General features: G+C 51.0%; 41 protein-coding genes (1 of these 41 running past the window's edge). 17 read left to right on the top strand and 24 right to left on the bottom strand.

Features of this window, described 5'->3' with window-relative positions; genetic code table 11:
* Positions 1-13 precede the first annotated feature (13 nt).
* The 12 genes from J2I46_RS27140 to J2I46_RS27195 all read left to right on the top strand — a co-directional run bounded on the left by J2I46_RS27140 (position 14) and on the right by J2I46_RS27195 (position 23,994).
* The gene (locus J2I46_RS27140; RefSeq protein WP_310589090.1) at positions 14-10,090 is read left to right on the top strand and encodes an SdrD B-like domain-containing protein; all 10,077 of its coding nucleotides are present in this window, start codon (positions 14-16) and stop codon (positions 10,088-10,090) included.
* A 70-nt stretch (positions 10,091-10,160) separates the two neighbouring features.
* The gene (locus tag J2I46_RS27145) at positions 10,161-11,141 is read left to right on the top strand and encodes a PorP/SprF family type IX secretion system membrane protein (RefSeq protein WP_207332245.1); all 981 of its coding nucleotides are present in this window, start codon (positions 10,161-10,163) and stop codon (positions 11,139-11,141) included.
* A 94-nt stretch (positions 11,142-11,235) separates the two neighbouring features.
* On the top strand, positions 11,236-13,665 hold the full coding sequence (locus tag J2I46_RS27150; protein ID WP_207332246.1) for an OmpA family protein: 2,430 nt from the start codon (positions 11,236-11,238) through the stop codon (positions 13,663-13,665).
* Positions 13,666-13,896: 231 nt separating this feature from the next.
* Entirely contained in the window at positions 13,897-15,003 is a 1,107-nt protein-coding gene (gene tal / locus J2I46_RS27155; RefSeq protein WP_207332247.1) for a transaldolase, read from the top strand.
* 130 nt (positions 15,004-15,133) lie between these two features.
* Positions 15,134-16,189: a hypothetical protein gene (locus J2I46_RS27160; protein ID WP_207332248.1), complete on the top strand. Its 1,056-nt coding sequence runs from the start codon at positions 15,134-15,136 to the stop codon at positions 16,187-16,189.
* A gap of 17 nt (positions 16,190-16,206) precedes the next feature.
* Positions 16,207-16,653: a DUF1572 family protein gene (locus J2I46_RS27165; protein ID WP_207332249.1), complete on the top strand. Its 447-nt coding sequence runs from the start codon at positions 16,207-16,209 to the stop codon at positions 16,651-16,653.
* Positions 16,654-16,773: 120 nt separating this feature from the next.
* Complete coding sequence (locus J2I46_RS27170) at positions 16,774-17,859, top strand: sensor histidine kinase (RefSeq protein WP_207332250.1); 1,086 nt, start codon at positions 16,774-16,776, stop codon at positions 17,857-17,859.
* The gene (locus J2I46_RS27175; protein ID WP_207332251.1) at positions 17,856-18,632 is read left to right on the top strand and encodes a LytR/AlgR family response regulator transcription factor; all 777 of its coding nucleotides are present in this window, start codon (positions 17,856-17,858) and stop codon (positions 18,630-18,632) included. The genes J2I46_RS27170 and J2I46_RS27175 overlap by 4 nt, the downstream gene beginning before the upstream one ends.
* 83 nt (positions 18,633-18,715) lie before the next feature.
* The gene (locus J2I46_RS27180) at positions 18,716-20,293 is read left to right on the top strand and encodes a serine hydrolase (protein WP_207332252.1); all 1,578 of its coding nucleotides are present in this window, start codon (positions 18,716-18,718) and stop codon (positions 20,291-20,293) included.
* A gap of 101 nt (positions 20,294-20,394) precedes the next feature.
* A complete protein-coding gene (locus J2I46_RS27185; protein WP_207332253.1) occupies positions 20,395-21,045 on the top strand; it encodes a dienelactone hydrolase family protein in 651 nt (216 codons plus the stop codon).
* A 15-nt stretch (positions 21,046-21,060) separates the two neighbouring features.
* Positions 21,061-21,438 carry an alpha/beta hydrolase family protein gene (locus tag J2I46_RS27190; protein WP_207332254.1) on the top strand — a complete coding sequence of 126 codons (378 nt, stop codon included), beginning with the start codon at positions 21,061-21,063 and terminating at the stop codon, positions 21,436-21,438.
* A 159-nt stretch (positions 21,439-21,597) separates the two neighbouring features.
* Positions 21,598-23,994 (top strand): TonB-dependent receptor, encoded by a 2,397-nt coding sequence (locus J2I46_RS27195; RefSeq protein ID WP_207332255.1) that lies wholly within the window; start codon positions 21,598-21,600, stop codon positions 23,992-23,994.
* Here the strand turns inward: J2I46_RS27195 and J2I46_RS27200 are convergent.
* Both J2I46_RS27200 and J2I46_RS27205 read right to left on the bottom strand, forming a co-directional pair.
* Positions 23,976-24,626 (bottom strand): beta/alpha barrel domain-containing protein, encoded by a 651-nt coding sequence (locus J2I46_RS27200; RefSeq protein WP_207332256.1) that lies wholly within the window; start codon positions 24,624-24,626, stop codon positions 23,976-23,978. The two genes, J2I46_RS27195 and J2I46_RS27200, sit on opposite strands and share 19 nt — an antisense overlap.
* A 194-nt stretch (positions 24,627-24,820) precedes the next feature.
* Complete coding sequence (locus tag J2I46_RS27205) at positions 24,821-25,849, bottom strand: sugar kinase (RefSeq protein ID WP_207332257.1); 1,029 nt, start codon at positions 25,847-25,849, stop codon at positions 24,821-24,823.
* Positions 25,850-26,068: 219 nt separating this feature from the next.
* Between J2I46_RS27205 and J2I46_RS27210 the strand changes: the two genes are divergently transcribed.
* Both J2I46_RS27210 and J2I46_RS27215 read left to right on the top strand, forming a co-directional pair.
* Positions 26,069-26,989 carry a PorP/SprF family type IX secretion system membrane protein gene (locus J2I46_RS27210; RefSeq protein ID WP_207332258.1) on the top strand — a complete coding sequence of 307 codons (921 nt, stop codon included), beginning with the start codon at positions 26,069-26,071 and terminating at the stop codon, positions 26,987-26,989.
* Positions 26,990-26,995: 6 nt separating this feature from the next.
* Complete coding sequence (locus J2I46_RS27215; RefSeq protein WP_207332259.1) at positions 26,996-28,051, top strand: AAA family ATPase; 1,056 nt, start codon at positions 26,996-26,998, stop codon at positions 28,049-28,051.
* 16 nt (positions 28,052-28,067) lie between these two features.
* Here the strand turns inward: J2I46_RS27215 and J2I46_RS27220 are convergent, their stop codons facing one another.
* Positions 28,068-28,208 carry a hypothetical protein gene (locus J2I46_RS27220; RefSeq protein ID WP_207332260.1) on the bottom strand — a complete coding sequence of 47 codons (141 nt, stop codon included), beginning with the start codon at positions 28,206-28,208 and terminating at the stop codon, positions 28,068-28,070.
* 357 nt (positions 28,209-28,565) lie between these two features.
* Here J2I46_RS27220 and J2I46_RS27225 point away from each other — a divergent pair, with 357 nt between their 5' ends.
* The gene (locus J2I46_RS27225) at positions 28,566-29,834 is read left to right on the top strand and encodes a pyridoxal phosphate-dependent aminotransferase (RefSeq protein ID WP_207332454.1); all 1,269 of its coding nucleotides are present in this window, start codon (positions 28,566-28,568) and stop codon (positions 29,832-29,834) included.
* Here the strand turns inward: J2I46_RS27225 and J2I46_RS27230 are convergent.
* The 4 genes from J2I46_RS27230 to J2I46_RS27245 form a co-directional block, all read right to left on the bottom strand.
* Positions 29,831-31,039, bottom strand: coding sequence for a glycosyltransferase family 4 protein (locus J2I46_RS27230; protein WP_207332261.1), 1,209 nt, complete (start codon positions 31,037-31,039; stop codon positions 29,831-29,833). The two genes, J2I46_RS27225 and J2I46_RS27230, sit on opposite strands and share 4 nt — an antisense overlap.
* The gene (locus J2I46_RS27235; RefSeq protein ID WP_207332262.1) at positions 31,036-32,571 is read right to left on the bottom strand and encodes a heparinase II/III family protein; all 1,536 of its coding nucleotides are present in this window, start codon (positions 32,569-32,571) and stop codon (positions 31,036-31,038) included. The genes J2I46_RS27230 and J2I46_RS27235 overlap by 4 nt, the downstream gene beginning before the upstream one ends.
* On the bottom strand, positions 32,568-34,742 hold the full coding sequence (locus tag J2I46_RS27240) for a bi-domain-containing oxidoreductase (protein WP_207332263.1): 2,175 nt from the start codon (positions 34,740-34,742) through the stop codon (positions 32,568-32,570). The genes J2I46_RS27235 and J2I46_RS27240 overlap by 4 nt, the downstream gene beginning before the upstream one ends.
* Before the next feature lie 93 nt (positions 34,743-34,835).
* Positions 34,836-35,930 carry an acyltransferase family protein gene (locus tag J2I46_RS27245; protein ID WP_207332264.1) on the bottom strand — a complete coding sequence of 365 codons (1,095 nt, stop codon included), beginning with the start codon at positions 35,928-35,930 and terminating at the stop codon, positions 34,836-34,838.
* 575 nt (positions 35,931-36,505) lie between these two features.
* Here J2I46_RS27245 and J2I46_RS27250 point away from each other — a divergent pair.
* Both J2I46_RS27250 and J2I46_RS27255 read left to right on the top strand, forming a co-directional pair.
* The gene (locus J2I46_RS27250) at positions 36,506-37,402 is read left to right on the top strand and encodes a hypothetical protein (protein ID WP_207332265.1); all 897 of its coding nucleotides are present in this window, start codon (positions 36,506-36,508) and stop codon (positions 37,400-37,402) included.
* A gap of 13 nt (positions 37,403-37,415) precedes the next feature.
* Positions 37,416-38,228 (top strand): DUF268 domain-containing protein, encoded by an 813-nt coding sequence (locus tag J2I46_RS27255; protein ID WP_207332266.1) that lies wholly within the window; start codon positions 37,416-37,418, stop codon positions 38,226-38,228.
* Here the strand turns inward: J2I46_RS27255 and J2I46_RS27260 are convergent.
* The 17 genes from J2I46_RS27260 to J2I46_RS27340 all read right to left on the bottom strand — a co-directional run.
* Positions 38,218-39,009, bottom strand: coding sequence for an FkbM family methyltransferase (locus J2I46_RS27260; protein ID WP_207332267.1), 792 nt, complete (start codon positions 39,007-39,009; stop codon positions 38,218-38,220). The two genes, J2I46_RS27255 and J2I46_RS27260, sit on opposite strands and share 11 nt — an antisense overlap.
* Before the next feature lie 80 nt (positions 39,010-39,089).
* A complete protein-coding gene (gene wecB / locus J2I46_RS27265) occupies positions 39,090-40,193 on the bottom strand; it encodes a non-hydrolyzing UDP-N-acetylglucosamine 2-epimerase (RefSeq protein WP_207332268.1) in 1,104 nt (367 codons plus the stop codon).
* Complete coding sequence (locus J2I46_RS27270; protein WP_207332269.1) at positions 40,190-40,864, bottom strand: class I SAM-dependent methyltransferase; 675 nt, start codon at positions 40,862-40,864, stop codon at positions 40,190-40,192. Before J2I46_RS27270 ends, wecB begins: the two co-directional genes overlap by 4 nt.
* Positions 40,851-41,696 (bottom strand): glycosyltransferase family 2 protein, encoded by an 846-nt coding sequence (locus J2I46_RS27275; protein WP_207332270.1) that lies wholly within the window; start codon positions 41,694-41,696, stop codon positions 40,851-40,853. Before J2I46_RS27275 ends, J2I46_RS27270 begins: the two co-directional genes overlap by 14 nt.
* Positions 41,697-41,725: 29 nt before the next feature.
* Positions 41,726-42,292: an O-methyltransferase gene (locus J2I46_RS27280; protein ID WP_207332271.1), complete on the bottom strand. Its 567-nt coding sequence runs from the start codon at positions 42,290-42,292 to the stop codon at positions 41,726-41,728.
* Between the two features lie 180 nt (positions 42,293-42,472).
* On the bottom strand, positions 42,473-44,335 hold the full coding sequence (gene asnB, locus J2I46_RS27285; RefSeq protein ID WP_207332272.1) for an asparagine synthase (glutamine-hydrolyzing): 1,863 nt from the start codon (positions 44,333-44,335) through the stop codon (positions 42,473-42,475).
* The gene (locus tag J2I46_RS27290) at positions 44,323-45,474 is read right to left on the bottom strand and encodes a glycosyltransferase (protein ID WP_207332273.1); all 1,152 of its coding nucleotides are present in this window, start codon (positions 45,472-45,474) and stop codon (positions 44,323-44,325) included. Before J2I46_RS27290 ends, asnB begins: the two co-directional genes overlap by 13 nt.
* A 3-nt stretch (positions 45,475-45,477) precedes the next feature.
* Complete coding sequence (locus tag J2I46_RS27295) at positions 45,478-46,482, bottom strand: glycosyltransferase family 4 protein (protein WP_207332274.1); 1,005 nt, start codon at positions 46,480-46,482, stop codon at positions 45,478-45,480.
* A 24-nt stretch (positions 46,483-46,506) separates the two neighbouring features.
* Positions 46,507-47,403: an FkbM family methyltransferase gene (locus tag J2I46_RS27300; protein ID WP_207332275.1), complete on the bottom strand. Its 897-nt coding sequence runs from the start codon at positions 47,401-47,403 to the stop codon at positions 46,507-46,509.
* Entirely contained in the window at positions 47,400-48,680 is a 1,281-nt protein-coding gene (locus J2I46_RS33380; RefSeq protein WP_207332276.1) for a lipopolysaccharide biosynthesis protein, read from the bottom strand. The genes J2I46_RS27300 and J2I46_RS33380 overlap by 4 nt, the downstream gene beginning before the upstream one ends.
* A 20-nt stretch (positions 48,681-48,700) precedes the next feature.
* Complete coding sequence (locus tag J2I46_RS27310; protein ID WP_207332277.1) at positions 48,701-49,702, bottom strand: CgeB family protein; 1,002 nt, start codon at positions 49,700-49,702, stop codon at positions 48,701-48,703.
* Positions 49,699-50,895, bottom strand: a complete 1,197-nt coding sequence (locus tag J2I46_RS27315; protein ID WP_207332278.1) for a glycosyltransferase family 4 protein — start codon at positions 50,893-50,895, stop codon at positions 49,699-49,701. Before J2I46_RS27315 ends, J2I46_RS27310 begins: the two co-directional genes overlap by 4 nt.
* A gap of 12 nt (positions 50,896-50,907) precedes the next feature.
* Positions 50,908-52,251, bottom strand: coding sequence for a DUF8712 domain-containing protein (locus J2I46_RS27320; RefSeq protein WP_207332279.1), 1,344 nt, complete (start codon positions 52,249-52,251; stop codon positions 50,908-50,910).
* A gap of 3 nt (positions 52,252-52,254) precedes the next feature.
* A complete protein-coding gene (locus J2I46_RS27325; protein WP_207332280.1) occupies positions 52,255-54,639 on the bottom strand; it encodes a GumC family protein in 2,385 nt (794 codons plus the stop codon).
* Between the two features lie 87 nt (positions 54,640-54,726).
* A complete protein-coding gene (locus tag J2I46_RS27330) occupies positions 54,727-55,602 on the bottom strand; it encodes a polysaccharide biosynthesis/export family protein (protein ID WP_207332281.1) in 876 nt (291 codons plus the stop codon).
* A 28-nt stretch (positions 55,603-55,630) separates the two neighbouring features.
* Entirely contained in the window at positions 55,631-56,911 is a 1,281-nt protein-coding gene (locus tag J2I46_RS27335; protein WP_207332282.1) for a nucleotide sugar dehydrogenase, read from the bottom strand.
* A 128-nt stretch (positions 56,912-57,039) separates the two neighbouring features.
* Positions 57,040-57,671 carry the 3' portion of a tyrosine-protein phosphatase gene (locus J2I46_RS27340; protein WP_207332283.1) on the bottom strand. 130 nt of this gene lie beyond the right edge of the window, so the window shows 632 of its 762 coding nt (coding positions 131-762); its start codon lies off the right edge, out of view — the gene reads right to left on this strand; it ends in the stop codon at positions 57,040-57,042.

Consider the following 57,671-nt stretch of genomic DNA (forward strand, 5'->3'; position numbering starts at 1 on the left):
TCCGGGTGTGCTGGTGACACTCTACCAAAATGGCAGCGCAGTAGCAACTACTACTACGGATGTGTCAGGTGGTTATAGCTTTACTGGTCTGGCTTCTGGCCCACAGAACATCTACCAGGTTGGCTTTGCTACCCCATCAGGCTTCGTTACGACGGCCGCAAACGTTGGCAACAACGACGCAATCGACTCTGATGTGCAGATGGTAACGGGCCGCACAGGTACGTACACGCTGGTTGCCGGTGAGTTCAACCCAACGGTTGATGCTGGCTACTATAAGCCTGCCTCACTGGGTGACTATGTCTTTAATGACAAAGACAGAAACGGTGTTCAATCGCCGGGTGATACGCCTATTCCAGGGGTAGTAGTTGTTCTGTACCAGAATGGCTCTCCTGTAGCGACGACCACCACGGACGTGAACGGTCTGTACTCGTTCACAGGCCTGACCCCAGGTAGCAGCAATTCTTACAGTGTAGGCTTCACGACGCCATCCGGCTTCACACCAACTACACCGCAATCGGGAACGGATACATCGAAAGATTCAGACGTGAACCCAATCACGGGTCGCAGTCAGAGTGTGACCTTGTCATCGGGCGAGTACAATCCAACGATCGACGGAGGCTTTATTCAGCCAACGGCGGGTCTGGGCGACTACGTGTTTGAAGACAAGAATGCCAACGGCGTTCAGGATGCCGGCGACGTGCCGATCCCGGGTGTGCTGGTAACTCTGTACACAAGCGGAAGTGCTATCAGAACAACGACCACAGATGCTAATGGTCTGTACAGCTTCACAAGCCTGACGCCGGGGACGCCATACGTGGTTGGCTTCGGTCAGCCTGCGGGCTTCCTGCCCACACTGGCTAACGTAGGTACGAATGACGCCTTGGACTCAGACGCTTCAGTAGCTACGGGTCTGACGGGTGTGTACTCACTGACAGCTGACGAGTTCAACCCAACGGTGGACGCTGGTTTCTACAAGCCTGCCAGCCTTGGCAACTACGTGTTTGCTGATGTGAATCGGAATGGAATCCAGGATGCAGGCGACAGCCCGATTCCAGGCGTGATTGTAACGCTCTACCAGAACGGTAGTGTTATTGCAACTACTACTACCGATGCTATTGGTCTGTATAGCTTCACGGGTCTGACGCCAGGTACGAGCAATAGCTACAGCGTAGGGTTCACGACGCCGGATGGTTATACGCCAACAACGCCTCGGTCGGGTACTAACGTAGCTGACGATAGCGACGTTGATCCGTTGACGGGTCGTAGCCAGAGCATTACACTGGCAAGTGGCGAAAACAACCCAACGGTTGATGGCGGGTTTATCCGCAATCTGGGTGCGATTGGTGATTACGTCTGGTTCGACTACAACAGCGACGGTCAGCAAGGATCGACTGTTCTGGAGCCTGGTGTGGCAGGAGTTACGGTACAGCTGTTTGCTGCATCGAATACAACTGTACCGCTGGCCACGACAACAACCGATGGCACGGGTAAATACCTGTTCGACAAACTGCCTTCGGGTCAGTACGTTGTCAAGTTCACGGCGCCAACTGGCAGCGTGTTCACGACACAGAACAAAGCAGGTGTTTCTCCTGAATTTGATAGCAATGCAGGTGTAGTGGACGGGCTGACCAGCATCATCACAATTGATGTAACGCAGCCACTCTCAAGCACCGCACGTGTCAATCTGACGATCGACGCTGGTATTGTTCCATACGGTTCTATTGGTAACTACGTATGGCGTGATACAAACAACGACGGTATCCAGAATGACGGTAACACAGGTATTGCCGGTATCACAGTTGAACTGTTCGGTGCCAATAACCTGAGCGTGCCACTGGCCGAAACGGTAACTGACGGAACAGGTTATTACCTCTTCGATAACCTGATTGCCGGTAACTACAAAGTGAAATTCACGTTGCCAACGGGTGAAACCTTTACCCTGACAGAGCAAGGTGGCGACCGCGCTGTAGACAGTGATCCGGGTGCCGATGGATTCAGTAAAGTAATTGCGATCAACACGGCGCTGCCCTTAGGCAACGTAGGTCGGAATAACATGACCATCGATGCAGGTGTAGCTACGAAGTGTGCCACACCGTTGATACTGGTAGCCGGTACCACAAACATGAGCTTGTGCGTAGGCGGGTCTACTTCGGTAAGCGCCATCGCCGTGGGATCATCGAAAGTGAACTGGTACCTCGATGCCACAGCGCAGGTGCTGGCCTTCACTACGGTAAGTGGACAGCCATATGAAGTAGCGCCAACGACGAATCTGACGTACTATGTACAGGCAGAAACGGCCGATGGCTGCAAGAGCGAGATCAAGCCGGTTGTCATCATCGTCAACGCCCGTCCGAACACGCCATCGTGTCTGAAGGAAGTGACGATCTGCAAAGACAAGATGTTCGATCTCACCACGGTGAAACTGAACAACGTACCGCTACCTGGCAGTACGCTGGAATGGCACACAGGTATCAGCGAAACTAGTCCGCTGGTGACGAACCTGACGGCTGTTGGAGCAGGTGAGTATTACCTCTTCGAGCGGTCACGCTACGGTTGCTACAGCTACCCTGCTGTGCTGACGGTGAACGCGATCGATTGCAGCTGCCAGAGCGTAGCCATGGTATCGACCAGCCTCACATCCGGTTCAGTTTGCGAAGGCGACAAGATCACGCTGGTTGCGCAGATTGGTGGATCGGCTACGGGTGTAACCTGGATGCCATCTAACTCGGCAACTGCAGGCACACTGACAGGTGCTACTAGCCTCACGGCCATGTACACACCATCTGCTGCTGATATCGCCGCTGGTCAGGTTGCCTTCACGGTACAGACCAACGATCCTGACGGAAACGGCGTTTGTACGCCTGCTTACAGCACCGTACTGGTAGTGATCAACAAGCGGCCGGATGCACCGCTGGGTGTAGCCTGTGACGATGAGATCCTCTGCCGTGGCACGAGCACAAAACTGTTCGGATTCACAACGGGAGCCAAGATCAACTGGTACGCCAATGGAACCTTCATCGGGTCAAGTGCAAGTGGTAAAGCACTCGTGGTAACACCAATGCAGTCGACTACCTACACCGCCATTGCTGAAAGTGCAGCTGGTTGCGTAAGTGTGCCATCTGAAGCGGTGATCGTAACGGTGAAAGCTACCTGTCTGGCCGACCTCGCGGTTGTGAAGACGGTTATGACAGCAGGCCCATATAAAGTAGGTAACGTGATCTCATACGGTATCACGGTAACCAACAATGGTCCGATCAACGCTACGGCGGTGACTGTATCTGAAATGCTTCCTGCCGGACTTGAATACGTCAGTGCCACGCCGGCCGGCGAATACAATGCCGCAACGGGTGTATGGACGATCGGTAGCCTGCTCAATGGGTCTAACCGCAGCTTGATCATCCAGGCGAAAGTGAAAGGAACCGGCTCTATCGTGAACCGGGTAGTGGTAACGGGTGGTAACGACGATCCAAGTAAGCCGGAAGACAACACCTCTACAGTGGGTATCACGGTAGACGATTGTAACACACCGGCTCCAACGATTGCCTGCGCCATCACTGCACTGTGTGGTCATGATCCGGCCGAGTCGACCATCCTGACTGCCCGCGATTGCGCCGGAACGGTTAAATGGTCGAACGGCATGACGGGCAACCGGATTGAAGTGTTCCCAACGGTGACGACTACCTACACCGCCAGTTGCGTAGTAGGTACGTGCACCAGCACTCAGTCGAACCCGATCACAGTGACGGTAACAGATGTACAGGCACCAACCATTCTGGCAAGTGCTGATAAAGTCTGCGCCGGTGGTGTGGTTAGCCTCACGGCTGTAGGTTGTACTAACGGCCAGGTGTACTGGTCAGACAATATGACCGGAACGGTTATATCGCTGACGGTAACTGCCGAAACGACGATCACGGCTCAGTGTCGCCTCAACAACTGCTACAGCCCATCAACAGCCAAGGTGATCAAGGTTGGTAACGACCTGCCAAAACCAACGGTTGTTTGCAGCACGACAGAGGTCTGCCCAGGCGAAACTGTTACGCTGACCGCTCAGAACTGCGTAGGTACGCCAGTTTGGAGCACAGGTGAGAAAACGGCCAGCATCATTGTAACGCCAACGGTTGGTAACAACAGCTACTCGCTACAGTGTGTGGATGGAACCTGCCTGAGCCCACGCTCAGACGACTACACGATCAAGGTAACACCAGCGGCTGTGCCAACGGTAGTGGCCTCGGCCGCGTCAGTTTGCACCGGTGGAGTGGTTAGCCTCACAGCTACGGGTTGCACGGGTAATGTAACCTGGAGCAATAACATGACAGGCAGCGTGATCTCGGTGACAGTAACGTCTACCTCAAGCTTCTACGCTTACTGTAAAGTGCGCGACTGTATCAGCAACCCATCGCAATCGGTAACGATTCAGGTAGGTAAGCCGTCGGCACCAACGATCCGGGCTATCCCGAACACGGCCATCTGCTCAGGTGAGTCGGTAACACTGACAGTAGCTGAAGGCTGTGCCAACGGAACTGTTAAATGGATGCCGGGTAATCTGACTGGTAGCTCAATCGTAGTAGTACCAACGATCAACACCGACTACACGGCCACCTGCGTAACCGACAACTGCGAAAGCGCACCGTCGAACGCTGTGAAGGTGATTGTGAAGACGGCTGGCACTGCACCAACGGTCGCTTCGTCTGCCCCATCAGTTTGTAACGGTGGCAGCGTAACGCTGACGGCTGGTAACTGCACCAACGGACAGGTTATCTGGTCGAATGGTATGACAGGTTCGTCGATCGTAGTAACCCCAACGGCTGATGCCAACACATATTCAGCAAGCTGCAAGCAGGCTGACAAGTGTGGAAGCCCACAGTCACGTGTGATCACGATCAACGTAACGACGCCACCAGCGCCAACGGTGATCTGCAGCACATCAGTGATTTGCCCAGGCGAATCAGTTGATCTGACTATCCAGAACTGTTCAGGTACGGCTATGTGGAGCACAGGTGCTGCTGACAACGGTAAGACAGTGATCACTGTATCGCCAACCAGCACAACCAGCTACTCGGTGAAATGCTCGGATCAGTCTTGCATGAGCGCGCCTTCATCACTGTATACCATTACAGTAGTGCCGGTGCCCGTGCCAGACGTAACGGCCAGTAGCACGATCATCAGCGAAGGCGAAAGCGTGACGCTGTCAGTATCGAACTGCCCAGGTACAGTAACGTGGAATACGAACCAGACTGGCTCGTCGATCGTGGTAAGCCCAACGGCTGCTGTCAGCTACTACACGGCTACCTGCCGCTTCCGTAGCTGCACCAGCGACCCATCGATCACGATCACGGTTCGTAAGAGAGGTCCAGAGAATTGCCTGGCTAAAGCCGGAACCCTGGTGCCAACGATCAGCGAAGTATGCGCGTCGACAATGACGACGGTAGCCCTCTCGGCAACTGACAACGGTGGCCGCGTGGTACCAGCCGGTTTCTCAGTCCGCTACGTGCTGACGAAAGGAACGGATCTTGTGATTCAGCAAACCGGCGATACACCGTCATTCACGGTGCCTGCTACAGAGGCTGCGATCTACACCATCCATACGCTGGTCTACAATCCGGCTACACTCGACCTGTCGACGGTGGTTCTGGGAACGACGAAAGCATCGGATGTGCTGACTAAGATTCAGACCAATCAGATCTGTGCTGACCTTGACGTAACGGGTGCCCGTACGAAAGTGAAGTACGTGCCTGCTCCGGTTATCATCGGTGTTGGAAACATCTACCGTTGCTATGGTGAAGTTGTATCGCTGACTGCTACAGGTTGCGATAACGGCCAGATCACATGGGGTGGCGGTGCGTCAGGTAAAGTATTTACCTTCACTGTGCTACATGACAACTGGTTCAGTGCTGTCTGCACAGTAGATGGTTGCAGCAGTGCACCATCGCAAATGGTAGACCACTACCTGGTTCAGCTGAAAGTACCAACGATCGGTTGCGACAAGCCAACAGTATGTGCGGGTGACCCTGCTACACTGACAGCTCAGGGCTGCGAGAACGCTGGTTACCTGTGGAGCACCGGCGAAACAACGTCGAGCATCGTGGTAACACCGGGTGAAAGCACAACCTACGCCGTGAAGTGTACGCTGAACGGTTGCCAGAGCGATTGGTCTCCAGCCTGCAAACTGACGGTTGGTCAGCCAGGTACGCCAGTTGTGAAAGTGAACGGTTCGACCAGCAACGTAACGACCTGCTTCGGCTCGCCTGTTACGCTGACCGCCAGCGGTTGCCCAGCGGGTGCCTTCGCCATCTGGAGTAACAACCAGGTTGGTAGCAGCATCACGGTAAACCCAGCCACTACAGCAACGTACACAGCGCAGTGCTGCACGTCGAACAACTGTAAGAGCAAGGTGTCTAACGCCATCGTGATTACCGTGCTGCCGAAAGTGCCACAGCCGAAAACGACGGATCTGACCAATACCTGCCCAATCCTGGCCGTGAATCTGGCCAGCGCAGTGGGTCCTGTACAGACTACCGGCGGAACGCTCGAGTACTACTCTAGCAGCACGCTTGAGCCAGCTACCAAGCTGACCAACACGAACGTGACGGCATCAGGTACGTACTATGTGGTTGAGAAAACGACTGGCGGTTGCTACAGCCTGCCTGCTCCAATCCAGGTGAACATCACAGCTTGTGGGGATCAGATCCCATGCGGTGATAATCCGGTAACGGCCGACGCAGGCGTGGATGCAGCAGTATGTGCAGCGAAGACGTATAAACTAAACGGTAAGGCAACCGGAAATAACCTGACTACCCAATGGACAACCAGCGGTACAGGTACGTTCGACAATGCCTTTAGCGGTCAGGCTCTGTACACTCCGTCGGCGACGGATGTACAGGCCGGCCAGGTCACGCTGACGTTCTCAGCGAAAACCAACAACACGGCCTGTGGCGTTAAGAGCGATGCCCTGGTGCTGACCCTCAATGGTCCGAAAGAGCAGCCGACGGTGTCGGTGATCGGAGCCACCCAGCTTTGCTACGGTGACTCAGTGAAGCTTCAGGCCCCAGCCGGGTTTACGTACCTGTGGAGCAACAAAGCCACAACGCAGAGCATTACGGTGAAAGAGGGCGGTGCCTACAGCGTTCAGGTCTTCGATCAGAATGGATGTAGCTCAGTGCCTTCATCAAGCGTAGCCATCAGCGTAGCTGCACCGGTAGCAGCTCCGCTGGTAGTCAACCTGCGCAACGCCTGTCCAGCTACAACGGTTAGCCTCAGCACAGCGCTGGGCGGTAATACAACGGCTGGCAGCACATACGAATACCGCATGGGTGAGTCGGCATCGTCTGCACTGGTCATGAATCCCGGTGTAGCTGGTGACGGTATCTACTACATCTTCGAACGGACGGCTAACCAGTGTGTGAGCCTGCCGGCCAAGGTGGTTGTGAAAGTGGTTGATTGCACCCAGGATGCTGGTAAGTCGGCCGACGTGTCGATTGCCAAACTGGTAAGCAATCCAGCGGCGAAAGTAGGTGAGTCAATCAAGTACACACTGAAGGTGACCAACAATGGTCCGGGTGTAGCCTATAACGTTGACGTCCGCGACGTACTGCCACTAGGTCTGAATCTGGTCATTGCCAACTCACCGGTTTCGTACACAGTAAGCAATGGAGCCATCTCGAAACGGTTCGACAGCCTGGCTGTTGGAGCAACTGACTCGGTGGTATTCATGGCCCGCCTGACCAAGAAGGGTAGCGTTGTGAACACAGCAAGCATCACTTACAGCGATGTAGTTGACCCTGCTGCGAACAACAACACCTCAAGCGTGACGGTTACGGACAACTCACCGTTCAAAGCTGGCCTGATTGGTCTGGCTAAGGAGGTGATGGGTACGCCAACCTTCACAAATGACAGCACTCTGGCCGTAGACTACCGGTTTACCGTGACCAACTTCGGCGACGAAGACCTGACAACAGTAGGTGTTACGGACGATCTGGAAGCTGTATTCGGAACAGGCAACGTACTGAGCGCGCAACTGGCCGTTACAGATGGCAGCAGCAAACTGGCAATTGACCCAGCTTACACAGGCGTAGGGGCTCACGTTCAGATGCTCGCCGCCAGCAGCACACTGGTTGCCGGTCAAACGTCGACCTTCGTGTTGAGCGCAACGGTTCATCTGAACAAAGCCGATACCGCTGCACGGACGTATGCTAACCTGGCAACGGCCACTGCCATGAACTCGACTTCGCAGGTAAGTGACGTGTCGGTTGAAGGGAATGACGCCGACCTGGATAAGGACGGTGATCCAACCAACGACAGTGGCGCAACGCTGATCACGATTCCGGCCACACCGAAGCCACAGGCGAAACAAATCGGTGTTGCTATGTCAGTTGCATCGGTGGTGAAACAGGCTGACGATAGCTATAATGTGACCTACAAGGTGTACGTGAAGAACTTCGGCACTGTTGCGCTGACCAACGTGAGCCTGCTTGATACAATCGCCCACGCATTTGCAAGTCCGGCTACCTACTCAATCGTGAGTGGTCTGGTGGCCAACGCAGGTAGCGAACTGATTGTGAGCAGTGACTTCGACGGTAATGCAACTCCGTACTACTTCAATAGCCATCTGAGCCGTCTGGCCGCTGGTAAAGCCGATACGCTGACTTACACGGTGAACGTGAAGCCTAACGGAGCCAACGGACCATTCTACAGCCAGGTGTACGCTTCGGCTAAGCCAGAGGGAACTACGCTGACGGTAACGGATAAGTCGAACACAGGTTCTACGATCAACCCTGATGAGGACAGCAAAACGGCTGTTCGCTTCGATCTGCCATCGGCACTGATGGGGGTAGCCAAAGCAGTAGGTACGCCGGTTCGGGTGTCTAATACGGTTTGGGATGTGCCTTACTCAATTAAGGTGTGCAACCTGGGCAGTGTTGATCTGAAGCAGGTACAGGTAGTCGATGATCTGTCGAAAGCCTTCGGCCACGGTGCTCAGGTAACGAGTGTGACGGTAACGGCCGATGCAGGTCTGAAAGTAAATGCGGGTTATACCGGTGTAGGCTTGTTGACAAACATGCTCGATACTACGGCCAGCACGCTTCCTGCCAAAGCAATCCGCTACATTCAATTGATCGCTCGTGTCAATGTATCGCAGGCTACGTCGCTAAGCTTCACCAACATTGCCCTTGGTTCGGCAAAAGGTGGAACGGTTGCAGTGGCTGATACGTCAAATGCAGGTTCGAATGTTGACCCTGACAATGACCTCGATCCTCGTAACAACAATGATGGCACCGGCGTTGTGTTGAACAGCCTGCCAGGTACGCCACACATTGGTGTTGCCATGATGGTTCGCGATACGGCTCGTCAGGCGAATGGTAGCTACAACGTCACCTATCGTGTGGTGGTTAAAAACTACGGTACGGTAGCGCTGAAGAATGTAACGCTGTCGGATAGCCTCTCGAAGGTGTTTAATCAGCAGGTAGGTGCCAGCTTCAGTGTTCTTGGCACACCAATTGCATCAGCAGGTAGTAAGCTGAAGGTGAATCCGGGCTTTAACGGAAATACTGACCCAGCGCTGGTAACGGGCGATTCTACAAGCCAATTGGCAGTAGGCGCTATAGATACCCTGCTTGTACGGATCAATGTAGTGACCAACGGACAAACAGGTACGTTCTTCAACTCGGTGTATGCCGCTGCGAAGGCCGGTCTCGAATCAGTTAGCGATGTGTCGACCAACGGCATGAACCCAGACCTGAACGGTAACAACAACCCGACAGATCTGAATGAAAGCGAAGCTACTCCGTTAAACCTGCCGCTGAATCTGCAAACAGTGTTCATTCCTGAAGGCTTCTCGCCAAACGGAGATGGTATCAATGATACCTTTGTGATCACCGGAACGCTGGGAGTAACAGTTAGTCTTGAGATCTTCAACCGTTGGGGCCACCGCGTCTACTACAGCGAAGACTATAAGAATGACTGGGATGGTAAGCCGAATACGGGTACGCAGGTGGGTAACACCAGCAATGGCCTGCCCGACGGTACGTACTTCTACGTCGTGAAGCTGAGCGATGGACGTGAATACGTACGATACATGACGATTAACCGGTAATAAGTAGGTTCAAGGTGGTCCGCCGCTGCGGGCTACCTTGACCTGAACATTCCAAAGCAGTCTATCTGATATGTGTAACAAACACGCTTTTAAACTTTGGGCAGCTGTGCTGCTGCTAACCCTCGGGGTTGGAAGCAGCCGGGTCCAGGCGCAGCAGGACAAGATGTTCTCGCAGTACATGTTCAACATGATGGCGCTTAACCCAGCTTATGCCGGTAGTCGCGATGTGCTGAGTATGACGGCCCTGTATCGGGCGCAGTGGATTGGGCTGGAAGGTGCCCCGCAAACGGCCACTTTCACCGCCGATATGCCACTGAACCGCGAACGCATTGGTGTAGGGCTTCAACTCTATAATGATCGTATCGGTAAGCAGACGGAGACAGGCGCGTACGCGTCATACGCCTTCCGCTTTCGGGTGGGGCAACGGTCAACACTCTCGTTGGGGCTGACTGGTGGTGTGTCTGCCTACAGCAACCGTCTGACTGAAGTTGTTACGTCGCCCGGGCAACTGGGACCAAGTGACCCGGCTTTTGCTACAGACATCAACAAAATGCTGCCTAATTTCGGTACCGGCATTTACGTGAGCAATGACCGATCTTATCTTGGTCTGTCAGTGCCTCGGTTACTGCGTAACAACCTGAGTGACTTCAATGCACCGGGTATCCGGTCTCGTCAGGCTCGCCAGGCGTACGCCATGGCTGGGTTCGTGATCGGATTGAGCCCTGCGTTGAAACTGAAACCATCGATGCTCGTGAAGTACTCGGAAGATGCGCCACTTGGATTCGATGGTAACGTGAACCTCTGGATCAATGATCGCGTAGCCATTGGTACGTCGTACCGGCGCAACCAGTTCTACACCTTCACTGACCAGACCAACGACGCCATCGTGGGTATGCTTGAGCTGCAACTCAGTGACCAGTTTCGGTTGGGTTATGCATATGACCGCACCCTAAACGGTCTGATGAAGTATGCACCAAGCTCACACGAGATCATGATTCGCTATGAATTAGGCTTTAACAGGAACAAAATTCTGACACCGCGCTATTTTTAAGAGTTCGGCAAAGTATTTGCTATTCAGAGGGTATGGTCTTCAGGTGAGGCCATACCCTCTCTTATTTTCTAACCCATCTCATACAGCTTCACGTATGAATTCACGTTTGTCTCTCGCCGTTTGCTGGTTACTGTTACTAGTTGGACCTGTTTCACTGGCTCAGAGTGCGGCTAAACGCGCTGATCAGCAATTTGCCCAACTAGCCTACGCTCAGGCAGCTGAACTGTACGAAAAAGCTATTCAGGAAGTTCAGTTGCCCACTGAAGCAGAGATACGTCAGGTACGGGCCAAACTAGGCTACTGTTATCGCCAGCTGCGTGATACACACAATGCCGAACGAGTGTATCGCGACCTGATTGGTGGAGGCCAACTGCCCGCCGAGTATAACGATGCTTACCTGCATTTTGCCCAGGCGTTAGCCAGTAATGGCAAATACAAAGAGGCGCAGGAAGCGTACGAAACCTACGGAAGTATTCAAACGACTGATAGCCGTGGGCCGCGCTTCTCCAAGCTATACCGCGATGTTAGCGCGCTCACCGGCAATGCCGGAAGCTACCGGGTCGATTTTCTCGACCTGAACACGCGCGATGCTGAATTTAGCCCAATGATCTATCGGGGCGGATTGGTATTTGTTACGTCGTCGAAGGCGGATAATGGTATTCGTCGTGTGTTCAAGTGGGATAATACGCCTTTCCTGGACTTGCATTACTTACCCGAGTTGAGCGCCGTGAAAGGAACAACCGCAGCTAGTTTGGGCGCTGGTAATTCGAGCCGCCGCCAGCTTCGAACCCAGTCTTACCGTCCGCTTGGGCGGGATGATTTTACCGCCAGTACCTCCAATGATAGCCGTACGGTGGGCGTTTACGGAGGTAGCCAGGTAGCTGCCGGTGAAGGCTACGGCATGGTGCCTGTATCTGAATCAGATCAGTTTAGCCAGTCGCTGAACAGCAAATACCACGAAGGCCCCGCCACATTCAGCAGCGATGGCTCACGGGTGATTTTTACCCGCAACAATTACAACAACGGGCAGTCGGCAACGAGTAAAGATGGCGTAAACAAACTGAAGCTCTACACGGCCAAGCAGGTCAGTGGCGTCTGGAGCGACATTGAAGAGATGCCTTTCAACAGTGACGAGTTTTCAACCGGGCATCCCGCACTGAGCCGCGATAACCAGCGCCTGTATTTTGCGTCTGATATGCCCGGAGGCTTAGGTGGTACGGATATCTACGTGTCGACGTGGGAGGGAACCCGCTGGTCGGCTCCTGTTAATCTCGGCGCGGATGTTAACTCAAAAGGCAACGAGCTGTTTCCGTTCATTGATGAGAAGGGAAACCTCTATTTTTCGTCAGATGGGCTGCCTGGCCTGGGAGACCTTGATTTGTTCTACGTTGAGATGGGATTGGATGGCAAAGCCACCAAGAACGTCCGCAACCTGGGCGAACCGCTTAATTCAGCTAAAGATGATTTTGGCATTGTAACCGATGGTGACCGCAAAACGGGTTATTTCAGCAGCAACCGGAAAAACGGTGGCGCCGATGATGATATTTACCGCTTCTCGCGGGAAGGATCATTGTACCCCTGCCGGCAACTGACGGTGAACGTGTTCGATGAGGTTACAAAAAATCCGTTGCCAAACGCGAAAGTTATCTTGCAGGGGGGGGAACCAGGCAATGACCGGAAAGAACTGCAGACGGATGCAAATGGCGATATCAAGATATGCGTGGATGCCGAAAGCGAACTAACGCTGGTTGCCATGCACGATGGATACCTCGACACGAAGGTTGGTTTTGCCACCCACAACATGCAGGACGACCAGCCGTCGCGGCTTGAAGTAGCCCTAAGCCACCCCACGATTCTACCCGCCCTGCCTGCCAAAGCGGTGACCACAGCTGAAGCGCCCGTTGGCACAGTAGTACAGCAGCAGGGAAAAGTGGTGAACCAGAAAGACAATATGCCTGTGCAGGGAGTGAAGATCACGCTGGAAGACCAGTGCAACGGAGGGTCGCAGCAGATGGTATCTGATGGCAACGGTCTGTATTCGTTCACTACCGTTCTGGGATGTGAATACAAGCTTGAAGCCGTTCACAAGAACATGGCCTGCCTGGGCGTGATCATCGCCGCTGATGGCAGTGGAACGCCTAACCTGACCATGCTAAGCGCCGGCGATATCCTGCGGATCGACAATATTTTGTATGATCTGGGTAAATCGAAAATCCGGCCCGATGCTGCCAAAGAGCTGGATCGGGTCGTGTACATGCTGAACCGGTATCCTAACATGCACATCGAGATGCGGTCGCATACGGATAGCCGCGCCACAACGGTTTATAACAAAACGTTGTCTACCAACCGGGCCAAAGCCGCCGTTGCCTATATGGCCACGAAAGGCATTGCCAAAGCTCGTATGCAGGCTACTGGCTATGGTGAGTCAGAACTGCTGAATAATTGTGCCGATGGCGTTAAATGTACGGAGGTGCAACACCAACTGAATCGGCGGACAGAGATCAAGATACTATCGATCGACTAGCTACTCGAAATGAAGTTGCCAGGTACGTACCTGAAAAATACGCAGAAGCCGTTTCCAGATTACCGGAAGCGGCTTCTGCGTGTTTGGCCGTTCACATGCTTTCTGTGTGCCGCAGGTACGTTCAGCACGTTAAATAGGGTTTGTCGCTGGTATTGAGTAAACAAACCCACGCGGCAGGGCTTTATGGTATAATAGGTAACCAATCTCGACTATAAAACCAAAACCAATAGCATGGGCGCAAATCGGGTAAAACAAATTCATGAACTGGGCCAAAGCATCTGGCTCGATTTTATTGACCGTCAGATTATGAAAAGTGGCGGGCTACAGAAGCTGATCGACGAAGACGGCGTTCGGGGTATCACCTCGAACCCGGCTATTTTCGAAAAAGCGATCAGCAGCAGCCAGGATTACGACGAGGACATAAAGCAACTGGCGCAACAGGGGAAATCCAACGAAGACATTTTCTATGGCGTAGCCGTAACTGATATTCAGCGGGCGGCAGACATCTTCAAACCCGTATATGAGGATAAAGTAAGCGGGGCCGACGGGTTCGTCAGTCTGGAAGTGTCACCTCACCTGGCTCTGGAAACTGCCGGCACCATTGAGCAGGCACGGGCTCTTTGGAAAGCGGTAGACCGCCCCAATGTGATGATCAAGATTCCGGGTACACAACCGGGTCTCGCCGCTATTCAGCAAGCCATCAGCGAAGGAATCAATATCAACGTAACCCTGCTCTTTAGCCTGGAGCGCTACGAGGCCGTTGCTGAAGCCTACATTGCCGGGCTGGAAGAACGCGCTAACGCCGGGCAACCCATTGACCAGATTGCCTCGGTAGCCAGCTTCTTCCTGAGCCGGATCGATACGCTGATAGACCCCATACTGGTTGAAAAAGGATTAAGCCAGCTGAAAGGTGAAGTAGCCATTGCCTCGGCAAAGCAGGCGTATCAGATTTACAAGCGGCTGTTTGAATCAGACCGGTTCAAGGCTTTGGCCGACAAAGGCGCAACGCCTCAACGGCTGCTGTGGGCCAGCACAGGCAGCAAAGACCCTGCTTTCTCGGACGTAAAGTACGTTGAGGCGTTGATTGGCCCCAAAACTGTTGATACAGTGCCCATGGAAACACTCGACGCCTTCCGCGACCACGGCCAGGCTGCGGCCCGGCTGGAGGAAAACCCGGAACAGGCGCAGCAGGTACTCGATCAAGTCAACGAGGCAGGAATCGATCTGGCTGCGTTGATGCAGCAGTTGGAAGATGAGGGTATTGAAAAGTTTAACAAACCGTATGACAAATTGCTTCAGGCGATCGACGATCAGAAGAAAAATCTGACGCCAGCCTAAACTGCCTGTGCATGCAAGCCAAAAGCCGAATCCCTCGCAGGGTTCGGCTTTTGGCTTTTAACAAATCTTATGTTGGCCCGAACGTAGTGTACCAGTCATCTTTGCTGATGAGCACGATCTCAATCAGCTGATGAAACAGTTTTTCAGAATAGCGTTCTTACTCAACGTACTAACGTCTCCACTCTTCGCACAACGTACCCAGCGGCAGATCGGCGACTGCGTCGTATTGACCATTCCATTCCCCGATTCCTTCTCCGGCGATTCAATCACCTTCGCGGTGGTGGCGCCAACCGGAGGACTGGTACAACGAAAGCCCATTTTCCTGTTTCGGCAGGGGTCATTACCTATTCCTCTGTTCACCAGTAATCCCAGGACAGGAAAACCGGCGTTAACAGAATTGCCCCGTACCTGCTATGACCACGAAGCGGAGCAGTATAGCATCATGATTGCCAAACCGGGCGTACCGCTGGTCGTTGCCGATACGTACCTGGATACGCTGTTCAATACCCGCGACAAGCCCGCACCGAGGATGTACCCGGCAACGTACCTGGCCCATAATTACCTCGACTATTACGTAAAGCAGACAAACGCCGTGCTCGCCTTTGTGCTGAAACAACCATGGGCAGATTCGAAACGAGTCGTTGTGGCGGGCGGGTCGGAGGGGTATCATGTGGCCATAAAAACGGCGTATACAAACAAACGGATAACGCATCTGATCGCCTCTTCGGGTGGGCTGGAAGGGCGTATGCAGTCGATCATCCGTACCGAACGGGCGAAAGGATTTACGGGGGAAGCCACGCAGGAAGAAGCACAACGTAGTGTTGAGGCCCTACAACAGGAATGGGCCGCCATCTGCCGGGATTCGTTGAACGTGAACGTAGCCGTAGGCGATCCGAACCGAACAATGTACTCGTTTTCGCATGGACACAACAAAGACTACCTGCTCTCGCTCGATATTCCGATCTGCATCATTTACGGTACCGCCGATGTGGGTGCTACATCCAACGATATTCTGCCGCTCGAATTTGCCCGCCACGGGAAAAACAACCTGACGGTACGAGCGTATCCGAACCACGACCACACATACCATAAACTGACCTACGATGCCGCTGGAAAAGTGATTGGCAAGGTGTACAACGGAATTGCCGTTGAGCAGGATTACTTTGCGTGGCTGAAACAGCACTGACGTAACTAGACACCACTATGCTGCTCGAAACGCTGACCGCCCTCTTTACCCGCGATTTGAACCGGGTGAAAACGGAATTGAATCAATACCACGATGAGGCCATGATCTGGGCTGTGCCGCCGGGCATTATCAACTCAGCTGGAAATTTGTGCCTGCACCTGATCGGCAACCTGAACACCTACATTGGCGGCGAACTGGGCCGGTCCGGGTACGTTCGCCATCGGGACCTGGAATTTTCCCTTCGCGACGTCCCCCGCGCCGTTATGCTGGCTCAACTTGATGACACCATTGCGACTGTTAGCCAAACGCTACTGGCTCTGGACGAGACTCGCCTAAACGAAGAATACCCGATGCTGGTGTTCGAGCAGAAGACATCCACGGGCTATTTGCTGGTTCATCTGGCTACGCACTTAGGCTATCACCTGGGCCAGATGAACTACCACCGGCGGTTAGTGCAGGGATAATGGAGTTGCCCGGCCAGCCTGTGTTGTCGACAGTTCATGGGGTCAATCCGACAGATCACGGCTTTTTTGTAGCTTGCCGAAAGCCGGGCCGCTACCTTGAATCGTTTTCGACATCACCTTATGCAGACCACCGCACCCACTGTTCAGTTCGACGACCGTATCATGCGGCTCATCGGTATTCCACTGGTGGGGTTCCTGATGCCGTTGCTGTTTTTTGGCACAACGCTGGAGAAAGGGCTGGTGGCGTACCTACCCATGTGGATCTCGTCTACCGCCCACACGCTGGTGTATTGGGAGGGAAGTCGCCTCGTTTACCTCCAGACTCGCCGCTGGTTTCCGGCCGTTTCGCAAACGACACAGCGGCTACTCTGGCTGACGGGGCTGTCGCTTCTGTTTGCTATGCTATTTTCAATGGTCGTCTGTTATGGCTTAAACGACCTGTTGAAATTGGCTTTTCCCGGTTTTATTCATCACAAGCCCGGTTTGCTTGAAGAATACAAGGCCACGCTTATTCCGCTGGTGATTTGCCTGGCCGTATACGAGTGTATCTATTATTTCCGTCAGCTGCGGGCCGCCCTGCTCGAAGCCGAACAGCTGAAACAGGCGAATCTGCAGTCGCAGCTGGAAACGCTTAAAAATCAGGTCAACCCGCATTTCCTGTTCAACAGCCTCAATACCCTCACCGCCCTGATTCCCGAAGACCCTGAGTTATCCGTACGCTTTGTGCAGAAACTGGCCAAGGTGTACCGCTACATTCTGGAAATCCGTGAACTGCAAACGGTGTCGCTGGCCGATGAGCTATCGGCGCTGCGGGCGTATAACTTCCTGATGCAGATTCGGTTCGGTGATCGTCTGACGATTCAGCTCGATTTGCCCGACGATTGCCTGATGGCCCGTGTGGTACCCCTATCGCTGCAAATGCTGGTCGAGAACGCGGTGAAACACAACGTTATTTCTACGCACAAGCCGTTGTTCATTCAGGTATTCATTGAAAACAACCGCCTCATCGTTCGCAACAACCTGCAACGGAAATCACAGACCAGCGTTGATGAACTGGAAGAATCGACGGGGGTTGGGCTGCAAAACATTCGGTCTCGATACCAACTGCTGGCCGGTCAGCGGGTCGATGTGATCGTGACCACACAGCAATTCGCCGTGAGCTTACCGCTGCTGGCTGCCACCGAACAACCCGCTATAGCCCAATGAACCTGCTGCTGATTGAAGACGAAGCCCCCGCCGCCCGTCGACTAACCCGCCTGCTGGCTGATATTCGCCCCGACTGGACCGTACTGGACGTGATCGACAGTGTAGAAGCCGCTGTGAACTGGCTACGTACCTACACCCACCCCGACCTGCTCCTGATGGATGTGCAGCTCGCCGATGGCATCAGCTTCGATATATTCCGGCAGGTGACGGTGAACGTACCTGTGGTGTTTACGACCGCCTACGACGAGTTTACGCTTCGGGCGTTCAAGGTCAACAGCGTCGATTATCTGTTGAAGCCCATCGATGAAGAGGAACTAGCTGCAGCCCTTCAAAAATTTGAGTCGCTCCACACCGCCAAACAGGCTGGCGAGGTCCACGAACTACCCTCGACACTGGCACAGCTGCTGAACCAACTGGCTGCCCCGAAGCCTGCGCCCAAAGAACGGTTACTGGTCAGGAATGGCGCGCAGATGGTCACCCTGCCCGTATCGTCGCTGGCTTACCTGTACTCCGACGAGGGGTTGACGTTTGCGGTCGATTCGGTTGGTAAACGGCATATTCTGGACTATACCCTCGACGAAGCCGCCGATTTCCTGCCGCCCAGTCAGTTTTTCCGCATCAGTCGTAAAGCCATCGTACAGGTGTCGGCTATTGGCAAGATTCACGCCTATTTCAACAGCCGCCTTAAGCTGGATTTGCAACCAACGCCCGCTTTCGAGGTGATCGTCAGCCGTGAGCGAGTGGCCGAATTCAAAGCCTGGCTAGATCAGTAGCCGTACTCTTTCCTAATGGTCTGATAATCTAGTACCTTGTCGTTGAGGTGCTAATTCGTCTTGCCATTCATTGTCGACCATCCATGAAAAAACAACTGTTTACCTACTGTCTTGTCGTTTTTGTTGCCGTCTGCTCGCTAAAATCAGGTGCTCAGCCTATCACGTCAACGCAGATCGACGCGCTTGTGCAGCGTACACTGACCACCTTCGACGTACCTGGCATTGCCGTAGCCGTGGTGAAAGATGGGAAAGTGGTTCATGCAAAAGGCTATGGTGTTCGTTCGCTGAAAACCCGTCAGCCGGTCGATGAGAACACGCTGTTTGGTATTGCTTCCAACAGCAAAGCATTCACCGCTGCCGCGCTGGGCATCCTCATGGACGAAGGCAAACTGACCTGGGACGATAAGGTGATTGACCACATACCTGAGTTCAGGATGTACAATGCTTACGTGACCGAAGAATTTACCATCCGCGATTTGCTCACGCACCGCAGTGGCCTGGGTCTGGGTGCGGGTGATCTGATGTTCTGGCCCGATTCCAGCAATTTTACCATGAAAGACATCATTCACAACCTGCGCTACCTGAAACCCGTTTCAGGCTTCCGGACCAAATACGATTACGACAACCTGCTCTATATGGTGGCTGGCGAGGTAGTGGAGCGGGTCAGCGGCAAAACTTGGTCTGAATTTGTGGAAGACCGGATCATGAAGCCGCTGCAAATGAACCGGAGTGCGGGCTATTACGAACGCCTGGCCGACAAAGTGAACGTGATCGACGCCCATGCGCCCGTTAATGGGAAGGTGCAGGTCATTGACCGGGACATGATGCGGTTTGGCTATTCAGCAGGCGGTATCAATTCCAGCGTGGCCGACATGAGCAAGTGGGTGATTGCCCAATTGAATAAGGGTAAATATGGCGATAATGGAAGCAAGCGGCTGTTCAGCGAAAGTGTCCACGCCGAAATGTGGGCTCCGCAAACGATTCTGCCGACCAACCCGACGCCGGTGCCACCGTATAATACCCACTTTTCTGCCTACGGGCTGGGCTGGTTTCTCTCTGATGTAAAAGGCCTCAAGCAAGTAACGCATACCGGCGGTTTGGCGGGCATGGTAACGCAGGTGACGCTTCTCCCTGAGCTCCAGCTTGGCATTATCGTTTTCACTAATCAGCAATCGGGAGGGGCATTTAGCTCGGTGACCAACGTTATAAAAGACAGCTACTTGGGCCTGCCGCCAACCGATTGGGTAGCCCGCTACAGCGAACGCAAAAAGCAAGGGGAGGATGAAGCCGAGAAAAGCATCGCAGCCATTTGGGCCGGTATAGAAAAAGAGCAAAAAGCGGCTACCGCGAAAGTCGATTTTGCCAACTACGCCGGTACCTATCGCGACCGATGGTTTGGCGATGTGGTGCTGAGTCAGCAGGGAGGACGTACCTGGTTCCGGTCGGTGCGCGCGCCGAAGCTGACGGGCGAACTGTTCTATTACAAGGGTAATACGTTCGTGGTGAAGTGGAATAACCGTAGCCTGGACGCCGACGCGTTTGTCACCTTCCAGGTAGATGACACCATGAAGCCAACGTCCATCAAAATGAAGCCCATCTCGCCCTTAACTGATTTCAGCTTCGATTTTCAGGACCTTGATCTGCAGCGGGTAAAGCAGTAAAATATTGCTTTTTTGCTCTAGGCCCTTCGACGGGCTCAGGACCTTGATCTGCAGCGGGTAAAGCAATACACGATAGCAACACACGTCTAACCCAACCACCCATGCCAAATTCCTTTACCCGTATCCTCCTGCTTTTCTCGCTATTAGTGTTGCTTAAAGTCAGTGCATTGGCGCAGGAAACGGCCAGTGCCGATGCAACGCGCAAGGCCTTTCTGCAACTAATCGACCATCCTCGGGTGCCACTGGCTTCTGTTGTTAAGGTATTGCCAAACGTCGACGGCCTGCGACAGGAGCAGTTTACCTATGCTACTGAGAAAACACAGCGCGTACCGGGGATTCTGTTGAAGCAGGAAGGTAACCAGCGACGATCCGTTGTGGTGGTTCTGCACGGCACCGGTGGCACAAAAGAGGGGCAACTAAGCGTGCTGAAAACGTTGGCTAGTCAAGGCTTCATTGCCATCGCCATTGACGCACGGTACCACGGCGAACGGCAAACCGGCACGGGCTCAACCCAGTACGTAGCAGCTATGCTCCAAACGTACCGGACAGGCCAGGAGCATCCGTTTCTCTACGATACCGTCTGGGATGTGCTGCGACTGATCGACTACCTGGAAACCCGGCCTGATGTAGATGCATCCCGGATTGGTGTGATCGGTTTTTCGAAAGGCGGAATGGAAACGTACCTGGCCGCCGCCGTTGATCCGCGTATTGCCGTGGCGGTGCCGATGATTGGCGTGCAAAGCTTTCGCTAGGCGCTCGATAACAACATGTGGATGTCGCGCGTAGGTACGTTCCAGTCGGCTGTCGATGAGGCGGCCAAAGAAGCGGGTGTTGGCAACGTAGATGCTGCCTTCATCAAACACTTTTATGATCGGGTGGCCCCTGGCATCTACACTCAGTTTGATGCCCCGGCGATGGTACCGCTGATTGCACCCCGGCCACTGTTGGTTATCAACGGCGACTCCGATGCCCGAACCCCATTACCGGGCCTTGACGAGTGCATGACATCGGCAAAACAGGCTTATCACCAGGCCGCGGCCGATGATAAGGTGAAACTGTACATCGAGAAAAATACTGGTCATACCGTAACGCCCGTTGCCCTTCAAACTGCAGTAGACTGGCTGGTGACATGGCTGAAACCGTAGCTAAAATAGGTATACAAGCCGCCAGAGGGTCTCGATTCACCTGCCTGCTTCAACAATTGACCAGATTAAACGGACAACCCACCAGAATCTGGTTTCCGGGTCAACTCTGACCAACCACCTTTAGCCCGAAATCAATCAGTCACTAACTCGATTTCGGCTATGAAAACGCTGTTTACCTACCTGCTGCTCAGTTTCATGCTGACAGCCTACGCTCAGAACGTACCAACGAATTCGCCAACGCAAACCATTCGGGGTACGTTGGTTGATGCCGTCTCACGCACGCCGCTGCCTGGAGTAAGCGTCGTGATCAGCAAGAGTAACCCATTGATCGGAACAACCACCAACGGCGATGGCCGATTCAGGCTCACGAACGTACCTGTGGGGCGCGTTGGTCTGACTATATCGCTGGTGGGCTATCAGGAGTTGGTTTTGAGTGATGTACTCGTGAACGCGGGTAAAGAAACCGTACTGGAACTGCCCCTGACCGAAAGCCTACAGCAACTGGCCGAGCTGGCCGTAACCTACAAACGTGCCGAAGACCGCACCGTGGCCAACAACGAGCTGGCGGTCGTGTCGGCCCGACCGTTCAACGCGGCCGAAACCAACCGCTATGCCGGTAGTCTGGGCGATCCGTCGCGAATGGCGGCCAATTTTGCGGGTGTGAGCGGTGCCAACGATGCCCGTAACGACATTGTGGTTCGGGGAAATTCACCCGCCTCGCTGCTGTGGCGTATGGAAGGCGTGAACATCCCGAACCCCAACCATTTCGGTGCGCTGGGTACGTCGGGCGGACCGGTATCGATGCTGAACGCTAACCTGCTGGCCAAATCCGATTTTCTGACGGGCGCTTTCCCGGCCGAATACGCCAACGCACTTGGCTCCGTATTCGATTTGAAACTACGGAAAGGCAATGACGAAAAGCGCGAGTTTCTGGGTCAGATGGCGTTCAACGGGCTGGAACTGGGGGCCGAAGGGCCATTCCGCAAAAAGTCGGAAAGTGCGGGTAGCCGGTCATCGTATCTGATCAACTATCGCTACTCGCTGTTCGGGCTGCTTAAGAATGTGGGTTACCAGATCGCCGGTACACCCGAATATCAGGACGGGCTGTTCAAGACGGATCTGGCAATCGGTAGCAAAGGGAATCTGTCGATCTGGGCCCTGGGTGGGCAGAGCCGCATTACGTTCCTGGGAAAAGACATCAAAGCTGATAAGCCAGATGCCTATGGCGACGAGAACACCAACACGCGGGTCAATTACTCGGTAGGAGCGGGGGCCATCGCTTACGAACATCGCTTCACCAACCGTACGCTGGGAAAGCTGACATTCTCGGGCTCGCGGAGCACACAGCATTTCGAAGGTGACACCGTGATCTACCAATCGACAGGCGTAATTGCGAAGGAGATTCCTTCGGCGAAAAATGATTTTACGCAGGAAAAGCTGTCGCTCAACGCCGGGCTCACACATAAGCTGAGCGCAAAAGATAAGCTGTCGGGTGGCCTGATCATTGATTTGCTTCGCTATGATCTGCAAGGGCAGGCGCTTTATCCGTCGGTGATCACCCGCCGAAATACGGATGGCGAAACGGCGTTGGTTCAGGCATTTGGGCAATGGCAGCACCGATTCAGTGAGCAATTGACGCTGAGCAGCGGCCTGTCTGTATTGCACCTGGCCCTGAACGGATCAACGGCTGTAGAGCCCCGCGCTGGTCTGTCGTACCGGATGTCGCCAACAAGTTCGCTGAACCTCGCCTACGGCCTGCACAGCATGATGCAGCCCATACTGACCTACTTCTACCAGACCCGTCAGGCCAATGGCAGCTATGCACTGACTAACAAAGACCTCGGATTTACGCGCAGCCATCACCTAGTAGCGAGCTACGACCGGATGCTTACGCCCACCCTGCGCCTGAAGATGGAGGCCTATTACCAGTGGCTGTTCAACGCCCCGGTTGAACGTACACCCAGCTACTATTCGGCCCTAACTGAGGGCGTGAGTTTCGCGCCGACCAATAAAGCCAACCTCGTGAATAACGGAACCGGCCGTAACTACGGCGTCGAACTGACCGTCGAGCAGTTTTTCAACCGCAACTATTACTTCCTGGTAACGGCCTCGGTTTTTAATTCGCTCTATACCGGTAGCGACGACATTGAACGCAACACGCCGTTCAATAACAGGTACGTAGTGAACCTGTTGACGGGAAAAGAGTGGCAGATTGGGGCAAAAAACAACGTGCTGCTTGTGAACTGGAAGATGACCACCGCCGACGGACGATTCACAACACCCATCAACATGGCTATGTCGGCCGAAACTCGTTCTGAAGTTGGTGATTACAGCCGGGCGTTCTCGCAGCAGCAGTCGGCCTACTTCCGGCTCGATACCAAACTCGGATTCCGCATGAACCGCGCCCGGTCAACACACGAGTTCGCCATCGATCTGCAGAACCTAACCAACCACCAGAACGTGTTCCAGCAAGCCTATAACCCACGCACGAACCAGATCGGAACGGCCTATCAGCAGGGCTTTTTGCCCGTGCCGTATTACCGCTTAACCTTCTGATCGGCAACGACCTGCATCAGCATGGCCACCCGGTTGCGAAGGGCATCGGGTGAAGCGGTTTCACCGGTGAAGAGTTGCGAACCAAGACCCACTGCCGTTACGCCCGCACCAAACCAGGTGTTGAGGCTCTCGGCAGTGGGTTCAACGCCACCCGTTACCATCAGGTTCAGCCACGGCATCGGTCCCTTCACGGCTTTGATGAAACCCGGCCCCAGTACATTGCCCGGAAAAACCTTTACTACTTCGGCACCCAGTCGTGTGGCGTTATAGATTTCGGTGAGCGTAGCACCGGCGGGTACCCAGGGGAGCCCCCGTTCGCGGCAGGCTTCGCCTACTTCGGCCGTCATAACGGGCTGTACCACGAAGTCAGCACCGGCATCGAGGAAGCGATCGGTATCGGCGGCGGTCAGGATGGTGCCAATGCCCAGCGACAGGCCAGGGCAGTGTTCGGCAACGTACCCAGCCAGTTCGGTGAAGACAGGCAGGGCTGCGGCACCCCGGTTGGTGAATTCAAACACGCGCATACCACCGTCGTAACAAGCCTTGACGATTGAAATGGCATGGTCTGCGTCGGCATGGTAAAAGACGGGTACGAGTGGATGGTCGGCTAAATTCTGGAGGAAGGGAGACATGATTGGTTGATCGGTTAATTGGTTGGTTGGTAATTGGTTGGGTGGTTGATCGGTTGGGTGGTAATTGGTTGGGTGGTTGATCGGTTGGGTGGTTGATCGGTTGGGTGGTTGATTGATAGCTGTCCTTTAGCGGAGCAGTCAACCAATTAACTAGTCAACCAATCAACCAATCAACCAATCAACCGCCCAACCAATCAACCAGCAATACGTAGTACGTCGGCGACGGTTTGCTTGGTATCGTCGCCCACTTCGCTCAGCTTGCCAAAGGCGGCGGCTGTCGCGAAATTCAGGATGGTCTGGGGGGCGTGGTTCTTGTAGAGTCCGTAGAGCAAGCCCGCCATGAAACAGTCGCCGCTACCGATCTGATCAATGACAACATCGGCCTCATAGGTGGGCGATACGTACGACTGACCGTTTGTGTAAAGGGTTGTATAATAGTGGATGCCGGTTGGCTGTTTACTGAACCGGAACGTATTAGCTACCACTTTGCAGCGCGGAAAACGAGCCTGAATGGCCTCAGACGTGGTCTGGGCGTGGGCTACATACTCAGCCTGCGTGCTCTGCTCGGTGATATGGTCGCCCACCGGAATGCCCAGCAGCGTGTTGGCCGCCCAGATATTACCCATCACCACCTCGCAGTACTGCACCAGGTCGGGCATGATGTCAACGGGCTTCGCGCCATACTGCCATAGGCGAGCGCGGTAGTTTAAATCGATTGAGATAGAAATCCCCTTTGCCGAGGCTGTTGCTAACAATTCCCGGCAAACGGCTGCTGCCTGCGCGCTGAGGGCCGGGCTAATGGCGCTGATGTGCAATCGGCTTACGCTTTCAAGAACGGGTTCCCAGTCAATCTCGCCGGGTTTTAGCTCGGCAAACGCAGATCCAGCCCGGTCGTAGATAACACCGGCATTTTTTAAGTCGCTTCCCTGGGGCAGGTAATATGAACCGATCCGATTCCCCAGCGTCTGACCAGGCTTGTTGCGAATCAGGCCTGATGGGTCAACGCCGCGTTTGGTGATGTAGTCGATGATATCGCTGGCCAGCGCGTTCTCGGGGATACCGGTCGAGTAGCGGACAGGTACGTTCCAGTTGGCCAGTGCCATCGCCACGTTCAATTCGGCCCCACCTACATACACGGGCATGACCGATTGCTGAATCCAGCCGCCATTCGCCACCGGCGAAAACCGTAATAACACTTCACCAAAACAACAGATTGTAGACATAAGATAGGAGTGGGCAATAGACGCCGGAAACTGACCAGCGTGTAATCAGGAAAGCCTTAGTGGCTGCTAATTTAACCACAGAGATCGGTCGCAGCTACATACAGTTCCCTACTGAACGTACCCAGCGCGTTTAAATCGAGAGAACCTACCTGCATGCCAAACCGGGATTGGAAAAACGGGCTGGATAGAACAACTTGCAGCTATTGTAACTAGAAGCTGATGCGCTGTTTTATTCGACTTTCACTCGCTGCCTGTCTATCAACTGGTTGGCTATCTTCTTGGGCACAGAAAGAGGTGCTGTACTCGCAATACCTCGTCAACCCGATGGCCATTAACCCGGCGTTTGCGGGCGTTCGCGAAGATTTTACTATGACGCTGGCGTTTCGGGGGCGGCTGTTCAGTTTTCTGAGCCAGAATTCGCAACAGATTGCCACCCCCATTACCCAAACCTTCGCCGCCGATGGCCAACTGGGCACGGGTCACTTCGGATTGGGGTTTCAGGTGCTCAATGACCGGAACAGTACCCTTGGTAACGTGGGGCTCTCATCGAACCTCTCGTATCGTGTTGATCTGCCCAATCTGGCCCGGTTGTTTTTAGGTGTTCAGGGCGGCGTGAATATTCTGCCTATCGTAGGCACCGGCACGAATCTGGGCGGGAGCAGCGCCCTGTTGAGCTATGGCGTTGGCCTGTTTTATGATGCCGATAAATTTTTTGCCGGTATATCGGCACCCGAACTAAACAGTAAGGCATTCGGGCTCGGTGGTTTTCTCTATCGCCAGCCGATCTACCTGCAGGGAGGTGGTAAAATAGACCTGACCGATGAGGTCAAATTCATACCATCCGTTGTACTGTCACGGTCAGGTGCCGAACCTCTGGCCGTCGATCTGAATGCGCGGGTGTGGTATCATAATCGGGCGGCACTGGGCGTGTCGGTGCGGCAGAACAACACCTTCACCAACGGTACCTTCAATTATGTGCAGGGAACGCTGGAGTACCAATTGTCGGGGAATGTGCGGCTGGGTTATCTGTACAACTCGATTGCCCCTGAAGCGCCGCTTACGGCCTTCCAGCGTACCATGCACGAACTGGTTTTTCGGTATACCCCTAACCCCAATACACTCAAATTTTCGTACTTTTAGCCCTGTATGCCCAATCAACGCAGTATTCAGGACCTCTTCATCACCCACGATTTAGATCGCGAGTTTCCGCTCGCGGCGCATTTCGTGCAAACCTACGGGGAGTATCCCAACTACCTGTTCACCCACGAAGATTACAAAACGGAACTGCACGACTGGCTGCTGGCGAGGGGGTTTACCGTTATTAATCAGTCGATGCGGTTGACGAAAGACGGTCTTCGTACGAACGAGCGCATCTACACGCACCCCAGCGGCGTGATGATCAACGGCGAGTTCATGTGGGATTCGTATTGCCGGTTCTCGGGTTTTTACCGGGACCCTGGTGCACTGAAGGCCTGCCTGGAAGGCGTAGAGAGCCTGATTTGCGAGCAGGAGCCCGAGCAAACAAACATCTATCTGATTCAGAGTGGGCTGGGCGGTTTGCATACCGAGCGTGTTGAAATTGAACCTCCGCAGATTGATCTGGAACTGTATTATAACGACGGTTTCCCGGAAGTACACGAACGGCTCGTATCGCTATTGAACCGGCCTAAATACAAAGGCTTGATTTTGCTGCATGGCGAACCCGGCACCGGCAAAACGACTTACATCAAGTACCTGAGTTCGCAGGTGCGAAAGAATATGCTGATTCTGCCGCCCTATATGACCAACTTCCTGACGTCGCCGGATCTGATTCCGTTCCTGCTGGAGCAGCGTGATTCGGTGTTGCTGATTGAAGATGCTGAGCGGATCTTACAGGCGCGGGAAGCAGGAGGGGATACAAACAGCGTTTCCAATATTCTGAACCTCACAGACGGCCTGCTGGCCGACTGCCTGCACATTCAGATCATTGCTACCTTCAACGCGAACAAAAGCTTGTTAGATAAAGCGTTATTACGGAAAGGCCGACTGATGGTTGACTATGCGTTTGGGAAATTAGCCGCGCCTAAGGCCAACGCACTTCTATCTAGCCTGGGCAGCGATTTTCACACCAGCGACCCAATGACACTGGCTGATATTTTCAATATTGAAGGGCAGACCATCTCGGGCGAACGCACCGAGAGTAGTTCAAAAGTAGGGTTTTAACCCTGCGCCAAACGGCCTAGTGAGCCGTTGATGGAATAAGAGGCGGCACGGTCACCGTTAGTACCCAACCTGTGCCGGTAGCGACTTGCTGCGCCTGAAGTGTAGAGGCTACCTCCCATGAGGGCAGGTACGTGGTTGCGTTCGAGTTCCATTGCATGCGCAACTGACTGCAACTATTAGGCCAGTGACGACGCCCGTTAATAAAGAACTACTTAAGTAGGTTAAACGGTAAAAAGCTACGCCTTGTCTGCCGATTGTTTAACCCGATCGCTGAATTTGTCGCTGCGCCAGATTGTTGGTATGATTTTTGCAAACCAGCACATCTGGCCCAAGAGGCAGCGAAATTGGGGGGCGTTGCTGGAAGGTATGGCTTAATTGACTACTAACCAGCCGGTCGCAGCGGGCTGATTTGCCCGATTCCGGCGCTGCATGTCAAATCTAAAAAGGCTACGCTTTTAAAATCCGTTACCTTTGCGCCCTCGACATGGCCCACGAGGGTTATGTCTATTTCAAGATGGAAATTCGCAAATCAGACCGGCTTACGCACCTCAAGTATGACATTCGGGGGCCGGTTTACGAAAAGTCGCTGGAACTGGAAAGTCAGGGCTATAAAATCATCAGTCTCAACATCGGTAATCCAGCCGCTTTTGGCTTCGATACTCCCGACGAGATCGTACATGATGTTATTTTGAACATCCGTAATGCGCAGGGGTATGCGGACTCGCGCGGCTTGTTTGCGGCTCGCAAGGCAGTGATGCATTACACCCAGAACCTGGGCCTGCCCGGTGTTACCATCAATGATATCTATATTGGTAATGGGGTAAGTGAGCTGATTCTGTTGTCGATGCAGGCATTGATCAATGAAGGGGATGAAGTGCTGGTTCCCTCTCCCGATTACCCTCTCTGGACAACGTCTGTAGCCCTATGCGGTGGTAAGCCGGTACATTATACCTGCGACGAAGCGGCAGGCTGGAATCCCGATCTGGTTGATCTGGAGCGCAAAATCACCAGTCGGACGCGGGCGGTGGTGCTGATCAACCCTAATAATCCCACCGGGGCAGTGTACGACAAATCTGTACTGGAAGGCATCGCCCGTATTGCCGAAAAGCACCAACTGATTGTCTTTGCCGACGAGATTTACGACAAAATCCTGTATGATGGTGCCATTCACCATCCGATGGCCCGGTTCGTCCACGACACGCTGTGTATCACGATGAATGGCCTCTCGAAAAATTACCGGGCAGCCGGTTTCCGGGGCGGATGGCTGGTCATGACGGGCGCAAAACACAAAGCCAAATCGTACATTGAAGGATTGACCCTGCTGGCGAGTTTGCGGCTGTGCGCCAACGTACCTACACAATATGCGATACAAACGGCGCTGGGCGGGTACCAGAGCATTCAGGACCTGGTTATCCCCGCCGGTCGGCTATACCGCCAGATTATGCTGGCCTATGAGCGAATGGTGGCTATTCCGGGTATCACCTGTGTGAAACCGAAAGGAGCGCTGTATATATTTCCCAAAATTGATCTAAGTCAGTTTGAAATCGCTGACGACAATGCATTCGTTTATGATCTGCTGGTTGAACAGAAAGTGCTGGTTGTAGCAGGGCAGGGGTTCAACTTCAGCACCCCCGATCATTTCCGGATCGTTTGCCTGCCAAACATCGACGAGATGACCGTGGCCCTGAATCGGATTGAAGCCTTCCTGGAAAGTCGCCGTAAGCAGCCTGTTCAACTGGCCATATCGTTACCAAACAAAGCATCCGAGGCGGTAGAAGTTTAATAAGCGACCTCTGCCGCAACGGATTTGGCTGCCAGACCAGCCGATTTCAGAATTTGCCCGGCCAATGACCGAATGATCGTTTCACGACGAAACTGGTTGATAAACTCCGTACGGACAGTGTTCTGATAGGGCGTGGTCAGCAGGTACGTTGTCAGTGAAGCAGCGTCGCCCGGTGTAAAAACGAAGCTGTTCGGAACATGCTGATTCATAAACTGCGCGGCATAACCTGCTACACCCGCCAGAACGGGTTTATCGGTAGCGGCGTATTCGAATAGTTTCGACGGGAGGCAGCGCTCAAACGCTGCCAGGTTGTTGAGGTGCATGAACAGGTAGTCGGCCTGCTCATATTCGGTGAGTAACGTGGCCCGGTCAACCGGTGGACGAATGTCGACATTCGGTAGGCCCGACTCCTGCACCGTCCTTACCAGTCGCTCTTTCGTGCCGCCATCGCCGATCACCACAAACCGGTAAGCAGATCCCAGCAGGCGGGCTGCTGCCGGTATTATTTTTTCCAGCCCCTGCCCTTCACCAATATTGCCCGCATATAGGATAGTGCGCACAGCAGGTAGTTTGCTGGCCGGTGGCGTTGTGGGGAAATTGAGGAAGTAATCATCAATTCCGTTTGTGAAATGGCTGTAGGTAGCCTTCGTATACTCGGCGAAGTAATCATCAAATCCCTCCGATACCATATTGATGTGCCGGGCATAGCCAAATGTATACCGCTCAACCGCCTTTAGGGTTGGCGAGAGCGCCAGTTTGGCAACAGGATTGTTGAGCAGTTCCAGAATGTTTTCCCGGAACAGGTCACGGATGTCGAGTATAAGCGGTACGTGTCGTTGCCGGGCCAGTTGGGCACCCAGAAACGCCGAAAACAGGCGTGATGAAGAGGCCACCACCACATCGTAGGTGCCAGAGCGGGTCAGCGCATAGGCCTGACGGTAAAAATGAAGGTAGGAGCGAATCTGTTCGGCAAAGCCACTGGCATGGGCCGGCACTGAAATTCGGTTGATACGCAGATTGCCATGCTGCTCTACCTCCTTCGCCTCGGCCCGAAATGACTGATACCGGTTGGGCTGGGTGGTAACAACATGAACGGTTCCTGCACTGCCTACTTGCCGCGCCAGTTCATAAGCGAGCGGTGTATTTCTGAAAGAGCCAGCGCTAAGGTCGGGAGAGAAGTAATAGGTTAGTAAAAGTACGTTCACAAGTTGACGGTAAAAATGGTCTTCAGGATAGGAGTGGATATGTTGAGGGTTGCTCGTGAAGCGGTAGAACTACGGTTGAAACCAAATGCCTGCTCGTAGGTAGACAAATTGACCACAGGCTCGTTGTCAGCCACAAACGTAATGTCGTAATCTGTTGATCTAATGACACGTTGCCCAGCAGTCAAATATAGGCAATGGTCGAAATATAGGTAGTATTTTTTCGCTAAATTATCATTAATAAAATGGTCACATATACTTAGTGTTATCTCATTAATAAAGGTCCATCGGCGAGTATGCTGTTCATTAAGGTGGGCATAGCCGTTATGAGTAGCTTCCACACACTGTGGAGTATCTATTGGTATGCGTGTACGCGCCCGCCGGCCAACCCGAAAGCCACTCCACACTTCCGACGAATTCTGATTGGCTACCGTAACCGTATTATGAGCGGCGGTGCTCCGTTCCCAGGTACGTCGGTCGCCAATCTGATACGTTGACGTACCTGGATCAACAACAACCGGTTTTCCGTCGATGTGAAGCACAAATGAAAAGGTGTCGGCATGAGCATGACCCGGCTGGTGGTCTGGCCCTACCGGACCAACATCAATGAACAGTTCCATGCGGGGGGTGGTCAGCATCCGGTAGCCGCTATCAGTTAATTGAACAGCGGTGGGTTCAAAGCCCAGTAGCCTGGCTTTGGCCAGGATGTCGGCCGTGGCAGGAGCAACGCCATAAGCCGAATCATTGACCATCGGCACTGATCCATCGCGGAAGGTTACCGATACCAGCCAGTTGAGCATCGCGGCTGTTTTCTGTTGAACGTACCTGCACAGTGCTTTGTCGGGCATCCAGGTGTTTGCCTCCAGTACGGCGTAGAGATCGAGCAGGCGATCGGTCAGGAGCTGGTGATATACGGGGCTTCGTTCGTAATGCCCCCCGTCGGTCAGTACCTGTTCGTTGAGCTGGTTTCGAAGCAGGCTTGATCCCTTCATAAACCAGGCCTTATGCTGAAAATGTATGGCCAGAGTCGTGAGAGCGCAGGCATTTTCGAGCAGGTGATTTCCGCCCAGATGATATTCCAGCCGCGACTCGAGCAGGGCTGTCTGTGCATACAGGTGCCGTTCAATAAGGGCATCCTGAATGCCTTCCTGCCGTAAAAAAGCCCGCCAGTTCAGTAGTCGGAGTGATGTAGGGTAGGGCTCCAGCCCATCGTTCAGTGAATCGGTCTGACGAATAAAATCATAAATGAGCGCGGTCGCCTGTGTGGATAGGTTCAGCCAGTCGAAGTAATTCAGGTTATACGTCCATAGTTTACCGTTGGCCGCATGGTTCCAGTCAATCCGATCGGTAAACGTAACTGTCTGGTTGAGGAACGTGAACGTGATGGGAAACGAAATGCTGGGTACGTTGGTGGGTGTTGTGGAAGAAACCCAGCGAAGACGTGGGCGGCCCCGCAGCCGATTCCATACCTGATACACCACTTGTCTGAGTGTCAGATGCCGAAGGGTACGCCAGTATAGGCCGACTGCTTTCATCCTACTGTCACCCAGCCACCGTTCTGAAGACTGCGTAGTGCCGCCAGCGTAGCGGCCGTTGTATTGACCAGTTCGGCAAAGGGAATAAGCGGTACGCCACCCGTGCGGAGGCTATGGACAAGCCGTCTGAATTGCTCGGTATGCCCCTTATCCTGCCCACCCGACTGGCTCGAGAAACCATTGAATCCGTATCCCTTGAGCGATTTGAAATTGTCGAGGATCAGCGTTCGTTCCTGCGAATAGACTTCAAGGCGTTCTTTCGCATAGGCTTTGCTGCCATTGGCGAAGTAATTGATAACGCCCGTTGCGCCATTATCGTACCGTAACAGAATAGATGCCGAGTCGGTCGTTTCTGAAGGGTTTTTTCCCATAGCATTCATGCATACAGCCGTTACATGGCTACCGGTCAGGTACGTAATCAGGTCGATATAATGACAGGCTTCGCCCAGGATCCGTCCGCCACCCATAGTCCGGTCGTGCACCCAGGAATTGGCAGGAATAACGCCGGCATTCATGGTGGCGATAATGTTCATGGGCACGGTTCCGCTGGCAGATCCGCCGAGCAGTGCCTTTGCTTTCTGGACCGTGGGCGAAAAACGGCGGTTGAAGCCAACAAGCACCATTCGCTCGCCCGCCTGGCTGGTCGCCTGCTGCGCGGCTATTACGTCAGTCAGCTCATCCTCATAAATAGCCAGCGGTTTTTCCACGAACACGTGTTTACCAGCCTGTAGCGCCTCTATCACCAGTTTTGCATGGCTGTTATGGCGGGTTGATATGACGCAGAGGTCAATGGTCGGGTCATCCAGTACATCCTGATAGCGCGTGGTGCTGTTGACAATACCATGCTTCTTGGCCAGCAGCGTACCGCTCAGACCGTTGGCGCTGACGATAGTCTGGAGTGTAGCCCCGGCTTTCTTAAGCGCAGGCACCAGCGTAGATCCCGCGAAATTGCCTGCCCCGATGATCCCCACCACGCCTGCCGACTGTGATAATCTGGTGCCGGCGCTGATCTGGTGAACGCGTACCGACGTACCCAACTGCTCGCCGGGCCGGGTGGTTGCTTCAGGATAACTCAGTAACGAGGCGATGCTGCCTGAACCGGATGCTGAACCATTCATCTGCCCGTAAATCTGCTGATAGTTGGCCAGGGGCACCACCTCGGTGATCAGGGGTTCTACCCGTAACTGGCCGGTACTAAGCAGATGCAGAATTGTCTGGAAATTGCGGTTTTCGGTCCAGCGCACAAACGGCAGCGGGTAATCGTGGCCCGCCTGCTCGTAGTCGGCATCGTAGCGGCCGGGGCCATACGAGCAGGAGACCTGGAAGGTCAGTTCTTTCTCAAAAAAATCGGCGCGGCTCAGGTTCAGACCAACGACGCCTACCAGCACAATGCGCCCCCGTTTTCGGCTCATTCTGGCCGCCTGCGTCATCACTTCGTCGGATTTTGTCGAGGCCGTGATCAGCACCCCGTCTGCCCCAACGCCGGTCAGGTCAACAACCGCTTTCACCACATCGATCGTAGATGGGTTCAGCGTTTCAATACCGAGACTGCGGGCCAGGGTCAGCTTATGGTCGTCGAGGTCAAGGCCAACTACACGGCAACCATTCAGGTGGAGCAACTGGGCGGTCAGCAGGCCAATCAGCCCTAGCCCAACAACGACGATCGTTTCGCCCAGTGTTGGATTAATAAGCCGGATTCCCTGCAGACCAATGGCGCCAATCACCGTAAACGCCGCCTGCTCGTCGCTGACCGAATCGGGAATTTTAGCCACCAGATTACGGGGCACACACACCATTTCAGCGTGCTGACCATTCGACGCTACCCGATCGCCGATGGCAATATCGGTAACACCAGTGCCAACGGCTACCACCTCGCCCACATGGCAATAACCCAGCGGTAAGGGTTGGTCGAGTTTTCTGAAAACGGCCTCCAGCGTTGGCAGCAGCCCATCTGACTGAATTTTCTCGATGACCTGCTTTACTTTATCGGGCTGTTGGCGGGCTTTACTGAGCAGGTTTGCCTTCCCGAAATCGACCAGCATCCGCTCCGTACCCAGCGACACCAGCGTGCGTCGGGTACGTATCAGCACATGCCCGGCACGTACCTGAGGCGCCGGCACCGTCTCCAGCACCGTCTCCCCGGATTTTAAATTCTGTATAAGTTGGTACATTTAAGTGTGGTGGGGTATACACTGCTATCAGATGTCGAAAATAGCCCTCGTTGTAAGTTATTGTGGGCAAGGGTATCTCCAAATGACACTACTCTATGTATTCAGTTCATCAACGACAACTTGTCGACTTTTTACGCTAGAGTACGAAAACCTGTCTTTCAATCGCAGAAATTTCAATTCAAAAGTATAATAACTTATGCTTGACATTACATACGTGGCTGTAAGTCCTAATATGAAATACAGAGCTATGTTGTCAATATTCAGATGTATCCTAACCAATTCAAAGCATAATATATGATACACATACAATCCATAACTAATCTTACCCGTAAATGTAGCTATTCTATGCCTGAATAGCTTTTTGAGTAAATTGTTTTCGTTCAAAGTAATTAAAATGCCTAGAAAACTAAAATAAAAAAAGCTTAACGGAATGTACTTGAAAATCTTTATAAAGGTCTGACCCGAAATACTTGGCATGAACCATAAGCACACACCTGGCACTATTGTAAATGCTAAGATTGTAATAAAATTTTTTTGACTCTTTAACTTTCCCTGCAATTCCCAAATGGCAAGCAGTGCACCCACAGCTAATTCATCCATCATTGTTAGTGTGAAATAGCCAGTAGCATAGCCATAGTTTAGTAGTAATATTCTAGTTAATACAGCATTAATTATGATTATATAAATTATAGATTTTATTTTGCTCATACTGCATGTGTAAATAATTATAGGCCAGAAGATATAGAAATGTTCTTCAATAGCTAGGGACCAAAATTGACCAGGTCCCGCATTTGGCCATCTGAATGTTGCAGCAATATTTTGTAAATATACCCAAAACCATATCTGTTGATTAAATGGAGGAGTGGACGTACTCAATAAAGGTGGTGCAATAAAATATGTCACAACGAGAAATAAATAATACAAAGGGAATATTCTCAAAGCTCTTCGGGTATAGAAAATAAGAAAATATGAATCATTATTTCTAGTAGCTAGTAAAATGCGGGTAATTAAAAAACCAGATAGAACAAAAAAGAGAGAGGGGCCTGTTCCGCCAAAAATGGAAATTTTCTTAATAAGTATAAGTAGACCATTGTTGGATTCCAGACTAACCGTAAAATGATAAACAATAACCATTAAAGCTGCCAGTGCTCTTATTCCATCTAACTCATACAAATGTTTTAATTTCATGTGAATTTAAATTTAACTATTGGGTCTCACGTTAGGGTAGACAACAGTGTTGACAAAATAGCTCCAACGTGCTAGTAGGCTTGCGATAATTCAGGTGAGATTTTCATACGGATGAGCCATTGGATATTGCTGTGAGCTGCTTTAGCTTTAGGTTATGCTATTCTTTTCCCCTTTACCAAAGGGAGAGACGACAGGCTTAAAGTCAAATGCGAACGACTTAGTGCATAGCATATGCTTATGGAATTAATACGATTGTCGACTATTTTAATCGCTACAGCTCGTCGGAATAGGTTTGTCAACTTTTCCTCGATCGGCTAATACGGATTGGCTCGTATAGTCGCTTTGATCCGACCGTCACCTGTTTTGAGCCTAATTCATATCGATGATAACAGTTGACTCAAGACCGCTTTTATTAAAGTCTATAATTTAGGTTAGCTGAGACCGTCTGGCGTGATCCAGCCGGAGTGTGAGGTAAAGATAAATACGTAGCAAGACTCTTGAGCCATTTAAGTACTTTTACAAGGCATAATTGACTCGCCTTGATGGTCCTGTTGATCTTTTCCTGTAATCGCGCCTTGCAACTACAAACGCTGCTTACTAGTCTACAAAGGTACCTGACGATTGAGTACCCCTACTCCGTTCATGTGTTGTATGCGGCCACCAACGATTCCTTCGAAGCAGGGTATAGGCAGGTGCTGGCACGCTTTCCGACTGTACAGTTTCGTCGTGAGCGGCAACAACATAGCCTGGTCTGGCCAAGACCATTTGCATACTGGAAAAACGCTATTCGCTATGTTAGACAAGCTGGATTGCGGCAAACTACTGACTTCAAAGAAGTAGTTGAACTCGTTTTAAGCAAGAGTACAGCGGAAGGGGTTATGTTCCTGACCGACGACAGCATCTTCACGCATCCGGTCTGGTTGGATGCGGTTCGACTCGACACTGTACTTAGTGATCCCGCTTCGACGTATTCATTCAGCCTGCGGCATGGATTAACATTAGAACCCTGCCCTACCGATATTCAACAAAACCCCGCTGGAGGATACGCTTGGCAGGTACGTTCCCGACAAACAGACATGAAGCATTGGGATTGGCGGTTCTCGGTTGATGGACATGTATACCCGATTCGGGCGTTGCTGCCCATTCTCCGCCGCCTACATTATGCTAATCCAAATTCGTTGGAGGGTTTTGTTAATGACTATATTCGAGAGGAATGCCCCGACTTGTTTCATACGCTACTATTTGATGAGCGACCCAGTTTGGTGGGGTTTATCCTAAACAAAGTGCAGACCTTCAATGGCAATCGTAGTTTCAACGTATCGCCAACGTACCTGAACGATAAACTGCTAGCTGGTTATAAGCTGACGTATCGTTACGAAACACCCGTCACTGACTTTCAACCGCTTCTGACGGGTATTACTCTCACGGATACGCTTACTGATGAAACTCAGTTTATTTCCATAAACGACTAATTAGCAGAGTCTAATGCAAATCATTCGTTCATTATATAGTATTATTACTTTCTTCGGCATCGACCCATTACGTTTTTGGGGAAATGTACAGGGCATTGGCTGGTTTTGGCGCGATTATCGTCTATTCAAACAGAAAGCGGGTTCGAACCCAGCCTTCCCAATTGATTCATTCTATGTATTGCTGGGCGACAAAAAAGATAATAGTGGCAGTGCAAAAGGGCATTATTTTCACCAGGATCTGCTGATCGCGCAACGGGTGTTCGCCAACGCCCCTACCAAACATGTAGATGTGGGGTCGCGGGTAGATGGGTTCATAGCACACCTGGCGTCGTTTCGACCAATCGAGGTGTTTGATATTCGGCCATTGACAGACCAAATCACTAATATTCAATTCCGACAAGCTGACCTGATGCACTTGGATGATCAGCTTGTAAACTATACAGATTCGCTGTCGTGCCTGCACACCATCGAACACTTTGGCCTAGGCCGTTACGGAGATCACATTGACCCTGATGGTTACCTGAGAGGTATAGAAAATCTGAGTAAGCTTTTGAAGCCGGGTGGAACGTTCTACTTCTCAACGCCTATTGGGCCACAGCGTATAGAATTCAATGCTCACCGTGTATTCTGCGTAGCGTATTTGCTTGAGCTTTTTCAAGCAGATTACGAACTCGTTCATTTCTCATACGTTGACGACAGGGGCAATTTACACAAACACATTACCCTTACAGAGGAAAATATAAGTACCAATCTGGGCTGTCGGTACGGTTGTGGGATTTTTGAATTGCGGAAAACTATTCAAGTGGATATACATTCTAAAGTTTGAGTCGGATATAAATATCTCCAAAGTCAGTTTGGCTAAACTCGCTGGTTTGGATGTACGTTTTCATCTGATTGGGCGTAAGCCACTCTGGTAAGGCAAATTCCATCGTTTCACTGACGCAAAAGTTACACTCAATGGTAGATTTGTTAGCAGATACCCGATCAATACAAGCTATCAATTTTTCTGTTTGCTCTGGTACCGCGTACTCAAAACTTATCATTTGAACCGGTTCTGATAAACCGTTCAGTACATTTAATTCATAGCCTTCTACATCAATTTTTATAAACGCAGGCACACCATATCGGGCAATTAGCTTATCGAGCGTCGTCATAGTAAGTTTTACCGGTTTTCGCCAGTTATATCCCTCGAAACGATGCTGTTTCATTGTATTGATCCATTCAGAAGAAAATGTAGATAACGTGTGAGTATCAGCAATGTAAAAATCTTTAGTGCCTTCCGATTCGCCTAAGCCGACGACTTCCAATTCGATTTGATCGTTGAATTTATGTCGTAAAAAGCGGGCGCATGCTTCTTGAGGCTCTACCGCAACAACGTTCGCGGATAGGCTCAAGAATGGCTCGATTCGGTTTCCTAAATTCGCGCCAACGTCGAAACATAAATCTCCTGCTTTAATGAAATTACCATAGAATTTTATCATTTTCTCGCGTTGTATTTTTTCGCGCACAAGCTCTAGCCGCTGATTAGCGGTTGGGAAAAGCTTTTTCTGTATATATTTTAAGCGCAACTGCTGATAGTCAGTCAATAAATTAATTATCTTTTTCATATTTTTTGTATCAGTATGTGATTTGTTTAATACGTAGTTCTGCTTTCCAATATGATCACTCCACTGCAAGTCCTTTATGCTTAAGCAGGAGTTTTGTTGAGTAAAAGGCTTGCGGCAATTCGAAGGGCCGATTTGCCGTCCCAAAGTGGTGGTATTTTACCCTTCTTCGATACTCCCGCCCTAATCTGGGCGAGATGCGTTTCTACAGAGGCCAAACTTAGGTCGGCCAGTAGCGTGTTAGTGCCTAGTAGAACAGTACAGGGCCTTTCGGTAGTGTCACGGAAGGTAAGACAGGGTACTTGCAGGTACGTTGTTTCTTCCTGGATTCCGCCAGAGTCAGTCACCACTACCTGCGCGTGTTCCATGAGGTTAAGAAATTCAAGATATCCCTGAGGTTCCAGCAGCAGCACGTTAGGCAACGTTGTCAGTCGATCTATCATACCGAACCGTTCCAGGTTTGTGCGGGTCCGTGGGTGCAGTGGAAAGACAACTTGTCCGTATTGCGTTGCCCCCTCAACGATCTGTACAATAGATTGGAGACCGTCGGCAGTGTCTACATTTGAGGGACGGTGCATGGTCAGCAGTACATACTGACCTGCTGTTAAGCCTAATGAACCAACGGTATTGAGCGCATTGGCTTTTGCCCGGTAATAGACCAGCGAGTCGATCATGATGTTACCAACAAACCGCACTTTTTCATCGGTTATTCCCTCGTGCTGCAAGTTATCGAGGCCGGCTTGTTCTGTGACGAAAAGTGCGTCAGCCAGGTGGTCGGTTACTATTCGATTGATTTCTTCGGGCATTTGCCGATCACCAGAGCGCAGGCCTGCCTCAACGTGGGCAACCCGCACGCCCATTCGGACAGCTACCAACGCGCAGGCAAGCGTACTTGTTACGTCACCCACCACCACAACCCAATCTGGCTGCTCTGTTTGCATAACCACCTCAAATTTGGTCATTATTTCGGCGGTCTGTTGCGTGTGTGTGCCGCTGGCTACGCCCAGGTAATAATCGGGTTTGGGTAGTTCGAGCTGGTTGAAAAAAATATCGCTCATGCGGGCGTCGTAGTGCTGACCAGAATGCACTATTTTCGACTCAAGACCTTTCAATTCTAAAAAAGCCCGGTGTAGAGGAGCCACCTTCATGAAATTTGGCCGTGCACCAACAATAGTTAATATCTTCATTTTTTCTGGAAAACCGCCACAAACAAGGTGTCGGCATATGTGGCGGGTAAACAGGTACGTAGCAGCCTGGCAATGCTATTTGTGCCACCAAATGTCTGCGAGGTAATTAGATGATAGTGCTTGGCAGTTAGCTGATCGGCTACGGATCGAGCAGTGCCATAATGTAAGACATGCTGTAGATAAGGTGGCCGACCGGTAAGGTGAAATCCAATTCGCTCCAGTATTCTATATACTGAGTAGCGATTAGGAAGTGATACAATCAGGTAACCGCCAGAGCGTAGGCTGGTAGTAAACGAGGCCAGTGTTGTAACCAGATCAGGTACGTATTCCAGTACGCTCGATGATAGTATGGCATCAAATTGTTCGTTCGCCAGTTGATCAGCCAGCGGTAAGAGCGACACTCGGAAAGTAGCGCCCGGATTTGCCTGCTGGCGGCAGAGGCGAATCATTTCGGCTGACCCATCGATGCCCAACACTGTACAGCCTCGGCTAGAAAGGTAATGGCTGAAAATACCTGTACCGCAACCCGCATCGAGTACGTTTGAACCGGGCTGAATGTAAGTATCCAGCAGCGAGCGCCACACGGCAAATCGTTCCTGAAAATCAGATGATCGCTGATAGCGGTCACCAAAGGCTTTGGCAATGTCGGAATGGAAATCAACGGCGTTCATTAGCGGAAAGGCGGGAGTGCTCGTCGATGTAAACGGCGGCGATCATAAACTGATATAGGAAGGCGTGACTGAAATGGTAAATGAAACCGGCTCTTCCATCCAGCAACCCGAGCAGTAGTATGTACCGGTAGAAAAAATAAAAGAAAGGCCGGAGTAGTACCGGAATACGGCCCCAAATCTGCTCTTTAATCCATCGTTTACGGTCTCGCTGACTGGTGGCATCGGCCCAGCGAAGTGTCTTTTCCTGATCGGATTTTAACAGGTCGGTAACCTGATAACGGGTGTACCGGGCATGTTTTTCGTACCAGAACTGAACGGGTTTTCGATCCTGGTGAATAAAAGGTTCGTTGATATAGCCGGTAGTGCCGGTAACTGTTATCTGTTCATCCATTTCCCGATCAATTTGCTCCACAGCTTCCCGTCGAAATAGGCGTAGAATATAGGTAGGGTAATACCCGCCGTAGCGTATCCAGCGGTTAAGAAAAATAAATTTAAACGGAATAAAATAGCCGTTATGGCCAGCTGGCTGGCTTATAGCCTGCGTAATGCGTTCTTTCAACGGGTCAGTTAATTGTTCATCAGCATCCAGAAATAACACCCATTCTGTTGTTACCGGCAGATCGTGAATGGCATAATTCCGTTGAGCCGCATAATGATCAAACTTTCTATGAAACACAGTGGCTCCGCCTGCTTCTGCTAGTTGAACGGTGTTGTCAGTAGAGCCTGAATCTAAGATGAAGACATTGGTAGCCCAGCCTGAGACACTTTGTAAACAGGGCACGATATTAACCTCTTCATTGAGTGTTAAAATCAGGACTGTTAAAGGCTGCATGAGTGAGAAATCGAATTTTAGCCTGATATTTAATTGAATCCGTTTGTAATTAAGCGGTGCTTGTTGTCGAATACGAACGTATTTGTACGAAAAAATAAAGACGTACATGTCCGCATGATGGCTCCTGATGCATAGCCATAATAATCAACTCGCTGCATGCCACTAGTGTCAAAACCCTGACGGAATTCATAGCCTTCAGAGTTGTCGCAGATAATGACACCGTCTTCAGAAAGTAGACTCACACAGAGAGGAATCAACTCATAGCGCCATAGTCCATCAATGATGATAACATCAAATGTTTTACGACCTTTTTCTACTAGAATCGATTGCACATCTTTTAAGCATATTGCTGCATTTTGGTCATGTACATAATGAAGCTCTACGTTAGCGGGCATTTGTTTCTTAATGTAATCGAACCATTCCTTATTACCCTCAAATGATACAACGTCTGCAGCATGATTCCCCCACCAGATTGATGATTGTCCGCCTCCAAATTCTAAAATGTGCTTATCCCTGAAATCACGTCTCACTAATATATCGATGCATGGAAATGTGTACCAAGGCAATGCATTCCCAGACTTGTCGAGCGCTTTCATATGAAAACTAGATCTGAAATGCCCGCTATGATAACTGAACATGACTGGGGTTAAGAAGGCGGTGATCGTATTCCGAACCAAATTTGAAACAGTTTCGGGGAGTATCCTTTTTACCTGCCTGAATGTACGATGTAGTAGGGTTTGCATAGGGTAGGAATTGATGATGCTAATTATTGAACTTTAGCTAATCTGGTTGCGCTCCAGCCAGTCTTCAAGCACGACTAGTAGCCATATTTGATTCCAGGAAACAGTTGGTTCAGCCTGTAAAAAGCGTTGATAATAGGTCAACAAAGCCCTTGGTTCAAACAGATCCCGTTGACTAAGCCGCTGGATTCGTTCCGAACAAAACTCCTTTAGCTCTCTGCGCATCCACTTATCCCAGGGAAAGCTAAAGCCCATTTTAGGCCGCTGTAGCAACGTACCTGGCAACAATGGTTGCAGCGAATCGATGAGTAGCTGCTTCGGAGTCGTTGTCGTTTTGTACTGATCAGGGACTTGGATCATGAAGTCAATGAGTTCATGATCGAGGAAGGGAACCCGCAGTTCCAATGCATGAGCCATACTCATCTGATCGGAATCACGGAGCAATAATGGTTCAGTATATGTGAGTAACTCACTGACCGTTAACTGACTCATGGGTGAAAGCCGGCTAAGTTCAGTTGCTTTTGCCTGAAACCGGGCAGCATACGGTGTAACCAGTTTGTTCAAGCCCAGTAGCTGACCTGCTGCCAACGCTGATGTTGATTGTCTGAGCAGTGGAAATAGGTCTGTGGGTGTAAGCGATGGTAAGGCTATCAGATCAGCCAGCTTCTGTTTATTTGTTCCGGGCGATAGCCAGCGGAGTATCGTTTGCCTTATTGGTTTGGGAAGTTTCCATAACAGCTGTAATTGCCGCAAACGGGCATATCGGCCGAAGGTTGAATAACCCGCAAACACCTCATCGCCGCCCAATCCGCTCAGAGCCACCGTTATACCGGCCTCTTTGGTGAGCTTAGAGACCATGTAGGTATTGGGGCCGTCGCCACTGGGCTGGTCCATGCTGGCCATAATGGCAGGTAATTCGGCTAACAGGCGATCAGGAATCAGTGGTAACTCAGTGTGCCTGGTATTAAATCGGTTGGCCATGGCGCGGGCATGCACCGATTCATCGAAGGCCGAGTCCTGAAACGTGACCGTAAATGTATTTACGGGCTGATCGCTTTGTTCAGCCATCAGTGCTACAACTGCGCTGGAATCTATGCCGCCCGACAGAAACGCTCCTAGGGGTACATCACTGACTATCCGGCGGGCTACAGAAGCTTGTAGCAAGTTGCGAACCCGATGTTGTACGGCCGTTCGGTCTTGTAGTAACGAAGGGTCAGCGGCTGGCGGACTCGCTACGTCCCAGTAGCACGTCTCCATCCATTGATGATGGTCTGTCAACAGCGCAAAATGGCCGGCAGGGAGTTGGTTTATGCCCTTCACAAGTGTATCGGGAGCTGCTACGGTCTGATACATCAGGTACTGGGGCAAAGCTGACCGATTCAACCGACGCGGTACCAGGTCAGTCTGTAGCAGGGCGCCTACCTCCGAGGCGAATAGAAAAACCTCTTCATTCTGGTAATAGTAAAAAGGCTTTTTGCCCAGGCGGTCGCGGGCGGCAAACAACTGCCCGGCTTGCTGATCCCAGATGGCAAAAGCAAACATGCCATTGAAATGTTCCAGGCAGGCTGTTCCCCAACGCTCGTAGGCAGCCAGAATAACTTCGGTATCGGAATTGGTCTGGAACGAATAGCCTGTTAACTCCTGACGGATAGCCTGATAATTATAAAGCTCACCATTAAATGTGATGACGTAGCTGCCCGTGCGATCTGCCAACGGCTGATTGGCGTTGTCTGAAAGGTCAATAATGGATAATCGGCGATGTCCCAGCGCTACTTGTCCGTCTGCCCAGATGCCCTCAGCGTCGGGGCCACGGTGGCTCATACATTGAGTCATCAGGCGAACCAGCGCCGGATCGGCATTAGACTGGGACCGGTTAATCAGCCCGGCTATTCCGCACATACAGATGGAGTCAGGTTGGAGGAATAAAGGGTATAATACGCCGCTAACCAACGATAGCTATTAGCCTTACTATCAAACTGGTGTTGGGCCAGTTCTGCTGCCCGTTGCCGATATAAATTATACGAATCAGCGGATAAAGATAGGCAAGTAGTAATACTCACGGTTAAATCCTCAGGATTATTACTTATCCAAAAACCGGCATGCTCAGATACCAGGCAAGCCCATGGCGTACCCGTAGAGGCTATAACGGGTGTTCCTTGTGCTAGCGCTTCTACGACAACGTTTCCAAAATTCTCGCTGTGTGAGGGAAGCACTAAAGCATAAGCGTCTGCCAGCAGTTGCTGTTTCGCCCTCCCCGAAACAGGTGGCTCGAAGGTTACCCGATCAGTCAGGTCAAGTAAACTAGCCTGTTGTCGTAATAGATCACCGTACCCATCGGCGTCAGATCCTACCAGCTTTAGTTGCCAATTGCCTTCCCGAAAAGCCGATGAACGGGCAAGGGCTTCCAAAAGTCGGTCTAAGGCTTTAATAGGATGTAACCGGCCCAGGAAGAGCAGGTAGGGTACGCGTTGCTGATCGGAGCGGGGAAACTGCGGCGGCAATTCGATGTAGTTAGGTAGTTCAATTACCCGCACCGAAGAGCCAAACTGATGCTTCACCTGCTTAGTCTCATCTGGCGAGGTTGTATGAAAGGTAATTGCCTTTGCCTTCCATCGAAACCAGTTAAGTACTGTTTTCTTGAGAGCAGAGCCGTTTTCTAATGCATTAGGAGCCAACTCGCCACGTGGCGACCACACAACGATCTGTCCGCGTAGTATGGCAAGAAAACCCACTACCAGCGACAATGGGTAGAACAAACTGGTAAGGTGAACTATATCACTGGTAATAAGTCGTTTAAACGACCACCAACTATGCCGCCAGGGTACGTTATGATTCCGGGTCGTAACGTACCTGACTTGTCCTGCTTCTGTGTCAATCCACTGGTCGCGGATAGTCTCGGCGGGTTGATCTGTATCTGTTGAAATTACTGTTACCTGAACACCCTGACGTACCATTGCCCTAGCCAGCCAGTAGACCGAATTACTCGGCCCTCCCGACTGGGCTGGATAAAACGTACCTATAGGATAGAAGATGTGCATGGCTTACCGTAAAATCTCCTGATAAATAGTGTCATATTGGGCAGCAACAGTATCGATACTATACTGAGCTGCATTCCGGTAACCTGCTTCAATGAGTTGGCTACGATATGCTTCGTCGGATAGTAGACGTTGCAGTCCCGCTCGGATTGCCTCGACCGAGTAGGGATCAACCATACAGGCAGCTCCGTTAGCCACCCCGTTCATCGGTGGAATGTCGGAGGTAATGACAGGCCGACCAACCGCATTTGCCTCAATAATGGGTAATCCAAAACCCTCGTAAACTGATATGAAAGTAACCAAGTCGCACCGCTCATACTGCGCAAGCATTTGAGCATCGCTCAGCCCTTCGTGCAGTTCATATCGTATGCCCGCCTGGCTTATGTATTGGTGCAGTTCATCACCTATTCGGCCAACTATAACCAGTGTGCAGCGGAGCCCCTGAAGTGCATCAATCAGGCGGTGTAGATTTTTATTGTGGCTTGTACCTACCTGTAACAGCCGGGGGTTATTCCGATTAAGCTGGCTTGGCTTTGGCCTGAAATTTGGGTTTGCGTAATTAGGAACAACCCGCACTTTACTGGCCAGTTTAACACCCATAAACCGCTTCAATTCCTGCTTCGACTTTTCTGAAACTGTGGTAATGTAAATGGCTCGGCGCATTGGCATGTAGTAGAATAAGAGCCATAGCAATCGAAAGCGAATTTGATTTCCTGCGGCTAGTTGCCGTTCAAGCGATACACAATCGTGGATAGTCAGTACAGTTTGTTTGGGAGGCAGTAACAACATCAAATAATGTACGTCGCCGGTAATGTGGTAAATATCGGCGCGCAGCCGACGGGCGAAGCGTAGGTTTTGCCATAATCCCCATAGCCGGAGGGTCATGTGCGGGGCATAAACGGAAGCAGCCTCGTACCGTTGCAAGTATGCAATCCGCTCTGCCAGACGGCTAAATAGCCCTTCGATGCTGAACCCGCTGTTTGGTTTACGGAAAATATAGAGCAATTTCATGACACGGTGGGGTAATCTACTTTACTACTTCTCAATATAGGATACTAATAAAGCCAATTTATCTGTCGGTACTGCTACATAGTTGTGGTGAGGCACCAACGCCGAAATGGGCGTCAACCTAAACCGATCTCGTTCAAAAACTAGTCCGACAGTTCGACCGTAGTCGAATCGATGAAATATATACCCAGCAAAATAGGGCTGTTGGGTCAGCGGTACATTGGGGTTGGTGGCTTCTTCCGACCATTCAAAGAAGATAATTGGTTGCTGACGCTGGATAGTCTCTGATAAACCATTTAGTACGTACCGCTCAAACCCTTCTACGTCTATCTTGATCACATCGATGCGTTCAATTCCGGCTTGTGTCAGAAAGTTGTCTCCCTGTCTAACCTCTACCTCAACAATGTTGGTCGTATTGGCTTCACGTCCTTTGATCAACGTACCAATCCCTTCGTTTGCCATCGTTGAACTATAAAAAGCCTGCCGGGCGTCCAGTTCGCCCAAGGCATATGGAAACACGTGCAGGTTATTGATTGCATTGCGTTGACGTTGTTGATTGAGTTTATCAACCAGCCATGGCAATGGCTCAAATGAATAGACCTGCCCGAATACGCTGCTGGCAAACAAACTGTGGTTTCCCACATTGGCCCCCACGTCGAGAAAGACTGAGCTAGGAGAGAGTTTTTGAGCCACTGTCTTCAAAAACAGGAGTTCGTGACGGGCATAAGCCCCCATGTAGTAGATACACCAGTCGATATATGAATTGAATTTTCCCTGGTAAGTCAGTCCGAAAAATTGGGTAGTGAAGAGTTCCCCTGATGCCTTATTGGGATCGTGCAGGGTCGTCAGGATACGATGCTTTATGGCAAATCGGAGGGTATGACGATGGCCAAGCCAACGGGCAACTGAGCGGCTCAGATTCATAGGTGCGTTTTCGGAACGGTAAGTAGTCGACGGTATAGGCCCGTTGCAATAAGGCATTGTACTAACATACTCAGGATCATTGCATAGGCTGCTCCCTGAATCCCAAATGGAGGGATTAATAGCATATTCAGGCTAATGTTGCTTAACGCTGTGCAAACTGAATTTGCCAGGATGTATTTCGTTTTTTCATAGGCCATAAATGAAGCTTCGATCAACTGAGATGTAGTTAGCAACAGGTAAGCAACGGCTATGAGTGGAATGACAGAGAATCCGGGTTGATATTGTGCTGACAAAAACAGATTGCCGATAATGTCAAGCAAAGCGATTAATAAAACAATCCCACCACCACCCATTAACCAAAGCAAAGCCACGTTTTTCCGGAGCATAGACAATGTGTTTCTAACGGGTAGTCCTTCCCGTCGATTGGCATATAGTTTCACCGTCTGACGAACCAGAAGCGGAGCCCCCAGGATGGCTATTCGAGCCCCCATGCCATAACCCGCTGAGTAGTAACCAACGGCGGTTTCAGTCATTAGCATCCCTACAAGGTAGCGGTCTCCGTAGTTGGTAAGCCAACTGAATATAGCCTGAATTACTAACGGCAAACAGTAATGTCGAAGGTGTTCTGCGAGACGACGGGCGGGTAACGTACCTGTGGGTGTTGACGTGCTTCGTTGCCGCCTCAGGTAGTAAAAGCTCACAACCCAAAGCAGGCCGTTCAGGGCAACCACATTTGCCCATAGCATTGTATTGTCGATTACCCGGCCTGACACAATCAATAATGCTAATAACGATAGGTTAGCCAGTGGGTTAAGGGCTTGAGTAAGTGCTAGTTTTCGGACATGCCCGAAGGCCGTAAAATAGCCGTTGTTAAGCAAAAACGCGCCCTGCAGTGTTGTTGCCAGCCACATGAGCATGGCCACAAACCAGGCTCCGGAGATCAGGGCAAACGCCAACGTACCCAGTAGTGCTACTCCATAAATCCCGGTTAGCAAACGTGTGTAAAACCGTTGTGTCTGGTTAGGAGCATACTGTTGCATGGCCGACATGTACGCCTGAATGGTAGGGGCTACTACAATAGCATGTAGCACCAACGTACTGGCTAGTTGCAGGTTATACACACCCAGTACGGCCGGCGCGACAAACAACGCCACCAATTTGCCGTAGGCAACGCCCGTCAATGCGCTAACGCCCTGCGCTCCCCACAGGTAAGCCGTCTGCCGCCAGGTATCGGCCAGAAAACCAGAGAAACGCTGCCAAGTAGTTGCGATCGGCACAGGGAGTCAGGTACGTTGTATTACAGGAAAATATCAATGAGCTGGGTTGCCCGGTGCGCATAGGTGTGGCCTTGATGAACCAACTCATTACCCGCCTTTCGGATGCGTGCAGCCTGTTCGGGATGGCTCAAGGTGTGTTCAATTACCGAGCTGAGACGGTCTTCATCCGCAGCATACAACACATGCTCATTATCTCGGAACATACCTGCCATTTCAGGGCAGGCTGTAACAAGCTGCAATCCTCCAGCTACCGGTATCTCAAAAAAGCGCATATTGGCTGCCGGGTAGCAAGTGTCGTCAATCACATTCAGATTCAGACGGCTTTGCCTGAACATAGTTGCATAGGCCTGGCCGGTTAGCGGTTTATGATGCAGGTACATTTGTAATTGGCGTGCCCGGCTTCGATCCCAGTTGCTCCCCCAGATCCCAAGTCGACGTGTCGGAAAATGGCGCGTAATCGTTGCCAGGGCTTCTTCTCGTTCAGGGCGCCAGGCTCCTACAAATGTCAGATCATATAAAAAGTCGGACATGGGTTCGCCTCCGTGCAGGGTAGTATCGGCGGCAAGCGGCACCCATTGCGGGTTTGGAAAGCCCATGCGTTGAAACAGGGGCACCGAGGCCTGGCAGTAGGTAGCCACGCCATCATATAGTGGGGCGGCATTCAATACGTGCGTTTGCAAACTTGTCAGTGGGTCAGGCCATACCAGTACGAACGGACAAATTAGCAGCGATTTGACGTAAGCTAACGTACTAAAAATAACGCGGGCATTGGCAAACACCAGCACTAAGTCGGGCTGCAAAGCGCGGAGCCGCAACGCTAGATCGCGATTCAATTTCTGCCTCCATGCGTCAACCGTGATATACTGATTGAAGAGATGTCCTGGCCACCCCAATCGGGTAAATCGCTTCATCTCTGCCTCTACGTCATAGATCGTCACAGTGTGCCCCATCACTTCGAACGCTCTGCCATACGAGCATTCAAGCGATGTGTAAGCATTATGCCCAATCATAAATATGGTCATAGTTGCGATGGGCAAAAGGCCTTTTTCAGGGCTTGCACAGTTTTGTCATAACCATATTGATCAATTAGGCGTAACGATGCCTCTCCCATCCGGGTACGTTGCTCAGCAGGCATATCGAGCAGTTGGGCTAGTCGGTTAGATAGTTTCGATATATCACCGCAGGGATAGCTATAGCCATTGACCCCCTCCTGAACTAAGTCGACTACGCAACCAATGGTATCAGCTAATAAAACCGGCACACCAAAGTTCATAGCCTCGTTGGTTGACAACCCCCATGTTTCTATAGTTGAGCACATTATGTACACATCCGAAGCCGCGTAGTATTCACCAATGACGGATTGGTTCACGAACCCAGTTAGTAGCACATTAGTCATAGTGTGCTGAGCTATAAATTCGGTTAGTTCACGACGCGATTCACCTTCGCCTAATAGCACCACCGACACATCTGAACGATGTAGTTGTTGTACAGCCTGTAAAATATCGAGAGGCCGTTTGTTCGGTAGGTATTTGCCGCTGAAGAGCACTACCAAGTGATCAGGAGCGATGCCAAGCCGTTTTCGGAGTTGAGTACGTTGTGGCTTAAGAACGTGATACTGCGCCCGAAACCGATCGTTATCTACCGCAAACGGACAGTAAATTAACCTTGCTTCTTGGACACCATAAAACTGATAAAACGTTTTATTTTGTTGTCCGATGTACAGAAAATAATCGATAAATCGAAATAGTCCGCGTCCTAACCACCATTGCCTTTTTTTTAGTTGTGACCTCGGTCGTTGCTGTTCTACCACATGTGAACTGTCGCCCCGCATACAAACGGTGTGCCCAAAGAGCCATGCCGATAGAATGGCTACATAACATACTGCCGATGCCCATCCGTTGACGATGACTACACTTTTGGGCGCCCGCCATAATCGTTTAATAGTAGAAAGGTTAAGTAAACCCCAGAAGCCGTGTATTGAGGGGTTAGGTGATTGGTTAGATAGAAATTCATACCGATAACCATCTAATAGCGGAATATCCCATTTTACCGACCTGCCAAATTGCTTATCTACCTCTCCTGTCAGTCCATGCTGGGAGCAGTACAAAACAGTTACATCGAACGCCGGATCTGCTGCTAATCGCCGATATAAGGGGGCGAAGTATTGAATTGGGTGTGAGTTTATAACAAGTAACGAAACAGGTTTAGATAGCATGACGTGTATCTATTACAATTGAATTCCTAATCGCTTGAAACCTGTCCAGAAAAGCAGTAAGAAAGTTGATACATTAGCGAAACTCCCCCAAACAGTTAATACATCAGTTTCTAAAGTAAGACATCCAACAAAGATGATTGGTATCCAGAAAACGATAGATGGGCTTCGAGTAGATAGGTCAAGTATTTTGTGAAAACATAAGTTGAATAACAAACCAAAGAAGAACATAAAAATAATACCCCCCGTACGGCCAAAGTTTGCGTAGGCTTCTCCAAGTGGTGATATATTGGAACTACTTGCCCCGTTATGAATAATTCTTGTAAAGCGTTCAATGTTGGCCACTCCACCAGTAATTGGCTTATCACTCCAGATTATTCTTGGTATAAACGGGTATACAAAATGTAAAAGTATTTCTCCATTGGCGTAATCTTCAACGCGGGGCACGTAGTTCATTGTTTCTGAAATAAGTTGCCCTTGATTCGTTCGGTTAAATGTGGCAAATAAATGATCGTTGCCAAAAAGAAAATCTAAGTTACTAAATCGTTGTGCGACTAGATTTACCATCAAAGCAGGGTCAGCACGTCGTTCTGTAATTGTATTCCCCCATGTATTAGCTCGGTATTCCATTTTAATGGATTGTACAACAATGATAAATATAATTGTTGCAGCTATAAATGCTAGTTTGGCCCTAAGCCGAATAATAGTCTGACGACTTACCAATGTTACACAAAAATACATCGCTGTATAATGTAGCAGCTCTCCGAACATACCCTGACTTACTGTCTCATAAACCAGTGAAGTTGCCCCGAGAATCAAAGTAATTATCTTTAATTTCCCTCCCTTATAATGCCCATATAAGACAGAGGCAAACAAACAGTTGGCAATTAAGAAGACAGCTGCGCGGACCTGAACAGGCACGTGTTTTAATAATAGGCTTCCTGTTACACCAAGCATAATCAGTATTCTGATTGTGCTTTCTTTATCGTAAACATATTGACTGGCTTTCTCTAATAACTCTTTATGCGAATACTCTTTCCTGATCTTAATTAAAATACCAATGCTAAAAGCTAGAGTAGCAGGTAGACCATAACTTAAATAGTCTTCTGAAGAAATAACCATATCTTCAGGGCGGTTAATCAAGACAATCGTTGGCGAGAAAACCATCGTTAGCGTAGTTGTTAACACTATCAACTCTCGTACTGCTATACTACGGCCTAATTCGTTAATAAAAATGAGTAGCGCAAACAATGAAAAACTCAATGACGCGGCCTCCCAAAAATTAACGGTAGTTTCCAATAAAATAAGCATCATCAGTGAAATGCTTATTACAAAAAAATGAGTACGATTTAACGCCATAATTTACATAGATGACTTTCTATGCCAGAAATTAAATCCGAAACTTTTGTTAGAAACTTTCTCTGGCTTTACACCATCTTCGCCATACGTTGAGCGGTACATATAACCGTAGCCTGCATCGTATCCGTAGCCGTAATTGTATTCGTAATCCTTCTTCATATCGATGCCGTTGATGACCAGGCACATGTTCGGGAATCGTTTTTCTACATAGAGGGTGTTGATGTTCTTTAGGAAACCTTTGCCCGTATATAAGTGCCTCACAATGTACAGCGTCATACTGGCGTATTTAGCCAGGATGTTAGCGTCGGTAACCATACCTACTGGTGGTGTATCGGCAATGACTACGTCGAAATGCTCGTGCAGATTCTCAAACAGATACCGCATTTTGTCTCCACTGATCAACTCAGATGGGTTGGGGGGAAGAATGCCGCAGGGTATGAAAAACAAATTAGTATATCCAGGTACCGGCTTGATGATCTCATCCATTGTAGCCTGCCCTGACAAGTAGCTGGATAACCCCTGAGGACTGGTTTCTTTAATGTATCGGTGCAGCTTGGGCTTCCGCATGTCTAGCTCCAGCATAACCACTTTCTTATCGGCAATGGCAAGGCTGGCAGCCAGATTGAGTGAGATAAACGATTTGCCTTCGCCGCTGATGCTCGACGTAATCAGTATCGTTTGCTTGGTGCCGCCATTAGGGTTAAAGAACTGAATATTAGTTCGTAGTGCCCGAATTTGCTCGGAGAGCAATGAACGACTTTTGGGAGTTATCTCCAACGGAGACTCCGTTGAGTCAGATTGGATGACCTCGCCAATTATGGGCGCGTTGGTTGCATCTTCAATTTGGGTCTTCCGGCTAATCTTATTGTTAAAATAGTCGATTAGCCATAGCACCAGTACGGGCAAAAATAGTCCTATCAGAAGGGCAACTAAGTAATAGTTACGCTTTACGGGTTTTACCGGCTGAGGGTCTGCTTTGGCATCGTCGATTACACGCAGGTCTGACACTGTTGAGGCAAACGACATCGCCGTTTCTTCGCGCTTCTGAAGCAGGTACGTATACAGGTTGCCTTTAATGCTGGCCTGCCGGGAGATGTCGAGCAACTGCCGTTCCTTCTGCGGTATCGTGCGGATTGTTGACTCGATACGCTTGTTTGTGGCCTGCAGGTTCTTTTGCGTACTCAGTAGTATGCTGCGAAGCGTTTGTATGTTATCGGCAATGTTCCGTTTGGTCGTGCGGATCTGATCATCAATTGTCTCAATGGGAATCGATTTTTCGGGAACCGTACGAATCAGGGTTTCGCGTTTTCCTTCCAGTTCAAACAGGTTGCCAATCAGGCCGGTGAGGGTTGGGCTTTCCAGCCCAACGGTTGAAGGCGAAACCGTCCGATTGCCGCTCTTGCTTGCCAGGTACGTTTCGATCTCACGCAACGTACCCAACTGAATGTTCACCTGGCTTAACTGGGTGTCGTTCTCTTTCACTTTATCCAGGAACAACGCTGATTCTGAACTTAAATCAACAATGCCTGAATTGGTTTTGTACCGTTGAATATCCCCTTCAACAGAGGTTAATTCCCGTGAGATAATACCCAGTCGATCTTCCACGAAGCGAAGGGTATTAGCGGCTACTTTGTTTTTATCCTGAAGAGATGATAATTCGTAGAAATAAATCAGCCGATCCAAATAGGCTTCAGCCCGGTCGGGGGCCGTATCTTCCATGGTCAGGAAAAGTACCGACGCTGATTTATTAGGCTGCGATACGCGGAGGCTTTTGATAAACGATTTGATAGCACCTTCGCGGTGCTGCATCGTGACTATAATATCCTTATGGGGTACAGTTACACTATCACGCTTCGTAATCAGTATCAACCCCAATGGTGATTGGGCTGCTTTGCCAAATGGGCAACTTACGCCATCTATGACAGCCTTGCCCGGATCAACTACTACATTAAAGGGAATGTCGTAGGCAGCATCAATCGGTTTCAGCACCTTAACAATGATAGGAGAGTCGCGGTATATATCGCGCACCCTCCAGCGTTCTTTATAGGAATAAACAATATCCAGGCCCAGGTCATCAACTACTTTTTCGGCTAGCTTACGGGATTTGAGCACTTCCATCTCATTTTCCACCTGCTTCTTGGAGCCGAACATATCGAGTTCGTCCATCAAGGCTTGCTTGGAAGAACCACTCATATTGTCTTCCTCCTTGATAAGGATGCTTGCCTGCGCACTGAAGGAATATTTCAGCGTTGTCAGATAGCCGAACATGCCAACGATGCTAATGACTAGGGTCAGTGCGAACCAATACCAGTTGCGGAGGTATTTCGTCGTCAGAAACTTGATGTATTCCTGGCCGAACTGGTTTTCTGATTGTCCAATCGATGTCATGTGTTCTTGTTACGGTGGTGGTACTCAGGGTAAGCTACTACAGTTGGCAACGTACCTGAGGGCTCAGGTACGTTGCCAACTGACTGATTAGCGAATCAGGTTCAGGACTATGGTTGCCAGCAGGGTTAGCCCGCTAAGCACAGCAGGAAGTATAGGGAGCGTGCGGCTGGCCTGTACTTTTTTGCTGCTTTTCGGTTCTACGTAAATGACGTCATTGGGCTTCAGGTAATAAGCTGCTGACGTAAAGGTGTTGCGTTGGGTCAGGTCTACCCGGATGAATTCGCGCTGGCCGGCAGTTTCCCGGATGACCATCACATTCTCCCGTTTGCCATAGACGGTCAGGTCACCCGCGAGGCTGATGGCTTCGGTCAGGGTGATTTTTTCGTTCTGAACCGTGTAGACCGAAGGCCGGTTTACCTCGCCCATTACGGATATTTTGAAGTTCAGAAGCCGGGCCGATACGTAGGGCTCGCGGAGGAATTGCCGGAGGGTGTCGCGCAGCGTGGTTTCGAGTGACGACAGCGTTTTTCCTCCTACCGAGACCATGCCCAGTTTCGGGAAATTGATTTTGCCCGCCTCGTTTACCCGATAGCCTATGGGCAGGTTGTTGTTTTCCTGCGTGTTGTTGGCACCCGAGGCAAGGGTGAAACCCGTACGGGCGAAGGGGTTGAACGCCAAATCCGCTTCGGCGTTCAGACTGGTTACGGCAATGGCCAGGATATCGCCCGGCTGAAGACGGTATACGTAGGGCCCCGGTGCTGTAGCGCCTACGCCAGTAGCACCGGAAACAGTTGTGCCGTTGAGGCCAGTGCCAATGCGCATCGACGTGTCAGATGGGGTCAGGTCCTGAAAGTAGGTGATGTCATCGCGGCGTTTTTTCGATTGAGCCGTGGCTGATTCAGAAAGTCCCAGTAGGAGTGTGGCGGCCAGTAGCCAGAAAGCAGGTGTTCTGTTGAACTGCATAATTAATTTGGAGTTGAGTAAATTAGAATTAGATTCGCATGGTGACAAGATTGCGGTCGAGCACAGATTTCAGGTCGTAAACAACCGCTTTGTCGTGTCGGCAGAGGGAGCGAATATCCAACTGCCGGAAACTATCATGAGCAACGGCCAGAACAACAGCATCATAGGTATGCTGCAGCGGCGAAGCCAGGGTGATCTTATGATCGCGGGCTACTTCATCGGCCAGTGCCCAGGGGTCGTGCACGGTTACGTTAATACCAAAACCGATCAGCTCATGATAGATATCAGCTACTTTGGTATTGCGAACATCGGGGCAATTTTCTTTAAAGGTAATGCCCAGAAGTAATACGCTGGCACCAGAGATAGGAATGCCCGCCCGAATCATGGCCTTCACCAGTTTATTGGCCACATAAATGGGCATATCGTCGTTAACCCGCCGACCCGACAGGATCACCTGTGGATGGTAACCGACGCTTTCTGCCTTGTGCGACAGGTAATAGGGATCTACACTGATGCAGTGCCCACCAACCAGCCCGGGTCTGAATTTCAGGAAGTTCCACTTCGTTCCTGCGGCCTCCAGTACATCCATGGTGTCGATATTAAGTCGATCGAAAATAAGGGCCAACTCGTTCACAAATGAAATATTAACGTCGCGCTGGGCATTTTCGATGGCTTTGGCCGCTTCAGCTACTTTTATAGACGGGGCCTGATACGTACCCGCTACAATTATTTTACTGTATAACTGATCAACGAACTGTGCTGTTTCCGGGGTTGAGCCAGAGGTGATTTTCTGGATGTTGATTAAGGTACGTTCTTTGTCGCCGGGGTTGATTCGTTCAGGCGAGTAGCCACAGAAAAAATCGACGTTGTAACGCAGGCCACTCGCTTGCTCCAGTTCAGGTACGCAGTCGTCTTCCGTGCAACCCGGATATACCGTTGATTCGTAAATGACAACATCACCCTGTTTCAGGTACGTACCTACCAGACGGGATGCCGCCAGTAACGCCCGTAGATCCGGGCATTTGTATTTGTCGATAGGTGTAGGAACAGTTACGATGAAGACCGTGCAGGTAGCCAGATCGTCGGCCAGGTTACTAAAGGTGACCTGCTGGCTGAGTTGAAAAGCAACCGAATCTATCTCGCGGGTCTGATCAATGCGCTGGCGCAGTTCGCTGATTCGTACGGCATTGATGTCGTAACCCAGCGTGGGCCAATTTTTGCCAAACTCAAGTGCCAGCGGAAGACCCACGTAGCCCAGACCAATAACACCGATGCGTGGCGCGTCGGTAAGCGGCGAAACAGGAGTCATCAATGAAAGTGGTACAACGATACGGTTCGTAACTAACTGGCTGTAAATATAGAGATTGCCAGTGCATAATGAATCTATAAGTAAATTTATAGTGGTTTCATGTATTTATACTTAGTATTGTTATATACTTACCGGAACGTGGGTTTCTGCAATGGTAATTGGCATAAGGATTGATAATCAGTAGTTTGTATTGCCTTTTCGAGCGTTGGGAGATCACGCGGATGGTGCAAATCAGACGAAACAAAATCAACTAAGCGGTCCTGGATCAACTGTTGCGCCATCCGACGGGCGTCTGAACCGTATCGACCTGTTAACGACATCAAGTTGAGTTGCAGCAGGCATCCCTGTTGCCGCAAATCAGCCAGGGCTTCTGTTTTACCCCGGAAATATGCATAACGTTCCGGGTGGGCCAACACCGGTTTGTAACCTTGTACCTGCATCTGAAAAATCCAGGTGTTCAGTTGCATGGGAAGGCTGGCCCAACCTGTTTCGATCAGTACATAACGCTCTGTACCAAAAGAGAGTAAGTCGTTTTGGTGGAGCCGTTTCACAAACAATTCGTCGACCATATACTCGGCGGCCAGATCGAAGGTGATGGGCAGTTGCTCGGCCAGCAGCTGGGTACGTACGTCATCGGCTACCGTACGCAACAGGTCCGAACTGCTGGGAAACATATCCTGACTGACGTGCGGCGTCGTCACTACGTGCTCGATACCCCATTCGGCAAACTGACGAAGGCAGGTCATGGCTTCATCGATGG

Source organism: Fibrella forsythiae, assembly GCF_017353175.1.
GTDB lineage: Bacteria > Bacteroidota > Bacteroidia > Cytophagales > Spirosomataceae > Fibrella > Fibrella forsythiae.

Excerpts from the sequence above, each read along its gene's own strand:
- J2I46_RS27175 (WP_207332251.1), top strand. The coding sequence starts at position 17,856 with ATGAACCTGCTGCTGATTGAAGACGAAGCCCCCGCCGCCCGTCGACTA.
- J2I46_RS27240 (WP_207332263.1), bottom strand. The coding sequence starts at position 34,742 with ATGTACCAACTTATACAGAATTTAAAATCCGGGGAGACGGTGCTGGAG.
- J2I46_RS27295 (WP_207332274.1), bottom strand. The coding sequence starts at position 46,482 with ATGAAATTGCTCTATATTTTCCGTAAACCAAACAGCGGGTTCAGCATC.
- J2I46_RS27205 (WP_207332257.1), bottom strand. The coding sequence starts at position 25,849 with ATGTCTACAATCTGTTGTTTTGGTGAAGTGTTATTACGGTTTTCGCCG.
- J2I46_RS27195 (WP_207332255.1), top strand. The coding sequence starts at position 21,598 with ATGAAAACGCTGTTTACCTACCTGCTGCTCAGTTTCATGCTGACAGCC.
- J2I46_RS27165 (WP_207332249.1), top strand. The coding sequence starts at position 16,207 with ATGCTGCTCGAAACGCTGACCGCCCTCTTTACCCGCGATTTGAACCGG.
- J2I46_RS27260 (WP_207332267.1), bottom strand. The coding sequence starts at position 39,009 with ATGAAAAAGATAATTAATTTATTGACTGACTATCAGCAGTTGCGCTTA.
- J2I46_RS27325 (WP_207332280.1), bottom strand. The coding sequence starts at position 54,639 with ATGACATCGATTGGACAATCAGAAAACCAGTTCGGCCAGGAATACATC.
- wecB (WP_207332268.1), bottom strand. The coding sequence starts at position 40,193 with ATGAAGATATTAACTATTGTTGGTGCACGGCCAAATTTCATGAAGGTG.
- tal (WP_207332247.1), top strand. The coding sequence starts at position 13,897 with ATGGGCGCAAATCGGGTAAAACAAATTCATGAACTGGGCCAAAGCATC.
- J2I46_RS27270 (WP_207332269.1), bottom strand. The coding sequence starts at position 40,864 with ATGAACGCCGTTGATTTCCATTCCGACATTGCCAAAGCCTTTGGTGAC.
- J2I46_RS27200 (WP_207332256.1), bottom strand. The coding sequence starts at position 24,626 with ATGTCTCCCTTCCTCCAGAATTTAGCCGACCATCCACTCGTACCCGTC.
- J2I46_RS27215 (WP_207332259.1), top strand. The coding sequence starts at position 26,996 with ATGCCCAATCAACGCAGTATTCAGGACCTCTTCATCACCCACGATTTA.
- J2I46_RS27145 (WP_207332245.1), top strand. The coding sequence starts at position 10,161 with ATGTGTAACAAACACGCTTTTAAACTTTGGGCAGCTGTGCTGCTGCTA.
- J2I46_RS27275 (WP_207332270.1), bottom strand. The coding sequence starts at position 41,696 with ATGCAGCCTTTAACAGTCCTGATTTTAACACTCAATGAAGAGGTTAAT.
- J2I46_RS27185 (WP_207332253.1), top strand. The coding sequence starts at position 20,395 with ATGCCAAATTCCTTTACCCGTATCCTCCTGCTTTTCTCGCTATTAGTG.
- J2I46_RS27180 (WP_207332252.1), top strand. The coding sequence starts at position 18,716 with ATGAAAAAACAACTGTTTACCTACTGTCTTGTCGTTTTTGTTGCCGTC.
- J2I46_RS27190 (WP_207332254.1), top strand. The coding sequence starts at position 21,061 with ATGTGGATGTCGCGCGTAGGTACGTTCCAGTCGGCTGTCGATGAGGCG.
- J2I46_RS27220 (WP_207332260.1), bottom strand. The coding sequence starts at position 28,208 with ATGCAATGGAACTCGAACGCAACCACGTACCTGCCCTCATGGGAGGTA.
- J2I46_RS27210 (WP_207332258.1), top strand. The coding sequence starts at position 26,069 with ATGCGCTGTTTTATTCGACTTTCACTCGCTGCCTGTCTATCAACTGGT.
- J2I46_RS27225 (WP_207332454.1), top strand. The coding sequence starts at position 28,566 with ATGGAAATTCGCAAATCAGACCGGCTTACGCACCTCAAGTATGACATT.
- J2I46_RS27310 (WP_207332277.1), bottom strand. The coding sequence starts at position 49,702 with ATGACCATATTTATGATTGGGCATAATGCTTACACATCGCTTGAATGC.
- J2I46_RS27160 (WP_207332248.1), top strand. The coding sequence starts at position 15,134 with ATGAAACAGTTTTTCAGAATAGCGTTCTTACTCAACGTACTAACGTCT.
- J2I46_RS27255 (WP_207332266.1), top strand. The coding sequence starts at position 37,416 with ATGCAAATCATTCGTTCATTATATAGTATTATTACTTTCTTCGGCATC.
- J2I46_RS27335 (WP_207332282.1), bottom strand. The coding sequence starts at position 56,911 with ATGACTCCTGTTTCGCCGCTTACCGACGCGCCACGCATCGGTGTTATT.
- J2I46_RS27290 (WP_207332273.1), bottom strand. The coding sequence starts at position 45,474 with ATGCACATCTTCTATCCTATAGGTACGTTTTATCCAGCCCAGTCGGGA.
- J2I46_RS27315 (WP_207332278.1), bottom strand. The coding sequence starts at position 50,895 with ATGCTATCTAAACCTGTTTCGTTACTTGTTATAAACTCACACCCAATT.
- J2I46_RS27280 (WP_207332271.1), bottom strand. The coding sequence starts at position 42,292 with ATGAAAGCGCTCGACAAGTCTGGGAATGCATTGCCTTGGTACACATTT.
- J2I46_RS27170 (WP_207332250.1), top strand. The coding sequence starts at position 16,774 with ATGCAGACCACCGCACCCACTGTTCAGTTCGACGACCGTATCATGCGG.
- asnB (WP_207332272.1), bottom strand. The coding sequence starts at position 44,335 with ATGTGCGGAATAGCCGGGCTGATTAACCGGTCCCAGTCTAATGCCGAT.
- J2I46_RS27300 (WP_207332275.1), bottom strand. The coding sequence starts at position 47,403 with ATGAATCTGAGCCGCTCAGTTGCCCGTTGGCTTGGCCATCGTCATACC.
- J2I46_RS27245 (WP_207332264.1), bottom strand. The coding sequence starts at position 35,930 with ATGAAATTAAAACATTTGTATGAGTTAGATGGAATAAGAGCACTGGCA.
- J2I46_RS27235 (WP_207332262.1), bottom strand. The coding sequence starts at position 32,571 with ATGAAAGCAGTCGGCCTATACTGGCGTACCCTTCGGCATCTGACACTC.
- J2I46_RS27150 (WP_207332246.1), top strand. The coding sequence starts at position 11,236 with ATGAATTCACGTTTGTCTCTCGCCGTTTGCTGGTTACTGTTACTAGTT.
- J2I46_RS27330 (WP_207332281.1), bottom strand. The coding sequence starts at position 55,602 with ATGCAGTTCAACAGAACACCTGCTTTCTGGCTACTGGCCGCCACACTC.
- J2I46_RS27320 (WP_207332279.1), bottom strand. The coding sequence starts at position 52,251 with ATGGCGTTAAATCGTACTCATTTTTTTGTAATAAGCATTTCACTGATG.